This window comes from Candidatus Krumholzibacteriia bacterium (genome assembly GCA_029865265.1).
Classification (GTDB): Bacteria; Krumholzibacteriota; Krumholzibacteriia; order WVZY01; family JAKEHA01; genus JAKEHA01.
In genome coordinates this window covers 1-45,135 of sequence record JAOUHG010000025.1, presented here as the reverse complement: position 1 = coordinate 45,135, position 45,135 = coordinate 1, and the positions used below count along the sequence as shown (strand labels likewise).

34 protein-coding genes and 1 tRNA gene are annotated in these 45,135 nt (G+C 66.4%); 13 read left to right on the top strand and 22 right to left on the bottom strand.

All coding sequences use genetic code 11. The features are described from left to right. Window positions 1-34 precede the first annotated feature (34 nt). The 7 genes from OEX18_11235 to smpB all read right to left on the bottom strand — a co-directional run bounded on the left by OEX18_11235 (window position 35) and on the right by smpB (window position 5,820). Window positions 35-940 carry an ATP-binding cassette domain-containing protein gene (locus tag OEX18_11235; GenBank protein ID MDH4337833.1) on the bottom strand — a complete coding sequence of 302 codons (906 nt, stop codon included), beginning with the start codon at window positions 938-940 and terminating at the stop codon, window positions 35-37. Continuing rightward, window positions 937-1,614, bottom strand: a complete 678-nt coding sequence (locus OEX18_11230; GenBank protein MDH4337832.1) for a non-canonical purine NTP pyrophosphatase — start codon at window positions 1,612-1,614, stop codon at window positions 937-939. The genes OEX18_11235 and OEX18_11230 overlap by 4 nt, the downstream gene beginning before the upstream one ends. A gap of 12 nt (window positions 1,615-1,626) precedes the next feature. Then, complete coding sequence (gene rph, locus OEX18_11225) at window positions 1,627-2,331, bottom strand: ribonuclease PH (protein ID MDH4337831.1); 705 nt, start codon at window positions 2,329-2,331, stop codon at window positions 1,627-1,629. A 17-nt stretch (window positions 2,332-2,348) separates the two neighbouring features. Beyond that, the gene (gene murI, locus OEX18_11220; GenBank protein ID MDH4337830.1) at window positions 2,349-3,143 is read right to left on the bottom strand and encodes a glutamate racemase; all 795 of its coding nucleotides are present in this window, start codon (window positions 3,141-3,143) and stop codon (window positions 2,349-2,351) included. A gap of 14 nt (window positions 3,144-3,157) precedes the next feature. Further along, a complete protein-coding gene (locus OEX18_11215) occupies window positions 3,158-3,772 on the bottom strand; it encodes a GerMN domain-containing protein (GenBank protein MDH4337829.1) in 615 nt (204 codons plus the stop codon). Between the two features lies 1 nt (window position 3,773). Next, a complete protein-coding gene (locus OEX18_11210) occupies window positions 3,774-5,270 on the bottom strand; it encodes an N-acetylmuramoyl-L-alanine amidase (GenBank protein MDH4337828.1) in 1,497 nt (498 codons plus the stop codon). Window positions 5,271-5,364: 94 nt separating this feature from the next. Beyond that, window positions 5,365-5,820, bottom strand: coding sequence for an SsrA-binding protein SmpB (gene smpB / locus OEX18_11205; GenBank protein MDH4337827.1), 456 nt, complete (start codon window positions 5,818-5,820; stop codon window positions 5,365-5,367). Window positions 5,821-6,210: 390 nt separating this feature from the next. Here smpB and OEX18_11200 point away from each other — a divergent pair. The 5 genes from OEX18_11200 to OEX18_11180 all read left to right on the top strand — a co-directional run bounded on the left by OEX18_11200 (window position 6,211) and on the right by OEX18_11180 (window position 10,307). Further along, window positions 6,211-6,297: transfer RNA gene (locus OEX18_11200), tRNA-Leu, on the top strand. Window positions 6,298-6,539: 242 nt separating this feature from the next. Beyond that, window positions 6,540-7,430 (top strand): TRAP transporter TatT component family protein, encoded by an 891-nt coding sequence (locus OEX18_11195; GenBank protein ID MDH4337826.1) that lies wholly within the window; start codon window positions 6,540-6,542, stop codon window positions 7,428-7,430. Further along, entirely contained in the window at window positions 7,417-8,463 is a 1,047-nt protein-coding gene (gene dctP, locus OEX18_11190; protein ID MDH4337825.1) for a TRAP transporter substrate-binding protein DctP, read from the top strand. Before OEX18_11195 ends, dctP begins: the two co-directional genes overlap by 14 nt. A 4-nt stretch (window positions 8,464-8,467) precedes the next feature. Then, a complete protein-coding gene (locus OEX18_11185; GenBank protein MDH4337824.1) occupies window positions 8,468-9,043 on the top strand; it encodes a TRAP transporter small permease subunit in 576 nt (191 codons plus the stop codon). A gap of 1 nt (window position 9,044) precedes the next feature. Then, window positions 9,045-10,307: a TRAP transporter large permease subunit gene (locus OEX18_11180; protein MDH4337823.1), complete on the top strand. Its 1,263-nt coding sequence runs from the start codon at window positions 9,045-9,047 to the stop codon at window positions 10,305-10,307. Here OEX18_11180 and OEX18_11175 read toward each other — a convergent pair. Then, entirely contained in the window at window positions 10,304-11,422 is a 1,119-nt protein-coding gene (locus OEX18_11175; GenBank protein ID MDH4337822.1) for a glycosyltransferase family 4 protein, read from the bottom strand. The two genes, OEX18_11180 and OEX18_11175, sit on opposite strands and share 4 nt — an antisense overlap. 254 nt (window positions 11,423-11,676) lie before the next feature. On the opposite strand from OEX18_11175, the gene OEX18_11170 reads away from it, so the two are divergent. Next, complete coding sequence (locus OEX18_11170) at window positions 11,677-13,293, top strand: hypothetical protein (GenBank protein ID MDH4337821.1); 1,617 nt, start codon at window positions 11,677-11,679, stop codon at window positions 13,291-13,293. Window positions 13,294-13,302: 9 nt separating this feature from the next. Here OEX18_11170 and OEX18_11165 read toward each other — a convergent pair whose 3' ends face one another. Beyond that, window positions 13,303-15,060 carry a SpoIIE family protein phosphatase gene (locus tag OEX18_11165; GenBank protein ID MDH4337820.1) on the bottom strand — a complete coding sequence of 586 codons (1,758 nt, stop codon included), beginning with the start codon at window positions 15,058-15,060 and terminating at the stop codon, window positions 13,303-13,305. A gap of 104 nt (window positions 15,061-15,164) precedes the next feature. Further along, window positions 15,165-16,286 carry an Mrp/NBP35 family ATP-binding protein gene (locus OEX18_11160; protein MDH4337819.1) on the bottom strand — a complete coding sequence of 374 codons (1,122 nt, stop codon included), beginning with the start codon at window positions 16,284-16,286 and terminating at the stop codon, window positions 15,165-15,167. A 136-nt stretch (window positions 16,287-16,422) separates the two neighbouring features. On the opposite strand from OEX18_11160, the gene OEX18_11155 reads away from it, so the two are divergent. From OEX18_11155 to OEX18_11145, 3 genes are all read left to right on the top strand, one after another. After that, on the top strand, window positions 16,423-16,935 hold the full coding sequence (locus OEX18_11155; GenBank protein ID MDH4337818.1) for a hypothetical protein: 513 nt from the start codon (window positions 16,423-16,425) through the stop codon (window positions 16,933-16,935). A gap of 22 nt (window positions 16,936-16,957) precedes the next feature. After that, a complete protein-coding gene (locus OEX18_11150) occupies window positions 16,958-17,908 on the top strand; it encodes an NmrA/HSCARG family protein (GenBank protein ID MDH4337817.1) in 951 nt (316 codons plus the stop codon). 160 nt (window positions 17,909-18,068) lie between these two features. Next, on the top strand, window positions 18,069-18,971 hold the full coding sequence (locus tag OEX18_11145) for a cation diffusion facilitator family transporter (protein ID MDH4337816.1): 903 nt from the start codon (window positions 18,069-18,071) through the stop codon (window positions 18,969-18,971). Between the two features lie 117 nt (window positions 18,972-19,088). On the opposite strand, the gene OEX18_11140 is transcribed toward OEX18_11145, so the two are convergent. The 6 genes from OEX18_11140 to OEX18_11115 form a co-directional block, all read right to left on the bottom strand. Continuing rightward, a complete protein-coding gene (locus OEX18_11140) occupies window positions 19,089-20,276 on the bottom strand; it encodes an FIST C-terminal domain-containing protein (GenBank protein MDH4337815.1) in 1,188 nt (395 codons plus the stop codon). A 7-nt stretch (window positions 20,277-20,283) separates the two neighbouring features. After that, window positions 20,284-22,110 (bottom strand): hypothetical protein, encoded by a 1,827-nt coding sequence (locus tag OEX18_11135; GenBank protein ID MDH4337814.1) that lies wholly within the window; start codon window positions 22,108-22,110, stop codon window positions 20,284-20,286. Between the two features lie 70 nt (window positions 22,111-22,180). After that, the gene (locus OEX18_11130) at window positions 22,181-25,507 is read right to left on the bottom strand and encodes an efflux RND transporter permease subunit (GenBank protein ID MDH4337813.1); all 3,327 of its coding nucleotides are present in this window, start codon (window positions 25,505-25,507) and stop codon (window positions 22,181-22,183) included. Then, entirely contained in the window at window positions 25,504-28,617 is a 3,114-nt protein-coding gene (locus tag OEX18_11125; protein ID MDH4337812.1) for an efflux RND transporter permease subunit, read from the bottom strand. Before OEX18_11125 ends, OEX18_11130 begins: the two co-directional genes overlap by 4 nt. Further along, window positions 28,618-29,967 (bottom strand): efflux RND transporter periplasmic adaptor subunit, encoded by a 1,350-nt coding sequence (locus OEX18_11120; protein ID MDH4337811.1) that lies wholly within the window; start codon window positions 29,965-29,967, stop codon window positions 28,618-28,620. Window positions 29,968-30,059: 92 nt separating this feature from the next. Further along, a complete protein-coding gene (locus OEX18_11115) occupies window positions 30,060-31,343 on the bottom strand; it encodes a 6-bladed beta-propeller (GenBank protein MDH4337810.1) in 1,284 nt (427 codons plus the stop codon). Between the two features lie 252 nt (window positions 31,344-31,595). Between OEX18_11115 and OEX18_11110 the strand changes: the two genes are divergently transcribed. From OEX18_11110 to OEX18_11095, 4 genes are read left to right on the top strand one after another with little or no spacing between them, the layout of a single operon-like run. Then, window positions 31,596-32,225 carry a TetR family transcriptional regulator gene (locus OEX18_11110; protein MDH4337809.1) on the top strand — a complete coding sequence of 210 codons (630 nt, stop codon included), beginning with the start codon at window positions 31,596-31,598 and terminating at the stop codon, window positions 32,223-32,225. Window positions 32,226-32,227: 2 nt separating this feature from the next. After that, window positions 32,228-33,685 (top strand): efflux transporter outer membrane subunit, encoded by a 1,458-nt coding sequence (locus OEX18_11105; GenBank protein MDH4337808.1) that lies wholly within the window; start codon window positions 32,228-32,230, stop codon window positions 33,683-33,685. Continuing rightward, window positions 33,682-34,902: an efflux RND transporter periplasmic adaptor subunit gene (locus tag OEX18_11100; GenBank protein ID MDH4337807.1), complete on the top strand. Its 1,221-nt coding sequence runs from the start codon at window positions 33,682-33,684 to the stop codon at window positions 34,900-34,902. The genes OEX18_11105 and OEX18_11100 overlap by 4 nt, the downstream gene beginning before the upstream one ends. Next, complete coding sequence (locus tag OEX18_11095; GenBank protein MDH4337806.1) at window positions 34,899-38,102, top strand: efflux RND transporter permease subunit; 3,204 nt, start codon at window positions 34,899-34,901, stop codon at window positions 38,100-38,102. The genes OEX18_11100 and OEX18_11095 overlap by 4 nt, the downstream gene beginning before the upstream one ends. A gap of 30 nt (window positions 38,103-38,132) precedes the next feature. Here the strand turns inward: OEX18_11095 and OEX18_11090 are convergent, their stop codons facing one another. The 6 genes from OEX18_11090 to OEX18_11065 all read right to left on the bottom strand — a co-directional run. Further along, entirely contained in the window at window positions 38,133-39,221 is a 1,089-nt protein-coding gene (locus OEX18_11090; GenBank protein ID MDH4337805.1) for a glycosyltransferase, read from the bottom strand. A 6-nt stretch (window positions 39,222-39,227) separates the two neighbouring features. Further along, on the bottom strand, window positions 39,228-40,340 hold the full coding sequence (locus tag OEX18_11085; protein MDH4337804.1) for a glycosyltransferase: 1,113 nt from the start codon (window positions 40,338-40,340) through the stop codon (window positions 39,228-39,230). Further along, on the bottom strand, window positions 40,337-41,485 hold the full coding sequence (locus OEX18_11080; protein ID MDH4337803.1) for a glycosyltransferase: 1,149 nt from the start codon (window positions 41,483-41,485) through the stop codon (window positions 40,337-40,339). The genes OEX18_11085 and OEX18_11080 overlap by 4 nt, the downstream gene beginning before the upstream one ends. Before the next feature lie 146 nt (window positions 41,486-41,631). Further along, window positions 41,632-42,495 carry an SPFH/Band 7/PHB domain protein gene (locus OEX18_11075; GenBank protein ID MDH4337802.1) on the bottom strand — a complete coding sequence of 288 codons (864 nt, stop codon included), beginning with the start codon at window positions 42,493-42,495 and terminating at the stop codon, window positions 41,632-41,634. A 91-nt stretch (window positions 42,496-42,586) separates the two neighbouring features. After that, complete coding sequence (gene lpdA, locus OEX18_11070) at window positions 42,587-44,005, bottom strand: dihydrolipoyl dehydrogenase (protein ID MDH4337801.1); 1,419 nt, start codon at window positions 44,003-44,005, stop codon at window positions 42,587-42,589. A 4-nt stretch (window positions 44,006-44,009) separates the two neighbouring features. Continuing rightward, a partial coding sequence (locus OEX18_11065; protein ID MDH4337800.1) for a 2-oxo acid dehydrogenase subunit E2 occupies window positions 44,010-45,135 on the bottom strand: 1,126 nt, incomplete at its 5' end.

The following is a 45,135-nucleotide window of genomic DNA, read 5'->3' as shown; positions in this document are numbered from 1 at the left end:
TCGGTGTACTCGCGCCGGATGATGTACTTGACCTTCATGACACCTCCGATACGCGTTCGATGAAGATGTCGTGGATGGACGGTTCCGCCAGCTCGTAGCGCGTCACCCGCAGGCGCGCGCGCGCGGCGTCCAGCACGCGGTCCGGGTCGGCACCGTCGCGCAGGCGCAGAAAGAGCTCGTTGCCGTTGTCCTGCAGGCTCGCAACCTCGGGGAGTTCCCGCAGGAAGGAACCGTCTCCCACCACGCGCAGGGCGAGCCCGTTCTTGCCGTACTGCTTCTTGACGGACTGCAGGGTTCCGGACAGCACCGCCCGGCCACGGTGGATGAGACAGATCTGGTCGCAGAGCTTCTCCACCTGCTCCATCATGTGCGTGGAGAAGACGATGGTGTGGCCCTTGCGGTGGTACTCCAGGATGATGTCCTTGATGGCGGTGGCATTGACCGGGTCGAGCCCGGAGAACGGCTCATCCAGAATGAGCAGCTCGGGCTCGTGCAGGATGGTGGAGATGAACTGCACCTTCTGCTGCATGCCCTTGGAGAGGTCCTCCACCGGCTTGAGCGCGCGGTCCGCGAGCCCCATGCGCTCCAGCCATGCGCCGGCGCGGCTCTGCGCATCGTGACGGGAGAGCCCCTTGATCTCGCCGAAGAAGGTGAGCAGGCTGAGAACCTTCATCTTCTTGTAGAGACCGCGCTCCTCGGGCAGGTACCCCACCCGGTCCAGGTCCACCTGGGCCAGGCCGGAACCGAGCACGCTGATGTGCCCCTCGTCGGGGAGCATGATGCGCATCATCATGCGGATGGTGGTGGACTTGCCGGCGCCATTCGGCCCCAGCAGGCCGTAGATGGAACCCGGCGGCACGGAGAAGGTCAGGTCGTCCACGGCGGTGAAGTCGCCGTAGCGCTTGACGATGCCCCGTATGTCGATGATCGGTTCGCTCACGCTTTCTCCCCTTCGTGTGCCATTTCGTACCGCAACAACAACTCGCGCATGCCGATGGCCGCGCGGTAGCGATGGCTGGTGGCGTTCTTTTCTTCCTCGGTCATTTCGGCCAGCGTGCGCCCCGACGCCAGCTCGATGAACACCGGATCATAGCCGAAACCGGATTCGCCCCGCGCCGCGGCCGCGATCTCCCCCGGAAGAACCCCCTCGGACAGGAGACAATCGATGGTCCCCGGCTTGCCGAGGTCCGGGTGGCGGGCGAAGTGGACCAGCAGCCGCGCCGTGTCCGCGGGTGCCAGCGCCAGCGCCATCACGGTGCGAAATCGCGCCTGCCGCTCGCCGGGGGGAACGTCGCGCATCTCGCGCAGCAGCTTCCTGCAGTTGTCCTGGTAGGTGGCTTCCTCGCCCGCATAGCGCGCCGCGAAGATGCCGGGCGCGCCGCCGAGAGATTCCACCTCGAGCCCGGTGTCGTCGGCCAGGGCGGAATGCCCGGTGAGGTCGCGTGCTTCGCTCGCCTTCTTGATGGCGTTCGCCTCCAGCGTCTCTCCGTCCTCCACGGTGGCCGGCGCCTCAGGGAAATCGTCCAGGGTGGACACCTCGATATCGAGGCCGGCAAAGAGCGCCACGATCTCGCGAACCTTGTCCTTGTTGCGCGTGGCGAGGACGATTTCCATGCGTCTCCCTTGTCAGCCGATGCCGAGCACGGCGCGCTGCGCTTCGAACAGAGACTGGCAGCCGCTGCGCGCCAGCGCGAGCATCGCTTCGAACTGCTCGGTGGTGAAGGGCACACGCTCGGCGGTTCCCTGCACCTCGATGAACGCGCCGCTCTCCGCCATTACCACGTTCAAGTCCACCTCGGCGGCGGAGTCTTCATTATACGCGAGATCGAGCATGGGAACGCCGTCCACCATGCCCACGCTCACCGCCGACACCAGGAAGTTCATGGGATGCTCCTTGAGCTCGAGCGTGGAGAGCGCGTCGTACAGCGCCACGCACGCCCCGGTGACGGACGCGGTGCGCGTGCCGCCGTCGGCCTCGATCACGTCGCAGTCCACCAGCACGGTGTTCTCCCCCAGCAGTTTCATCTCCACCGCCGCGCGGCAGCAGCGGCCGATCAGCCGCTGGATCTCATGGGTGCGGCCGGTCCGGCCCCGGTCCGCCTCGCGGTTGATGCGCTGCTTGGAGCTGCGCGGCAGCATGCCGTACTCGGCGGTAACCCAGCCCCGCCCCTTCCCCATCATCCACCGGGGCACGCCCGGGTCCAGCGTGGCGCTGCAGATCACGCGGGTCTCGCCGATCTCGATGAGGGCGGAGCCCTCCGCGTGGCGCAGGTAGCCCCGCTGGATGCTGATGGGCCTCAGGTCCCCCGGGGCACGTTTGTCTTTCCGCATTCTGTTCCTCTCGTTACTCAACCCACCGACACGAGTTCGATGTCCGGAACGGTTCTCCCCAGGCAGCGCGCCGCGAGTCCCGCGAACGCGGGGCTGGTATCGCTCAGGATGATGTGAAAGCTCCCGCCTTGCGCACCCGCGATGCTGTGCTGGCCCAGCATCCGCTCCACCTCGCGTGCGGTCTCCACGGCAGAATCCACCAGCACCACGTCCTTGCCCACCACATCGCCGATGACGCCTTTGAGCAGCGGGTAGTGCGTACAGCCCAGCACCAGCGTGTCGATGCCGGTGCCCGCGTAGACCTTGAGATACTCCTCCGCCACCATGCGCGTGAGCGGACTGTCGATCCAGCCCTCCTCCACCAGCGGAACGAAGAGCGGGCACGCCTGGGAGATGACCACCGCGTCGGGCAGCTCCTGGGCGATGCGGGTCGGGTAGGCGTTGGAGCGCACGGTGGCCGCGGTACCCACCACGCCGATGCGGTGGCTGCGCGTGGCGGCGACCGCGGCGCGCACGCCCGGCTCGATCACCCCGACGATGGGGACGTCGAACTCACCCTCCAGCATGGGAAGCGCGTGCGACGAAGCCGTATTGCAGGCAACGACCACCATCTTCACGCCGCGTTCCAGCAGGAAGTGGACGTTTTCGCGCGAGAACCGCCGCACGGTCTCCGCGCTCTTGGTGCCGTAGGGCACGCGCGCGGTGTCGCCGAAGTAGACGAACGACTCGCCCGGCAGGCGCGCGAGCAGTTCGCGCAGCACGGTGAGTCCGCCGATACCGGAGTCGAAAACGCCGATGGGTTGCTGGGACATGGTTTCTCCGCTCTCTAGCGCCAGTCGCTCACACGGAACGGCTGATCGGCGCGAATGTGTCCCGCGATCGTGTCCACCTGGGAACCATCCACCAGAAACTGGACTGCTTCGATCTCCGGGAAGTTCTCTCCAATGGTCTTGACGACGGCGGCGATGGTGCAGTACTCCGCCGCACTCCCTCCCGGGTGCGCCGCCACCAGTTCGGAACTGAAATCGAGAAACAGCGTGGTGGCGGATTCGTCCAGCAGCACGCCCAGCAATTGCGTGCCGGGCGGGACGGCGCTTACGCCACTCTCGCGCTCGGGCCCCGCGATCAGCGCCCCGATGACCTGGCGGACCTGTTCGTCCAAGCGGCGCCCCACCGCCACTTCGCGCGACTCGCCATAGATGATCGGTTCATCCGTACCCGCGAAGAACAGGGTGACGGTGCGGCTGCCCTCGGGAACGCGCGAGACCTCGCGCGGCGCCGGTTCTCGGGTCGGTTCCGCCGGACGGCGCGTGAGCTTCCACATCACCCCGGCCATTACCACCACGGCCAGGACCGCGATGACGATCAGGTGGCGAACGCCCAGCCCGCCGCGCGACATGGCCGGCTCTGGATCGCCTGGAAAGCGCGGGAGATCGTCCATGTCAGCGGTACCGCTCCTGCAGGCGCCGGATCGCCTGGATCAACCCCTCGGCCACCCGCCCCTGAAAATCGGGGTCGGCCAGCAGCGCCTCCTCCTCCGGGTTGGAGAGGAACGCGGTCTCGATGAGCACCGCGGGCATCTTCACGCCCTGCAACACCAGGAAGTTGGCCTGCTTGACACCGCGGCTCTTGATGCCCAGCCGGTCGGTCATCTCCTTCTGGATGTACTCGGCAAACGCGCTGCTCTCCGCGATGTAGGCGTTCTGCACCAGGTCCCACAGGATGAAGTCCACGTCACCCGCCGACTGAGTCTGCGCGGGTGCCACCCCGCCCGCCTGGTTCTCGTAACGCGCCAGCGTCCGCTCCGACTCGCTCAGCGCCGGCGAGAGAAAGTACGATTCGAAACCGGTCGTCATCTCGTTGAACCATGCGTTGCAGTGGATGCTGATGAACAGGTCGGCGCCCGACGTGTTGGCGATCTCGGAGCGCTCGAGCAGGCCCAGCGTGCGATCGTCGTCGCGCGTCATGACCACTTCCACGCCAAGATCCTGCTGGATGCGGTCGCGAACCGCGAGCGCAATGGCGAGGTTCACGTCTTTCTCGCGCAGTCCGTTGGCGCTCTCCTTGCCAAAGTCGCGTCCGCCGTGGCCGGCGTCGATGCACACCCGGCGCACGTCGAGCGTGCGCCGCTCGCCGGACCCATCCTCCACGATCTCCACGTACCCTGTCCCCCCGTCCGTGGGGGTGTCCCCGGTTTCCAGGATCACCTCCAGCCGCAGCGGCTCCTCCACCCGGTCCACCCGCACCCGCCGCACGCCGCGCGCGAGGTCGATGGTGACGTACGCATCCCGCTCCGTCTGCTCGGCGCGAACACCGGCCACGAAACCCCGCGCCTGGCGAACGCTGAAGGCGCGCAGGTCGATGCGGCCACCGTACAGCTTCAGGCGCACCAGCCCCGGGGAACTCGTGTCCACGTGATAGACGAGCTGCTCGGTGAGATCGATGGCGGCGGTGGTTCGCTGCGACGACGAGGTGAAGGTGATGCGGGTCACGTTGTAGGCGATGCCCTTGACACTGAGGCGGCGCTCCCGCTCGTCCCATTCGAAGCCGCGCGGGGTGTGCTGGGAGGCGATTTCCAGGACGAACTCCAGCGGCACCAGGACGAACCCCTCGTCGTAACGCACCGACGAGCGCATCATGTTGGGCTCCCCGTCCACCACCACGACCCGCGTATCGACGGTCAGCACGAAGCGCGTGCGGCCCACGCCCAGGACGATCTTGCGGCTCGACGCGTTCCAGAACTGGGTGGCCCGAAACAGCCGGGCCACGTCGTTGGCGCGCATGAACCACGTGTCCTCATCGGGCAGGCGCACCAGTGGAATGTTCTCGGGAGCGCGGCCGTCATCATAGACGACCTCGGCGGTGGTATCGGCCACCGTCGGCGTGGGAAGCGCGGCAAGCGCCAGCGCGACGACTATGAAGACAAGCAGGCGCGGCATGGTGATCACGATCGCCTGCTCCCCCGGGGGTCGCGGCGATTCGCGGTCCAACATAGCAAAAAAGGCCGCGCGGCGTCGAAAGCCATTGTTGGTCCTACTCCTGGCGGGCCCGCTTCATCACGCGGTCGAGATCCCTGCGGGCATCCCGCTCCGAGATGGCATCCCGCTTGTCGTGGAGCTTCTTGCCCTTGGCCAGGCCCAACTCCACCTTCACGATGCCTCGCGGGCTGAAGTACAGCTTGAGGGCCACGAGTGTGAGTCCCTTCTCCTTCACCTTGCCGATGAGTTTGCGGATCTCGGCGCGGTTCATGAGCAGCTTGCGGTCCCGCACCGGATCCAGCTGACGCTCCGAGGTGTGCGAATACGGACTGATGTGCAGGCCGTGCAGAATCACCTCGCCCTGTTCGATATTCGCGTAGGCGTCGCGCAGGTTGGCCTTGCCCTCGCGCAGCGACTTGACCTCCGTGCCCTTGAGCGCGATGCCGGCCTCGAACGTCTCGAGGATGGCGAACTCGTGGCGGGCCTTCTTGTTCTGGACGATGATCTTCATGGCCGGGCGCTAGCCTAGGGCGCGGTCGCCGCGATTGCAACCGACAACTTTGTAACGAGTTAGTGTGTACCGCATTTTAACCGGTATAGGGGAAGAGAGATGTCCGCGCTTGTTCGTATCTTATTTAAGAACTTAATCTTATAATGATTGACCCCGCCGGTGGTAGGGATCCGACCAGAGGGGCCATATCTTGTGGGTTTTGACGCACGCCACCATAACTAACGTTTTTGCAAATAGTTACAGAAGCTTATCCACCACCCGATTCCCGTTTCGCGCGTTGACTTTTGTACCCCCTTCCACTATTCTGCGGCCGAGGCATCGATGAAGGTTTTCTTGGCTCTCCTTTGTCGCTGACCTCTTACTGCCAACCTGCTGGGAGTTGTTTCAGCAGCCGAAGTGGTGGAACTGGTAGACGCGCTGCGTTCAGGGCGCAGTGAGGGCAACCTCGTGGGGGTTCGAGTCCCCCCTTCGGCACCATGAAATCTCGATAGTAGGTCATGGACCCTTCGATTCTTTCCAACGTGGAATCGAAGGGTCCTTTTTTTTGCGGGCGCATGTGCGCATCCCGACAACCGGGTTGCCGGACCATCGCGACCCGCTGCAGCGCCGATCCCACCACCTGTCGCCGTGCGTCGCGCACCGCGCGCAGGTCGTTCACCCCGGTTGAGGCGCGCCAATTCGTGGTTGATCGAATGAGCGGGTTTGACGATTATTGCCGCATGTTTACGCGCGCACTCCGCAACCGCTCAGCGATGCTGGTCGCTCCCACCATCGCCGTGGCAGCGTTTTGCGGCTGTTCGACGGCGAAATTCTCCGTGGGCCACGTGATGGTGCCGGTGCTGAACAATGCGCGTGATGCCGCGATGGAGTCGGACGACCTGCGCACCTTCCAGGACGGCGCCGCCGCCAACCTGTTCCTGATGGAAGGGCTGATCCGCACCGACCCGGGCAACGGCGACCTGCGCCTCAACGCGTCCATGCTCTACTTCAGCTACGCGTTCTCGTCGTTCGAAGAAACCGACGCGACGTACGCGTCGCAGCTCTATCTCAAGGGCATCGGCCACGCACGCGCGGTGCTGGCAAGGAACAAGAAACTCGCCGTCGACTGGACGGTTCCCTTCGATCAGTTCGAGGCCACGCTGCCGAACATGAAGAAGAAGGACGTCCCCGCCGCGGTGTGGGCCGCGGCCAACTGGGCCCAGTTCATCGCCCTGCACCTCGATTCCACCGCGGTTCTGCGCGACATCCCCAAGGTGACCGCGCTGCTGGAGCGCTCCGCCGAGCTGGACGGGGCTTACTTCGAGGGGCTGCCGCTGGTGATGATCGGAAGCCTGTACGCCTTCCGGCCGCCCATGTTCGGGGGCGACCCTGAGAAGTCGCTGGCAAACTTCGAGAAGGCCTTTGGCGCCGCGCAGGACTCCTTCCTGCTCCCGCGCTACTTCTTTGCGCGTTACTACCTCTACCGCATCCAGGACGGCGACGCGTTCCGCAGCGTCCTGGACCGGGTGATCGCCTCGCCGCCGGTGACGGATGATCCGTACCGGCTGTTGAATCTGATCGCGCGGCAGCGATCGCAAACCCTGCTGGGAGAAGCCGATGACCTCTTCTAAGACCCTGCTGCTATGCCTCGCGGCCGTGGGAACGCTGTGCACGGGCACGCGGGACGTTGCCGCGCAGAAACAACCCAGGCCGCAGTCCGAAATCAAGGTCGCCACCCTGGCCCCCGACGGGAGCACGTGGATGAAGACCATGCGCAGGATCGACGAGGAGGTGCGCACGAAGACCGCCAACCGCGTGGGTTTCAAGTTCTACCCGGGCGGCGTGCAGGGCGACGAGAAGGATGTCATCCGCAAGATGCGCAACGGCCAGATCCACGGCGCGGCGTTCACCGGCTTCGGACTGGGCGCCATCGTTCCCGAGGTGCGCGTGCTGGAGCTGCCCTTCATGTTCGAGTCGCTCGACGAACTGGACGCCGTGCTGGAACGCACCGACGACTACTATCGCGGCCTGTTCGATGAGAAGGGCTACGCGCTGCTGGGCTGGACCGACGTCGGCTTCGTGTACCTGTTCAGCCAGACGCCGGTGAAAAGCGCCGCCGACATGCCGGGCTGCAGGTGGTGGATCTGGTCCGGCGACCAGCTGGCGGAGATCTTCTTCAAGGCATTCGAGATTACACCCATCCCGCTTTCGGCACCGGACGTGCTCACCTCGCTGCAGACCGGCGTGGTGGATGCCGTGTACTCGTCGCCGCTGGCGTGCGTGGCGCTGCAGTGGTTCACGCGCGTGAAGTACATGGCCGACATGCCCATCACCCACGGCGTGAGCGCTGTCGTCGTCACCCGCAAGTCTCTCGCCGGCGTTTCCGAGGGCGACCTCGCCATCGTCAACCAGGTCATGCGCAGCCACCTGGCCGAGCTGACCGCCAAGACGCGGGCGCAGAACCGGGAGGCCATCGGCGAGATCGAGAAGGAGGGCGTGCAGGTGGTGGCCGTGGACGAGGCGGCCCGCAACGACTTCGTGCAGCGCGGCCGTGCCGCCTGGGGCGAGGGCGTGGGCGTGCTCTACCCCAGGGAGCTCCTCGACCGCGTGAGCGCCATGGTGGCCGAATACCGCCGGACCCGTGCCGCGGGCGCATCCGACTGACCCCGTGAATGGAACCCACCTAGTTGCGCTGGCCGGTTTCCTGTTGTTGCTGGCCCTCGCCGCCGGGCGAGCGGCGCTGGAACGGCGCGGACGCGGCGGCGCGTTATTCGGCGCCGCCGGACGCGCAGAGGTTCTCTTTGTCGCGCTGCTGCTGCTGACACTCGTCGCACTGGGTGCCACCCAGATCTTCCTGCGCAACTTCTTCAACTCGGGCCTGCTGTGGGCGGACCCGTTGATGCGTCACATCGTTCTGTGGCTGGGTGCGTGCGGGGCCGCGCTGGCTTCGGCGCGCGTGCGGCACATATCCGTGGATGCGTTGACGCGCGTGCTGCCGGCCCGTTCCCGGCCCGGGCGCCGCGTGATCGTCTACTCCGCCACGGCCATCGCCGCCTACCTGCTGGCCATCTCCACCGTGCGCCTGGTGATCGACGAACGCGAATTCGGCGAGATCGCGTTCCTCGGCGTGCACACGTGGGTGGCACAGCTGATCCTCCCCGCGGCATTCGTGCTCATTACCTACCGGACCCTGCTGGGCATCTTCCTGGCGCGGGAGCCGGCCGAGACGGCGGAGGAGCTCTGACATGCTGGTCGTGCTCATCATCGCGCTCGTGCTGCTCGCGCTGTTCGGCATGCCGCTGTTCGCCGTGTTCGGCGTGCTGGCGCTGTTTCTCTTCCACGCCGCGGGCATCGACATCTCCTCGGTGGCGGTGTCGATGTACTCCATCGCCGGCTCCCCCCTGCTGGTCGCGATTCCGCTGTTCACGCTGGCCGGCTACCTGTTCGCGCACAGCCACGCCCCGGACCGTCTGGTGCGGCTGTCACGCGCGTTCTTCCCCGGCGGCCTGGCGGTGGTGGCGCTGGTGGCCTGTGCCGTCTTCACCGCCTTCACCGGCGCATCCGGCGTGACCATCGTGGCCATGGGCGGGCTGCTCATGCCCGCACTGCTCGCCGACCGCTACAGCAACCGTTTCAGCCTCGGGTTGATTACCGCATCGGGGAGTATCGGGCTCCTGTTTCCGCCCAGCCTGCCGCTGATCGTGTACGGATACGTGGCCGAGGTGGAGGTGGACAAGCTCTTCCTCGCGGGCATCCTGCCCGGCCTGCTGCTGGTTTCGCTGCTGGTGCTCTACAGCGTCCGCCAGGGACGGCGCGAGGGGGTGCGAACGCAGCGCTTCTCGCTGCATGAAGCAGCGGCGGCGGTGCGCGACGCCGCGTGGGAACTGCCGCTTCCGTTCATCGTGCTGGGAGGCATCTACGGCGGCATCTTCACGGTGATGGAGGCAGCGGCCGTCACCGCGCTTTACGCCCTCATCGTAGAGGTGCTCATATACCGGGACATCTCGTTGCGCAGGCTGCCGGCGATCATCGCCGAGAGTGCCACGCTGGTGGGCGGGATCCTCATCATCATCATGTGCTCGTTCGGGTTCGTGAATTACCTCATCGACGCCGAAGTGCCCATGAACATCCTGTCCTGGATGCAGCAGTACGTGACCAGCAAGTACACGTTCCTGCTGATTCTCAACGTGTTCCTGCTGGTGGTGGGATGCCTGATGGACATCTTCTCCGCCCTGATCGTGGTGGTGCCGCTGGTGGCGCCGGTGGCGGTGGGTTTCGGGGTCGACCCCGTCCACCTCGGCATCATTTTCCTGACCAACCTCGAGATAGGCTATCTGACGCCCCCGGTGGGTTTGAACCTGTTCATCTCGTCGTACCGTTTCCAGCAGCCGGTGGTGAAACTCTACGGCGCCAGCATTCCCTTCCTGCTGCTCATGCTGGTTGCACTCCTGATCATCACCTACGCGCCTGCCCTGAGCCTCGTCCTCGTGAACCTGTTTGCCGGCTAGTCCGTCGGTGGGTCGAACAGGACCGTCTCCACCCGGTCGAGCATGCGCTGCAACGTGAACTTCTCCTCCGCCACGCGTCTCCCGGCTTCGCCCATGGCCCGCGCCCGCGCCGGATCACACAACGCATCGCGCACGGCGCCCACGATGGCCCCGGTGTCTCCCACCGGGTGCAGGATACCGGTCTCGCCTTCCCTGACAATCTCGGGAATGCTGCTCACCCGCGAGGCGATGCAGGGGATGCCCACCGCCATCGCCTCCACCAGCACGTAGCCGAAACCCTCGACGCGCGAGGGCAGCAGGAGGGCGTCGCTGCCGGCAAGTATCTCGGGCACGTCAGAACGGAACCCCATGATTCTCACCGCGTTTTCCAGCCCGCGTTCCGCGATCACAGTTTCGAGCGCTTCGCGGTCCGCACCGTCACCCACGAAGAGCACGCGTGCCTCCGGGAACTCCTCCAGCACCCGCGGCCACGCCTCGATGATCACCCGTTGCTGCTTACGCTCGTGCAGCTCCCCCACCAGCGCAAACACAGGAGCCGTGGCAGGCGCCCCGATGGCACGGCGCAGCTTGTTGCGCATTTCGTCGCGGCGCGCTGCCAGTGCGTTGTAGGGCGCCATGTCGATCCCGTTGTAGATCACCACCGCCTTCTCCTCCCGGAACCAGGGCGCGTCGTGCATCATCTTTCCGCGCGTGGCCTCCGAGTTCACGATGACTCTGTCGATTTCCATGGTGTACACGATGCGGTAGTGGCGCTTGTCCTTGAGCGGAAACTCGCTTCCGCGCCGCGGTATCAGGCGTGGGCGCACGGGGCGCGGCGGCAGTGCGCGCGCCGCGTGGATGGCGGCCACGCACAGGCGGATCTCGCGGTCCAGGTTGGGAACAATGACGTGGGGCCGCGTGCGGCGGATGAGCGAGGTGAGCTGGGTGACGGCGATGGCATCCACGTCGCCGCGCATGGCGACCTCGGTGAGCGGGATACCACGCGCCGGGGCCCGCGCCGCCAGCACGCTCCCGGGCATGGCCACCAGGCGGGCGTCGTGGCCACGCGCACGCAGCCCGGCCGCGGTGTCCAGCATCCACCGTTCGCCGCCGCCGTAGCGGCGCAGCGATGACACGAAAAGAACGCGCCTTGGGTCCAATTGGTTTGATTCGCCACGGGGAGGCCGGACGATTGCAACATCGCGCTCGGCGACGACCCCACCCCGGGAGTGTAGGCACGGGGCGCGGGACACCACCAGCGATTTTGTGGTACAACCGGAAACATCGCCCCCTCACCCGCCCCCCCGCGCGTGTGGCGCGTCCCCGCCCCCGGCGACGGCACGCGCGTTGCACGACAGTCCCCGGGTAACCCGGTCAGCAGAGTATCACCATGCGATTTCCGTTCGGCATCAGGACTCCGGCGGCGCTGTTCGTGGCGCTCGCCGTGGCATGTTCCCAGGCCTCGGAGCCGTCCGATACCGGCACCGTGGCCGGCGGCTGCGTAACCGACTTCTCCTGCCCCTTCGGCGAGGAGTGCGACGGCGCCGGCTGTGCGCCGATTACCTCGTCGCTCTACCCGCACATTCAGACCGCGTCGGCACTGTCACGCGCCGCCATCGACGATGCGGAGCAGGCGTGGCGCGCCGCCCATTATGATCTCTGCATTTCGCGCATCGATCCCGACGCCATGCGCGCCACCAATCCGCGTGTGCGCCTGTTCGAGTACACCATCGCGCGCTACCATCGCTTCGGGAGCGGACCCAACGGTCCCGATGAGTGGGCCACCGATCACGGGTACGACCCCGAAGACTTCTACCTGCACTACCGCGAAGACGTGAATGTTCCCACCTGGGAGGGCATCGTCGTGGTTCCCGGCTATCCTCCCGGCGTGGTCCCGGGATGGAACCCCGGCGGCGGCGGGAACCCGGCATCGGCGACGGAGCGATCGCAATCCCGAGTCATCGCCTACCGCAACGGCGCCACCGAGCCGTTGTACCTCGCAAACCTGACCCATCCGGGCTACCGCCGGTTCCTGGTGGAGCACGCGCGGCAGCTGCTGCAGGGCACGCGCTACGGCGCCGCCCCCAATGCGACGGGACCGGTCGACGGCATCATGGTCGACGTTGGAATCTACCTGGCGCAGTTCGGCGAGGGTCAGTTGGACCGGACCGGTGAGTTCTACGGGATCGCCATCGACGACGACCACCCCTACGCGGTCGCCAACGAGACGCTGTACCCGTTCCTCGCCGGCGAACTGCGGCGCGCGCTGGGGGTCACCGCGGACCTCATGCCCAACTACGGGCACGTGTATTTCCTCAACTACCCCAGCCGCTCCACCGAGAACATCCAGACCACGACACCGTGGATCCTGGGCGAGGTCTGGGTCACCTACACCGGCGCCTGGTCGCCCACCAGCGGCGGCAATCGGTGCATCAGCTACGAAAAGGACTACGAGAACGGGATCGTGGAGATCGCCCGCCAGACGCGGGCGGGAGGCCGCCGCATCATCGGGGCACGCGACGTGGCGTCGGGAACCGCGGGAACCGACCGCGGCAAGCTGTTCAGCCTGGGGCTCTACTACCTGGTGCACAACCGGCACACGTACTACTCGTACGACACCGAATCGGGCCACCTGAACCCCGCCCACCTCTCCACGTGGTCATGGAATCCAGCGGTCGAGTTTGACGTGGGACAGCCGGACGTGATCCCCGCCGGCAAGGTGGACTTCCAGGGACGGGCGAATACGAAGGAGCACTACGAGTTCGCGAGCGGCGCGGATCCCCACAGCCCGTCGCTGACTTACCACGTATTCGCACGCCGCTTCACCAATGCGCTGGTGCTGGTGAAGATGCTGCCCGAGGGATCGGTGACCGACGACCGCAGCATCACCACCCACGCACTCGACGGCACTTACGCTCCTCTGCAGGCGGACGGGACCCTGGGTGCGGCCGTCAACGTGGCCTTGATACGCAACAACGAGGCGTTGATCCTGATCCGGCTGGACTGAGCGCCGCGATCAGGTGCGGCGGATGGCCAGGTAGGTGGTGTCGTCGGACTGCGGTTCGGCACCCACGAAGGCACGCACCCTCCCGTACAGCGCCGTGCACATCCGGTACGGCATCAACTGCAGGTTGGCACGAACCGACTCGATGAAACGCTTCTCGCCAAACTCCTCGTCGGCGGCATTGCGCGCCTCGGTGGCGCCATCGGTGTAGCAGACCAGCACCTCGTCGCGCAGTACGAAACGCCCGTCGGTCCAGTCCGCGTCCCGCATGACACCCAGCACCGGCCCCCCCGATCCCAGCTCCCGGTAGTTCCCGTTGGGCGCCATCAGGATGGGCGGGTTGTGCCCCGCGTTGCAGTAGGTAACCTCGCCCGTGTCCGGGTTGAGCACGCCGATGAACGCGGTGACGAAGTCCTGCGGGCGGACCGTCTCCACCAGGATCTGGTTGGCGCGCACCACGATCTGGCGCGCGGTGGCCGTGTACGGTGCCACCGTGCGCAGAATGGAACGAAAGCTTGCCATGATGAGCGACGCCGGCACGCCCTTGCCGGCCACGTCGGCGATGGCAAAGGCGATGAGACGATTCATGCCCGGGAAGAAGTCGTAGTAGTCGCCGCTCACTTCAAGCGACGGATAGTTGGCGCCGGCGATGCGGAACGCGCCCGAGGTCATGGTCTTCCGGGGGCTGAAGAACTCCTGCACCGTGCGTGCGATGCGCAACTCCTTCTCGATCTCCAGCTTCACCTGGCGCTCCTGGAACAGGTGGGCGCGATCGATGGCCACCGCGGCCTCGGCCGAGAAGGCCTCCAGCAGGCGCAGGTCGTTTTCGCTGTAGGCGTCCAGGCGGTCGCTCTCCAGGTTGAACAGTCCCAGCACCTGGCCGCGCAGCACCAGGGGCGCCACCATCTCGGAGCGCGTGCGGTGCCTTACGTTCACGTAGCGGGGGTGCTTGCGCACGTCGGGGACGATGACACCCACGCGGGTCCGCCCCACCTCGCCCACGATGCCCTCGTCCGACTTGATGTTGATCTTCTCGTGGGCGCCACGCGTGTAGCCGGTGTGCAGCACGCTGGACATGGTGTCGGTTTCGTTATCCACCAGGAAGATGGCCGCGGCGTCGTAGGGAACCAGCCGGGCCAGGTTCTTGAGGATCCGGTCCAGGGCTTCGTCGCGTGTGAGCGACTTGCCCACGTCCGCACTGACTTCGGCGAGCAGCGAATACTCCAGCCGGCGCCGCTCCGCGCGGGCGCGCAGGCGCGCGTTGGCCACCGCCACCGCCACGTGCTCCACCAGCGGCACCAGCAGTTGCAGGTCGTCCTCGCGGAAGGGTGTGTTGTCGCGCCGGCGGTTGACCACTTCCACCGCGCCACGCACCAGGCCACGCCGCAGCAACGGCACCGCGACCACCGTGTGCGTCTTGAGCCCCGCCTTCCTCTCCAGGGTTAGCGACAGCTTTCCGCGCTTGACGCTCTCGACGATGAGGGGCTCCCGCGTCTGCCACACCGTGCCCATGGCTCCGGTGCCGCGCGTGATGGGCACGCCGTCGAGCCCGGCATCGTCCGCGCCCAGCGCACGGTCGAAGACCATCTGGTCCTGCTCATCCATCACCGCCAGCAGCACGGCCTCCGCGTTCATGGCGGTGCGGATTATCTTCAGCAGCCCCTTGACGATCTCGCCGTAGTCCAGCGACGCGTTGAGCGTGTGGCTGGCCTGCGCAAGGTAGTCAAAATCGCTGGTTCCGTGTGCGGGAACTCTTCTATCGGCGGTCACGAACGGCTCCGGTAGGTAAAGTAAGCTCTCCATGCTTCTATGAGTACGCCGCCCTTGTCAAGGCGAGACTAAGAAGCTGGAAATGTTCGAAGAAGCGGGCGCGCCTAGGCAACCGGGCACGCGGCCCGTATTCGCCGGGCAATTTCCACGAAAGCGCGCGACACCGGCGACCCGGGATCGCTGGAAACAATGGGGCGGCCCTCGTCTCCCACCTTGCGCAGATGGGGATCCAGTGGGAGTTCGCCGAGGAACTCAACCTTCAAGCGATCGCTGATTTCGCGGCCGCCGCCGTGGCTGAATATCTCGGTGCGTTCGTCGCAGTGCGGACACACGAAGTAACTCATGTTCTCCACGATACCGAGCACCGGGGCGCCCACCGAACGGTACATCTCGAGTCCCTTCTCGGCATCCACCAGCGCCAGCTCGGATGGCGTGGTGACGATGACCGCGCCGGTCAGCGGCACCGTCTGCACCAGCGTAAGCTGGGCATCACCGGTTCCGGGCGGCATGTCGATCATGAGGTAGTCCAGTTCTCCCCATTCCACGTCCTGGAGGAACTTCTTCACCACACCCATGACGATGGGGCCACGCCAGATGACCGGCTGGCCCTTCTCGGTCAGGAAGCCCAGCGACATCAGCTTGATGCCGTCCTTGACCACCGGCGCGATTTCCTTGACGCGGCCCTGGGTGGGCCGGTCGCTCGTCCCCATGAGCACGTGAATGCTGGGACCGTACACATCGGCGTCCATGAGACCGACCCGCGCACCGCCCTGCGCCAGCGCCAGCGCGAGATTTACGCACACGGTGGACTTGCCCACACCGCCCTTGGCCGATGAAACCGCCACGATGTTGCGCACGCCCTCCAGCGGGGCCTGACCGTCGAACGGATTCGCGCCCGGTACCGGGCCCGGTCCGCCCGCGGGACGCGCGGGGCCGGCCGCCGCCCCCAGGCGGGGCCTGGCGCCCTTGGTCATGATGATGACTTCGCGCACGCCGCCCAGTTTCTTGACCTCCAGGCGGCAGTCCGCCTCCACCCGCTGTTTCACCTGCGCGTCGTCCACCGGGAGATTGAGCGAGAGCACCACGGTGTCGCCGCGTACGTCGATGCGTTCCACCCGCTTCTGGGACACGATGCTGCCGACGCCGTACACATCGGTTACGGCTTCGAGCGCGGATTGTATGGTGGTGTGATCGAGCATGTGGGTGGTGCAGCGAAGCCGCCTCAATATACGCGTTCCGGCGCCGCGGCGCAACCGGCCGGATGAATGCACTTGGCGGGCCGCCCGCAAAACGCGATAATTCCCGGGCAGGCCAGCACCCCAGCGCACAGACCCCCGTTTCTTCACCCGGAAAGGACCCTCCATGGACATCCTGCGTGCCCTCATGCTGGTGCTTGCGGTCGCCGCCACGCTCAATGCCGGCAACAGTTCATCCGCCTCGGCCGAAACACCGTCGCCCGCCACCCGGTTTGACTTCTGGATCGGAAATTGGGAACTTAGCTCGGCCGGAAAGGCGGCCGGAACCAACACCATCACCCGGGAGTACGACGGAGCAGTCATCATGGAGCGCTTCGTCGGAACCGGCGACTCCCAGCTCAAGGGGATGAGCGTGTCCGTGTTCAACAAGAACACCGGTAAGTGGCATCAGACCTGGGTGGACAACCAGGGCAGCTACCTGGACTTCACCGGAGGCTTCGCCGACGGCAAGATGATCCTGTCGCGCAAAGCCACCATCCAGGGCAAGGAAGCCCTGCAGCGCATGGTGTGGTTCAACATCACGCCCGACTCCTTCGACTGGAGCTGGGAGCGGTCCGATGACGACGGCGCCACATGGACCGTGTTGTGGCCGCTGCACTACGAACGAAAGAAGCAATAAGCAGAAAGGAACAATGATCGACATGGCTGCAAGAAAACTCATTGCCGTGGTGGGAGCGACCGGTGCGCAGGGCGGCGCCCTGGCGCGCGCCATCCTGGGCGACCCGCAGGGCGGCTTTTCGGTACGCGCCCTCACCCGCAAGCCGGATTCTGAACCCGCCCAAGCGCTGCGCAAGCTCGGCGCCGAGGTGGTGGCCGCCGATCTCGACGACACGAAGTCCATCGAGAAGGCCTTCGCGGGCTGCTACGGAGCGTTCTGCGTCACCAACTTCTGGGAGCATTTCTCACCCGAGAAGGAGCTGGCGCAAGCAAAGAACATGGCCGACGCGGCGCGCGCGGCGGGCCTGAAGCACGTGGTGTGGTCGACGCTGGAGGACACCCGCAAGTGGGTGAAGCTCGAGGACGACCGCATGCCCACGCTCATGGGCAAGTACAAGGTGCCGCACCTCGACGCCAAGGGCGAGGCGGACCGCTTCTTCCTGGAGAGCGGCGTGCCGGCGACCTGCCTGCAGACGTCTTTCTACTGGGACAACCTGATCGCCTTCGGGATGGCGCCGCAGAAGGGGCCCGATGGGCGCTACGCCATCACGCTGCCCATGGACGACAAGAAGCTCCCGGGCATTGCCGCGGAGGACATTGGCAAGTGCGCCTACGGGATCTTCAAGAAGGGCTCGGCGCTGGCGGGCAAGACGGTCGGTATCGCCGGCGAGCACCTCACCGGAACGCAGATGGCGCAGGCGCTCTCGAAGGCGCTGGGCAAGGACGTCTTCTACAACATGGTGACACCGGAGGCGTACCGCGGGCTCGGTTTCCCGGGCGCCGACGACCTGGGCAACATGTTCCAGTTCAAGCGCGACTTCGAGGCGGACTTCTGCGGCGCGCGCGACCTGGGTTTCTCCCGTTCGCTCAACCCGGAGCTGCAGACGTTCGAGGCATGGCTCGCGCGCAACAAGGAGCGCATCCCCATCGAGTAGGGGGAACAGCGCGGTTGATACCGCTCCGACGCGATTTCCGCAGCGCGATTTCAAATGTTTCGCGCGAGGACCATGAGCGGAGGAGCGGTATCGGCCGCGCGTGACGCCCCCACCGCACCGGGTTGACGGCCGTTGCGGAATGGCGGATAGTCATGTCCCCATGAAGAGCCATTCGCTGACCCGGTTTGCGTGGGTTTCCATCGGTGCGGCCATCGCCACGATGGCACTCAAGGCGTTCTCCTACATCATCACCGGGTCGGTGGGCTTTCTGTCCGACGCCGCCGAGTCGCTGGTCAACCTGGCGGGCGGGGTGATGGCACTGGCCATGCTGTCCATTGCGGCGCGCCCCGCCGACGACCACCACGCGTACGGCCATTCCAAGGCCGAGTATTTTGCGAGCACTGTCGAAGGCCTTTTGATTCTGGTGGCCGCCGCCGGCATCGGTTCCGCCGCGGTGCACCGGTTGCTCTCCCCGCAACCCCTGGAACAGGTGCGCATGGGCATCGCGGTGTCGGCCGTGGCCGCCATCGTGAATCTCGGCGCGGGATGGTTGCTGCTGCGCGCCGGACGGCGCCACGGCTCCGTCACCCTGGAGGCGAACGCGCGTCACCTGTTTACCGACGTGTGGACTTCCGCGGGGGTAATTGTGGGTGTGGCCGCGGTCACCCTGACCGGCTGGCAGCGGCTGGACCCGGTCATCGCGCTGGCGGTGGCGGTCAACATCGTATGGACGGGCGCGCGGATCCTGCAGGGCTCGGTGCTCGGCTTCATGGACACGGCGCTGCCGGAGGAAGAGCAGGCGGCCATTCGGGGCGTCCTCGATAGCTACGCGGGCCAGGGCATCCACTACCACGCGCTGCGCACGCGCCGCGCCGGGCAGCGCCGCTTCGTATCGGTGCACGTGCTGGTTCCGGGCGAGTGGACGGTGCAGCGCGGGCACCAACTCACCGAACAGATCGAGAATGACCTCCGCGCCGCGCTGCCCAACGTGGCCCCACTCACCCACCTCGAATCGCTCAACGACCCCGCCTCGTGGCGCGACATCAGCATCGATCGTTCGTAAAGACACGCCTGCGGTGCGCACGATACCGATCCGACGCGATTTCCGCAGCGCGATTTCAAATTTTTCGCGCGAGGACCATGAGCGGAGGAGCGGTATCGCGCGCGCCGCGCGAGCAAGTCAGCGTGGACGCGGGTCGGGGGCGGCGGGGCGGATGAGGGCGAGGCTGGCGGTGTGGCCGTGCAGGAAGTTCTTGCCGCCGATGGGGCCAATCTCGCCCGCGCAGAAGAACCCCGCCAGGTCGAGACCCGAGAAGAAGCCGCGTATGGCGTTGATGTCGCCATCCGGCTCCTCGTAGAGGCGCGTACCGCGGCCGTTGCAGGAGAAGAGAAAGGCACCGCTTGGCTCGCCGAAGAGCGCGTGCGGTGAGAGCATCATTTCCAGATCTTCGCGCGCCGTGTCCGCGTCGCGCAGGTGGAACTGCACGCGCTCGCCCGCGTCGATCACGTCGCTGACCGCAATGGCGCCGGTGCGGCTGTCGACACCCAGCACACCGCGGATCAGGAAGTCGCCCCGCCCCAGCGATTCCTTGCCGGAGTCGATGGCGCGCCCGATGAAGAGGCCGTTGCGCAGCAGGTCGCGGTCTTCGTCATCCATCTCGTCCAGCATGGACTGGATGCGTAACAGCGGCGACTCGCCACCCAGCGAGTCGATGACGTTGTTCTTGGATTCGGTCACCTCGAACACCGGCCCCACCGGCCGGCAACCCTGCGACACGATGATATCCGCCTGAATCGGCCCCACGAACGACACCCCCACCAGTCCCTCGCGGATGACGCGGTCGTTGACCATGAGCACGGTTTCGCCCGGCTGGCGCGCGCCACTCGCCATGCCACCGATGATGGGGACATTCTCGTATTCCTGGTTGAACGCGTTGAGCACCCCATCCATGGGCGCGCTGAACGGATCCGCCAGCATCACCAGAAAGCGCGTGTCCACCGGTGGCGCGTAGTGCTTGCGCAGCAGCGGCGGATTGAGCGCGACGTTGATCAGCGCGGCCTTGGGGATGTCGAAGGGCATCACGTCGACTCCGGGCAGCAGTGCAGCCACCACCGCCACCGCGGGCTGGTCCTCGATTTCGTGCGCGGGCCCGATGACCCCCTCACCCGTGCATCCCAGCATGACACGCGCGCCGATGGCGCTCTTGAGGTTCGACACCAGGTCCTCGGCACGGGAGGCGAAGTGCGACGACGGAAACACCAGGGCGAAATCGGCGTGCTCGCCCAGGCGATCCAGCACGGCTTTCGAGATATCGCGCAGGATCTCGTCGATATCTTCGCCGGTCACCGAAAGGGAGACGAATTTCATCTGCATGTCACCGACTATAGCTGGCGATGGTGCCGTTGTCACCGGCCACGAACACGTTGCTGGCGCCGCTCCCGTAGACGGCGCGAACGTAGGTGGGCAGATTCTGGAGGTCCCACACCCGCGTCCACTCCCCATTGCTGCCCGTGAGCAGCGATGCGGCGTCACCGCACGCGAACCCGCTGGTGGCGTTGGCCCGCCACACCGACAGGACGTCGTGGATCGGCTCTTCGAAGGTCGGTGTCCACGCGGTCCCGTCCCAGTGGAAGATGTAACCGCCCGCGTGCAGGCCGTCCGGACCGGCACCGGCGATGCCGAGGTACTCGGTGGCGATATCGATGTCATCGGGCCCGGTGCCGTGGATGTCGTGGAAGATGTGGGTCTGCCCCGGCGACACCGGCACCAGCTTCCATTGCAGGCCCGTCCAGTGGAGTGCGAGCGACGCGCCCCCGACCACGTAGAAGTCGTCCTCGCCCAGACCCCACGCACCCAGCAGCAATTCGCTGCGGCCGGTGGGAATCTCCGCCCAGGCCGCACCGTCGAAGCGGATAACGTGACCGAGCACCCCCACCGCAATCGCGAAGTCCGTCCCGTTGGCCCACACCCCGTAGAGGTCCAGGCCGTAGGGCGAGGGAACCGGCACCCAGGCGGTGCCGTCGAAACGCAGCGCCGCTCCTCCGTCACCCACCGCGAACACATTACTCGCCGACGTGCCGCATACCGCGCGCAGATTCTGGGACGTGCCCGAATCCATCACCGTCAACCTGCCGTTCTTGAAATGCAGGATATTGCCGAGATCACCGGCGGCAAATGCCTCACCATTGGGCGCCACCCACACGCCGTGAAAGTCGACCGAGAGCCCCCCCGCGTATGCCTCCCACTCCCCGCCCACCACGCGGTGCAGGGTTCCGGCCTCTCCCACAGCGGCTACCTCGCCGCCCACGGCAATCACCCCCGTATACGCCTGCAGACTGTTGGTCACCATGGGCGTCCAGGCGACCCCGTCCCAATGACTCGCGACACCGTTGAGACCCACCGCGTAGGCATCTCCCGCACCGGCGCCGGTAATCGCGTTGAAGTGCCGGCCGGCGGCGTCATTGATGGCCGTCCACGCCGTACCGTCGAAACGCACCGCGGCACCGTTGCCACCCACGGCAATGACATCGTTCGGACCGCTGCCCCACAGCGCGTGCAGCGCGAAGGTGGCGGTGGTGGTGATCTCCTCCCAGGTGGCGCCGTCGTAGTGGAGCAGCTTGGTCCCGATCCCGGTGGCGTACACGTCGTTCGGACCGCTGCCCCACACCGCGTCCAAATTCTGGTCACCCAGGGGAACGGTCATCGGCGTCCAGCCGGAACCATCGTAGTGCAGAATGGTGCGCCGCTGTCCGACCACGAAGACGTTGCTGGCGGAACTTCCCCACACCGCGGTGAGGAAGTTGCTCGTGCCGCTGTTCTCCCCGGTCCACGCGGTTCCGTCGTAGCGCAGGATGGTCCCGTCGAAACCAACCGCGATCACGTCGCCGGCCGAACTTCCCCACACCCCGTTGAGCACGTTGTCGGTGGGCGTGGTGGTCCGGGTCCAGCGGGCTCCATCGTAGCGCAGCACCACACCCCCCGTCCCCACCGCGAACAGGTTGTCCGAGGAGGGTCCCCACACCCCGCGCAGCGAGGCGCCCTCCGCCACCGGATTGACCCAGCGCCAGCTTGCGGGCTGGACGGGCGGATCCACGGGCGTCGCGCCATCGTCTCCGCCCGAACACGCGGCGAGCAGGCACACCGCCGCGAGCGCCAGGGCGGCACGCATCGCCGCCGGAATATTCGCAAATTGGATCAGCACGGGAATTACCGCGTGGGGGCGGCGTCCTTAAAGGTACAACGGGAGCCGGGTGGTGCGCAACGCGCGCGTGTCAGGCCGATTCCGGCGAGGGCGCCGGCGCCGTGGGGCGCCGCCGCACGCGCGCCGTGAGCCAGAGGAAGAAGCGGCGCACCGTCCACCGCAGCCGGATGCTGGTCGTGTACACCACCGGCCCCATGAACAGCAGCAGCAGCGTGCTCGACGCAAGCCCGCCAATGGTGGCGAGTGCCAGGTTCTCCCAGATATCCTTGTCCGGCGTGTCATTCATGTGTACCAGCAGCGGCGCGAGTCCCACGATGGTGGTTCCGCTGGTGAGCAGGATGGAGCGCATGCGCACGCGCGTGCCACGCGCCACCGCGCGCTTGAGCAGCGAGACCCGCTCCTCCTTCGGAAGAACCCACAGGTCGCTCCCGCCCAGGGCCTTGCGCAACGGTGGAAACAGCGATGCACGCGTCTCCGGGTCGCCGCCCAGCTTCGACTTGAGCACCAGCGTGGCCTCGGTGCGGTAGCGCGACACCAACAGGATGGCGTTGTTCACAGCGACACCGAAGAGCAGCACCAGCCCGATGCGCGCGGAGGAATCGAACACCGAGTGCGTCAGCCAGAAGATCACGAACACACCCACCAGCGACATGGGGATGGAGAGCAGAATGAGAAGGGGCAGGGCGAGACTCTCGGTGAGTGCGGCCAGCACGATGAAGATGAACGCGATCGACATCCACACCGCGAGCCCGATCTCCTCCTCCTCTTCCTGGGTGAGGAACTCCTGGCGCGCCTCCTCGGCCTTGTACCCGTAGGGGAGCTCGATGCCGGCCAGCACGTCCTTGATGTAGTTCTGGCGCATCTGGTCGGTGCCCAGGTACTCCCAGTTCACATGCGTGGTGTACTTCTGATTCTCACGGGATATCGAGCGCGACACCTCCCGCCGCTCAATCTCGATGAGGTCTCCCAGACGCACCTGCTCACCCGCCTGGTTGCGCACCACCAGATCCGCGATGTTCGTGTAGGAAATGTCCTCGGCGTCGGCGAAGGACAGCTGGACGCGCTCCTGCTCCTGCTCGATCAGCATCGTCCAGGGAATATCCACACCCAGCATACGGCGGATCTGCGCCGCCAGCTCGACCACGGTGAGATTGTGCGCGGCGAGCGCCTCGCGCCTGATCTTGATGACCATCTCCTCCTGGCGGATGCGCTCGAACTGCGCCCCGGTGGTCACACGTGCGTTGCGCACGCGCCGGTTGCGCTCGATCCGCGCCAGGGTGCCCTCCGCGATCTCGCTCAGCCGCTTGGAGTTGTAGCCGGTGATCTTTACCAGAGAGTTGAGCGCCGACCCGCCGAAGGCACCCTTGAAATACGGGCGGTCCGAGAAACCGCGGATGAAGACGCTGGACCCGCCGGTGGCGTCGGCCCTGGCGATGAGCAGTTCGCGCCAGTAGAACGGCAACGGCGTCTCGCGCTGGTCGTCGTCGAACTCGATCCGGATGATGGCCTGGTTGCCGAAGGCGCGCGAACTCATGCGCACACCCTCCGGCACCGGGGTCAGTTCATTCTCGAACGCACGCAGTGTTTCCGAGGTAAGTTCGAGGTCGGTGCCCGATGGCATCTCCAGGTAGAGAAACAGCTCTTCCTGCTCCGGGAAACGCCAGAAGCCGCCCTTGTTCACCTTGTTGTCGTACACCCACCACGCGCCCGCAAAGATGGCCAGCGACAGGGGCACCACCAGCCACCACGCCCGCTGCAGAAACGCATAGCCGCGGTCGATGCGCCGCACGCGATCCTCGTGGGCGGGCGCCTCGGCCACCAACACATCCAGTTCTCCCGCGTCCACCACGTCGCGGGGCCCGTCGGAGAGCTTCGCCACCATCGGCTTCGCCCAGATGTGGTGCAGGATCATCGGCACCCACCCGAAGGCGACGAACAGCGAGGCAATCAGCGCGGTGGTCACCGAGATGGCGAGCGGGACGTAGTAGAGCGCGAGGCGTCCGGAGAGAAACACGAACGACGCAAACACCACCACCGTGGTGGCGGTGGTGGCCAGCGCGGGCTGCATGATATCGCGCGCACCGTCCAGGATGGCGTGGTAGGCCACCTCCAGCTTGGCGCGCCGCGAAAGCCCCAGCTCCTCGGCCCGGTCCAGCGCCTCCAGCCGGCGGTGGATTGCGTCGAGCACCAGGATGCTGTTGTCCACGATCATGCCGAAGCACACGGCGAGGCCGCTGATGGTGATGAAGTTCACCGAGATGCGCAGGAAGTAGAACATCGACAGCGAAATCAGCGTGGCAAAGACGATGGAAGCGGTGACGATGGCGGTCAGCTGCAGGCGCCGCACCGAGATGATGAGCATGATGAAGAGAATGCCCAGGATGGCGAAGGAGCGGTAGATGAGGTCGCGCAGCTTGTCCTCGAGGTCCTTGCCCTGGTCCTCGTCGATGTGGAAGGCGAGCTGGGCGGGGACGTTGGCCTCGATGCCGGGCAGGGCCTTGCGCAGGTCGCGGCTCACCCCCACCGTGTTGGCCCCGCTGCGCTTGTCCACCGACACCTGCACCACGTTCTGACCGTTGGCGCGCACGTAGTACACCGGGTCCTCGAAGTCGGCGCGCACCTCGCCCACCATGGTGAGGGTGAACGTCTGTCCCCCGCGCCGCGCCACCACCGCGTCGCGCATGCTCGCGATACTCACCGGCCGCCGCAGCGCGACCAGGCGTTCCAGTCCGCGTTCCAGCACCACCCCCGCCCCCTCGAACTCATCCAGCCGGTTGAGTGCGGCGAACACCTCGTCGGCGCGGATGCCGTAGAGATCGAGCAGCCGGCGGTCGAGCACGATCTTGACCAGCGGTCGCGCACCGCCCAGCACCTCGGCGTCGGCCACGCCGGGAACCCCCAGCACCTGCGGGATCACCCACGTCTCCGCCAGCTCGCGCAGCTCGTTGGGTGACAGCGGGCTTTCCAGCGAGAAGGTAAAAAAATCCTCGGTGCGGAACTCCTCGGGCACGAAGGGGATGATCTGCGGCTGCAGTGCACCCAGCGGCAGGTTGCGGCGCACGTCGCCCAGTTGTTCGTTCAGATCGAGGCGCGCGAAATCGATGTTGGTGCTGCGGCGGAACGAAATGGTAACGGTGGAGTTTCCCGCGCGGCTCTGCGACTCGATCTTCTCCACGCCGTGCACGTCCTGCACCGCCTCCTCCACGGGAATGGTGATGGCGCGCTGCACCGCCTGCGGGGACGCGCCGTTCCACGACGTGGATACGGTGAGGGTGGGAAGATTGACATCGGGGACGGCCTCGATCTTCAGGCGCGGAATCGAGTATGCACCCAGCACCACGAAGGAGACGAAGATCATCCACGTGGTGACGGGGAAGCGCACGCAGAAACGGGTCATGCGTCCGGCCTCCGCACTCGGTGCGCCAGCATGTAGAGCACCGGGGTGTAGAACAGCGTAAGCGAGGTGGTGAGCGCGAGGCCGCCGATGATGGTGACCGCCAGCGGCCGCTGCAACTGCTCGCCGCCGCCGAGCCCGATGGCCATGGGCAGCATGGCCAGCATGGTGGTGAGGCTGGTCATGAGGATGGGCCGGAAGCGCAGGCGGCTGGCCTCCACGATGGCCTGGAACGCCTCCACGCCGTCGGCGCGCAGGCGCCGGATGGTGTCGGTCTTGACGATGGCGTCGTTCACGGCGATGCCCAGCAGCGCGATCATGCCGATGAGCGAGAGGATGTTGATGGTGTTGCCGGTAATGGCGATCGCAACCATCGCCCCCGCGATGCCAATGGGCAGGGTGATCGCGATGAGCAGCGGGTCCACGAACGATTCGAACTGCGCCGCGAGAATCATGTACACCAGCGCCACCGACAACAGCATCGCCCACATGAGGTCGCGGAAGCTGCTCTGGATCTCGGCGCGCTCGCCGCCCTCCACGATGCGGACACTGGGCGGCAGATCCAGGGTTGCGATGGCCGCTGACGCCTCTTCCCATGCCGCGGTGACGTCGCCGCCGCGCGCCTCGCCGGCAATGGTGACCATGCGGCGCTGGTTGCGGCGCGTCAGTTCGCGTACCGGACGCTCCTCGCTCAGTGATACGAAACGACGCAGCGGAACCGAACTCTGTTCCGAAACCGCGACCGGCGAGGCCAGCACCCCGGAGAGATCCTCGCGCTCACCGCGCGGAAACCGCACCGCGATGTCGATGCGCTTCTCCACCTCGTTGAACGTGGTCGCCTCCACGCCCGCAATCCGGTTGCGTACGTCGCGGGCGATGGCGTCGGGGTCCAGGCCGGCGCGCAGGATTTCCTCGGTGTCCAGGCGAACCACCACGTTGGGCGTGCCCAGTACGCGATCGGTCTGCAAACCCGCCAGCCGGTGCGCGTCGGCCAGCGCCACCACGATCTCCCCCGCCACCGCCACCGCCTCCTCCGGCTCATCCGCGACCACGCCGAGGCTGAACTGGGACTCCTCGCTGGACAATATTTCGGCCAGGCCGACGCCTTCGGGGCGGAAGGAATAGCGAACCCCCTCGAGCGAATCGAGCCGCGCTTCGGCGGCGGCCTGCAACAGTTCGGACGCGTGGTGCGAACCACGCCCCGGTTGCATGATCACGCGCAGGCGGGCGGTGTTGGGCGCGGTGTAGTCCTTCATCGCCGCCAGCGTGCGCTCCGTGGTTCCGGCCTGGGTGAACACCTGCGCCACGCCGGGCTGGTCCGCCACCCACCCGGCCAGGCGTCCCGCGGCGGCCACGGTTTCTTCCAGTGGCGTTCCGGTGGGAAGTTCCACATCGATGCGCAGGTCCCCGGACGCGCGCTCGGGCATCAGGGTGCGCCGCAGTTGCGACCCCGCCACACCCGCGATCGCGAGACCCACCACCAGCAGCAGCACCATCAACCGCGGACGGCGCAACGCGGCTTCGAGGCGTGCGTGATAGACGCCATACATGGACTGGAACATGCGGTCGAAGAGCCGGAAGGGCCCGCGCGGGCCACTGAGGTTGAGTTTCAACACGCGCGCCGACAGCATCGGCTGCAACAGCAGCGCGGTCGCAATGGAGATGATGAGCGCGAAGGTGACGGTGAGCGCCTGGTCGCGAAAGAACGCCCCCGCGATTCCCGGCACGTACACCACCGGAAAGAACACTGCAATGGTGGTCAGGGTGGAGGCGACGATGGCGTTGGCCATTTCGCGCGCGCCGGTGCTCGCGCAGTCGGCCACCGCGCGCCGGGTTTCGATGGAGGCGGGATCCGGCGGCCGGGCCTTGAAACGGGTCTCGAGGTGGCGGTTGATGTTCTCCATCACCACGATGGCGTTGTCCACCAGCATGCCGGCCGCCAGCGACAGACCGCCCAGGCTCATGAGGTTCAGCTTCACCTTGCCGAAGTACAGCAGCGCGAAGGTCACCGTGAGCGCCACCGGAATGGACAGCCCCACCACGATGGGGGCGCGAATATTGTTCAGAAAGAAGAACAACACGCCGAAGGCGAGCACCGCTCCCAGCAGCAGCGACTGCACCAGGCCGGTGAACGACGAACGCACGTAGTCCGCGTCCCGGTAAACGAACGTATACGCGAAGTCCTCATAGTCGTCGTCCAGCACGCCCAGCGCGCGGTCCACCTCGGACGTGACGCGGATGGTATTGGCCTCGGGCTCCTTGTAGATGAGCAACGACACCACCGGTTCATCGCCGAGCAGCGTGGCGCCTTCGGGTTGCTTGGTTGTGTCGATGACGCGCGCCACGTCCGCCACCCGCAACGGCGACTGGCCGGAACGCACGATGTCGGTGGCGGCGATCTCGTCGATGGTGCCGTATTCCCCGTCGATACGCAGGCTCATCTGCAGCGGCCCCTGCTTGATGCGCCCGCCCGGAAACGACACGTTGCTGCGCACCAGCGCCGACTGGATCTGCTCCACGCTGATGCCGTAGATGGCCATCTTGTGCGCATCGGGCTCCACCAGCACTTCGCGCTCCAGTCCGCCCACCACCTCCGCCTTGCTGATCCCTTCCACCTGCTGCAACGCGGGCTTCACCACCTCCTCGGCGAACTCGGTGAGTTCGGCCATGGGCGCGTTGCCGCGCAGCGCCAGAATGCTGATGGGGCGCGAAGTGGGATCCCAGCGCAGGATGACGGGGCGCTCCGCGGCCTCCGGAAAGTCCTCGCGAAACGCCACCCGGTCCACCGCCTCGCGCAGGTGCAGGTTGGCGAAATCCATCTGCGTCCCCCACTCGTACTCGATGGTGATCATGGAGACGCCCTCGCGCGTGCGCGACACCACGCGGCGCACACCGGTGAGCGCGGTGACGACCTCTTCCAGCGGCTGCGTGACCAGCCGTTCCAGGTCCTCGGCGGGCAGGTCCTCGTAGGTGGTGACGACGGTGAGACGCGGGTAGGTGATGGACGGGAGCAGGTCGACCGGTATCTTGCGGAAGCTGACCACGCCGACCAGCATCAGCGCGAGGAACAGCATGCTGGTCGCGACCGGCCGGTGGATGGCAAAACGGATCATCTATTCACCCTGGCCGGACTGGAGCCATGGATCGGTAAGCGGCAGCGTCCGTCGCACTTTGATCTTCGCGTCATGCGCAAGGGTGAGATGGTCGGACACCACCACGCGGTCCCCGGGGTCCAGCGTGCCGCCCTGCAACACGCTCCTGATCTCGATCAGGTGATCGTTGTTCTCGCCCACGTCCACGTACAGCCACTTGGCGCGGTCACCCTCCACCTTGAACAGAAGCGGCCGGTCGTCGCGGAAGAGGATTGCCTCGCGCGGCACCAGCAGCCGGTCGTCGAAGCGCTCGCCCGCGATGAGCGAGCGCGCAAACATGCCGGGGCGCAGGCGACCGTCCTCGTTCTTGACGCGCAACAGAACCTGGCAGGTGCGCGTGGCGCGGTCGAACTGCGGGCTCACCACGTCCACGGTGACCTTGAAGGTGTCGCCCAGCGCGGGCACGGCCAGCAGCGCAAACCCGCCGGGCGCGATCTTGCCCACATCCGCCTCCAGCACGCCCACCTCAGCCTCGATGTTCACGTTGTCCACCAGCGTGCAGATGGTCTGGTTGAGCATGATCTGCTCGCCGGCGGTCAGGGTGAGTCCGGATACGATGCCGTCGAACGGTGCCCGGATCTCCGTGCGCTCGAGATTGAGCCGGGCGCGCTCCAGGTCCGCACGCGCCACCGATACGCCACTGCGCGCGGCCGCAATCTCGCCACGGAACTTCCCGTCCTTGAGCGCACGAATGTCCATGGCGATCTCGCGCGCCAGCCGCTCGTCGCGGGTGATCTTGCCCGTGCGTTCCAGGCGTTCGAGATCGGCGAACTCATCGCGGGTGGCCTGGGCGCTCTCCACCAGGGCGGAATCGATTTCGCTGTCCTCGATGGTCAGAAGACTGAGTGCCTGCAGGTAACGCGCACGCGACTCCTCCGCCGCCATCTCGTACTCGCGATCGTCCAGCTTGACGATCAGCTGGCCGCGCCGCACCGCCTGCCCCTCCTCGACCAGCACGCGAATCAGCTTGCCGGCCACTTCTGCATGGATCTCCGCGGAGTGCCGGGCGCGAATGTACCCCTCGGCCACCACCGGGCGGACGAGGTCGCCTCGCACAGCGCCGGAGGCGTTGACATTCACGGCGCGCTCGCGTTTGGGTTTGGCCGTGGAATCGGCTTCCGCCGTGCCGCCATTGCGCTGGCCGAAATTCTCCGCGTCTCCCTCCATGGAACCCTCCACCGCGGCCAGAGAGGTGGAATCGGTGCCGGTGGAATCGGTGTTTCCCGACGCGGCGTCCTTCTTGCCGCAACCGAAACCAAGCAGAACGGAGATGAAGAGCGGGATGAGCGCGCGGATAATCGCAGAATTCACGGGGCGTCTCCTGGATGGGTGACCAAGCGGCCGGCGCCGGCGACGGGAGTCGATGGGCCCGTCACCGGCGCGCATGAAACTCGGGGCGACGATCAGCGGGCCGCGATCGCGTCGCCTTCAAGCTTGTAACAGATTACCGCCATGGGCTCGGGCTCTTCCTCGGTCTCGAGACCGGTTACGCCCTGCGCCGACATGGCCGCGGTAACAAAACTCGTCACCACGTACAGGCGATCCTTCTCGAACACGTACAGGTCTTTGATGGGATCGCCGCGGCCCTGCAACGTGACCGTCTTGACAAACTGCCCCTCGGGGTTGAACACGTCGAAGACGCCCAGGGTTCCCTTGGGCAGGTTGCGCGCGCCGGTGCCGCTGAGCACCCAGATGGAACCGTCATCGCGCACGTAGATGGTATCGATGTCCTTGTTCATGTCCGCGATGGTGACCTTGCAGTTGGGAATGCGCTGCGCCCAGTAGCCCATCACCGTTTCCATGAACTTCTTCTCGTTGTCAGGCCGTGCGGTGTGTTTGTACTCGCGCTTGATGACCTTGTCGATACCTCCGGCCTTGTTGTAAACGGTGATTTCGTAGTTCTCGTACGAGTTGCAGGCGTAGACCTTGCCGTCCTGGCCCACTTCCCAGCGGCGCTCGAACGTGTCCCACGCAACGTCGCTCATCTCGGCGGCAGACATGTTGATGGTGTTGTCCTTGGAGGCGTACTCGCACAGCTGCTTGCCGCTGGCGTCGACACTGGCCAGGAAGCCGTTGCGCGACCACTTGTTGGCTTCCTGGTCGAACTTGGTGCGGGCCATGAACAGCACGGTGTTTCCGCCGCGCGCCTCGCCGCCCTGCAGCAGCTGGAAGCCGCCGTCGTCCGTCTTGGGGATGACGCCGTCACCGGCGGGCTGGCCATCGAGCGTCAGCAGAACGATCTTCCCCGGCACCGCCTGCAGCACAGCGACCTTGTCGTCCCCGGTGAAGTACATGGCCACCGGACCGCGGAACTCACCGGGGCCTTCACCCTCACGCCCCATGGCGCGGAGGAATTCCCCGTCCTTGGAGTAGACCTTCACTTCGTTGAGCTGGCTGTCCAGCAGGTAGACGTCACCGTTGGCGTAGATATCGATATCACTGATGACGCCGAAGAACTCGTCCTCGTCGTCGGTGTCCCCGCCGAGGCGCCACAACTCGGGCAGCTTGATGGTGGCGGGCGGGGCGAAACCCGTTGCGGGGCTGGTGACGGTCTTGACACCGTTGACCGTTTCCACCTTGCCCTTCCAGTCGCCCGCGCCAGCCACGCCGGCCACGAGCAGGAATACCAGTGAGAGGGCCGCGCCGGCCGCGGCACGGGCCCAGGGGGTCAGATTGATACGGGTCATGGGGATCCTTGCTCCTTGGGAAAGATTGCACATCCGGAAGTATCCGTAAGTACGTGCGGAATTCGTATTGGGTTCCGCGGGAATCAACCGCTTGGAACCGTCCAGGTACACGCCCGGGGCCCCGGCATTCGGCGGGTTTCCACGCCGAGTCTAAGGGTTTGCGGGGACCCCGGCAACGGGCGGGGCAGAAAATGCCCATTGACTGGAATAAATCAATCGATTAATCTAATCACCCGATTGAGGTGATTGCCGGTGAATGATCCCACCAAAGAGAGAATCCTGGACGCGGCGGAGCGCATGTTCGCGGAGAACGGAGTGGCCGCGACCTCGCTGCGCGCCATCATGAAGGAGGCCGGCGCCAACATGGCCGCCGTGCACTACCACTTCGGCTCGCGCGAAGGGCTTCTGGAGGCACTGATGGCGCGGCGGGCGGAACCGGTCAACCGGCGGCGGCTGGAACTGCTCGACGCCATCGAGCAACGCCACCTCCGCGGTGTGATTCCGGCGGAGGACATCGTGCGGGCCTTCTGCGCACCGGCCCTGGAGATGCTCGGGGATCCCCAACGCCGCCACGTGTCCCGGCTGATCGGGCGCATCGTCATGGAGGCTCCGGACTCCGCCGCCATGACGCGCATCTTCGGCACGACGGCGCGACGCTTCGTGTCCGCCATCCAGCGCGCGGCCCCCCACATCACCGAGGACGAGGCGTGGGTACGCCTCCATTTCATGGTCGGCACCATGGTGTTCACGCTCACCGCACCGCGCTCGCCGGTGTGCGACCCGTCCATGTCGGTCGACACCCAGACGGTACTGGAACAACTCATCGCCTTCGCCTCGGCCGGGCTGGCGGCTCCGTGCGCGGCGGAATCCGGGAAGGAATGATCGTGAGACGCTCCCTCGTCACGCTGGCATTGCTGCTCACCGGTTGTGCATCGGCTCCCGACCGGCGCCCCCCCACCATCGAGGTCGCCACGCCCGGCACCTACGCGAGCACCGCCGTTCCGGGATGGTCCGCGGCCACCAATCCGGCGGACTGGTGGTCCGGGTTCGACGACACCGTGCTGGATTCGCTGGTCAGCGAGGCGCTCGGGAACAACATGGACATCCGCGCGGCCGCCGCCCGCGTCGATGCAGCCGCGGCGGCGGCGCGCATCACGCGCGCCGACCAGTGGCCGCAGCTCAGCGCGGGAGGGCGCGCGCAGAAGTCGGAGAGCAAGATCATCGGGTTCCCCATTCCGGGTGGTGGCGACGTCCTCACCGTGCGCAGCGAGCAATTCGGCGTCTCGCTGGACATGAGCTGGGAGATCGATCTGTGGGGCCGCATTCGCAAGGGAGAGGAAGCCGCACTCGCCGAGCTGGGCGCAAGCTGGGCGGACTTGGCCGCGGCGCGCATGTCCATCGCCGCGCAGACCGCCAAGGCGTACTTCGCGCTGATCGAGGCGGAACGCCAGGTTGCGTTCGCGGACACGTCCGTTGCGAGCGTGGCGCGGACGGTCGATCAGGTGCGCCACCGCTACGAGCAGGGTGTGCGCAGCTCTCTCGATCTGCGCATCGCGCTGACCATACTGGCCAACGTGGAGGCACTGCGGGTGCGCCGCCTGCAGCAGCGGGCCACCGCGGCACGGCAACTCGAAATCCTGATGGGGCGCTACCCGGCCGCCGAGGTCGCCACCCGCGGCACCATGCCGGACATGACCGGCCCGGTGCCCGGCGGACTCCCCAGCGAGCTGTTGATCCGGCGTCCCGACCTGGTGGCGGCGGAACGGCGCTACGCGGCGTCCGAGTCCCGGGTGTCGCAGGCGCGGCGCGCGTTCTTTCCCCGCATCACGCTCACCGGGAGCGCCGGCACCACCAGCAACGACCTCAACGACCTCGTCGACCTGGACTTCGGCGTGTGGAACATCGCTGCGGGGCTGGTGCAGCCCATCTTCCAGGGGGGACGACTGCGCGCCAACCTCAGCCAGTCCCACGCGCGCGCCGATCTGTCGCTCGCAGCCTACGTGCAGGCGCTGCTGGTCGCCTTCAACGAGGTGGAACAGGCCCTGACCGCGGAGGCCCTGCTGGCCGAGCGCGAGCGCCACGTGGCCGAAGCCACGCGCCAGTCGCGCGCCGCCTACCGGCTGGCACAACGCGAGTACGAGGCGGGCCTCACCGACTACATCGCGGTCCTGGAGACACAGCGATCCGCGATCGCCGCCAGCAGCGAACTGATCACCGTGCAACGCGAGCGCCTCGACGCCCGCATCAACCTTCACCTCGCTCTGGGCGGGGGCTTCGACATCGAATCCCAGTGGAACGACTTCCTTCTCGAAATGACGTCCGCGGACGGAGGGGCGAAATGAGCGAACGCCGCAAGCAGATACTGGTGCCCATCATCATCCTCGTTGCCGGCCTGCTGATCAGCGTGGTCATGGTCAAGTCGCGCAAGCCGGCGCCGCAGCGCGCGCCGGAGGACTTCGCGCCGCTGGTGCGCGTGATCACCACCGAACCGCGCGACACGCGCCTGTCCGTCACCACCCACGGCACCGTGCAGCCGCGCACGGAAACCGCGGTGGTGGCCGAGGTGGCCGGGCGCATCATGTCCATCGCCCCCACCTTCGCCTCCGGCGGCTTCTTCGCAAAGGGCGACGTACTGTTGCGCATCGACCCGGTCGACTACGAGCTGGCGGTGGTGGCGTCGCGCAGCGCGGTGGCACAGGCGAAGGTGCGGCTGGAACAGGAGCAGGCGCAGGCGGACCTGGCGCGCGAGGAATGGAAGCAACTCGGCAGCGGCGAGGCCAACTCGCTGGCCACGCGTGAGCTGCAACTCGAGGAAGCGCGATCGGCGCTGGAGGCGGCCGAAGCCCGCCTGCGCCAGGCACAGCGCAATCTCGACCGTGCCACCGTGCGCGCGCCCTTCGACTGCCGCGTGCGCGAAAAGACCGCCGACGTCGGCCAATACCTCAACCCCGGTTCACCGCTGGCGCAGATCTACGCCACCGACGCCGCCGAGGTCCGCCTTCCCATCCCGGACGGCGAGCTCGCCCACCTCGACCTGCCCATCGACTTCCACGGCGGCGGCAAGGTGGAAGGACCGCGCGTGACGCTGCGCGCCAACCTGGCCGGCCGTGAACGCAGCTGGACCGGACGCATCGTTCGCGTGGAGGGCGAGATCGACCCGCGCACGCGCATGGTGTTCGTGGTGGCGCGCGTGGACGATCCCTACGGCAAGGCGGCGAAACAGACCGGCGCGCCGCTGGCGGTGGGACTGTTCGTGGAGGCGGAGATCGAGGGCCGCGCGGTGCAGCAGGCGGTGGTACTCCCCCGCAGCGCGGTGCGGCGCGGCGACGTGGTGCTGGTGGTGGACGACGAGAATCGCATCCGCTTCCAGCCGGTGGAGGTGTTGCGCGCGGGTCGCGAGGACGTGGTCATCGGCAATGGCCTCAGCGGCGGCGAGCGCGTGTGCATCTCGACCATCGAAACCGTCACGGAAGGAATGAGTGTTCGTACCGGGGATGCCCGGCCGGACGAACCGGCGGACACGACGGCTTCGGTGTCCGCCACGGAGGCGGCGCGATGAATCCGCTGCTGCGCTGGTTCGCCGCCAACTCCGTGGTGGCCAACCTGATGATGATCGTGATCCTGGCTGCGGGACTGATTACCGTCAACACCATCACCAAGGAAGTCTTTCCCGAGTTCTCGCTCGACATGGTCACCGTGTCGGTGATCTACCGGGGCGCTGCGCCCGAAGAAGTCGAGGAGGGCGTGTGCGTCAAGATCGAGGAGGCCATCCAGGACCTGGAAGGCATCAAGCGCATCACCTCGAGCTCATCGGAGGGGATGGGATCCGTGCTGGTGGAACTGGAGCCGGGCACGGACGTGCGTGAGATGCTCAACGACGTCAAGACGCGCGTCGACGCCATCTCCACCTTCCCGGACGAAACCGAGAAGCCGGTGATCGCGGAGGTGACCAATCGCCGCCAGGTCATCGATATCGCCGTTTCGGGGGCGGTTTCGGAGACGGTGCTCAAGGAGGTGGCCGACCGCGTGCGCGACGAGTTGCAGGGCGCGGGCGACATCACCCAGGTGGAAGTGGTTGCGGCGCGGCCCTACGAGATCTCCATCGAGGTCTCAGAAGAGGCGTTGCGGCGCTACGACATCACCTTCGACTTCGTGGCCGCGGCCATTCGCCGCTCGTCGCTGGACCTTCCCGGTGGCTCCATTCGAACCGCGGGCGGCGAGATCCTGCTGCGCACCAAGGGACAGGCGTATCGCGGCGCGGACTTCGACAACATCGTCCTGATGACACGGCCGGATGGAACGCGGCTGCTGCTGGGCGACGTGGCCCGGGTGGTGGACGGGTTCGCCGAGACCGACCAGTCTGCGCGATTCTCGGGCGAGCCCGCGGTGCTCGTCCGCGTCTATCGCGTCGGCGACCAGAATGCGCTGGATATCGCGCGCGACGTCAAGGCCTACGTGTCGGAGGCGCAGGCGCGCATGCCGGCCGGCGTCGCCCTGACGGCATGGAACGACTACTCGCGCATCCTGCGCGGCCGCCTGAATCTGCTCATTACCAATGCCATCCAGGGCTTCATCCTGGTGTTCATCATTCTGGCCTTGTTCCTGCGGCTGCGGCTCGCGTTCTGGGTGAGCCTCGGCATTCCCATCTCGTTTCTCGGCGCCCTGTGGTTGATGCCATCGCTGGGTCTCACCATCAACATGCTCTCGCTCTTTGCCTTCGTGGTGGTGCTGGGGATGGTGGTCGACGACGCCATCGTGGTGGGCGAGAACATCTATGACCGCATGGAACAGGGCGAGCACGGCGTGGATGCCGCCGCCCGCGGCGCCACCGAGGTGGCGGTGCCGGTGACCTTCGCCATTCTCACCACGGTATGCTCCTTCATGCCGCTGATGATGGTGCAGGGCACCACCGGCAAGTTCATGCGCGTGATTCCCATCATCGTCATCGCCACGCTGGTGTTCTCCTGGATCGAATCCCTGTTCATCCTGCCCGCGCATATCGCACACTCCCGGCCCGATACCGGGGAGGCACGCAATCCGGTGAACCGCGCCTGGAAGCGTTTCCAGAAGCGCTGCGCGGACGGACTCGACACGGTGGCGCGAAAGTTCTACGCGCCCGGGCTGCGCATCGCGTTGAAGTTCCGCTACGGCACGGTGGCCCTCGCCCTGGCCGTCATGCTCATCACCATCGGCATCGTGGGCGCGGGCTGGATCAAGTTCCGCTTCTTTCCCGACGTGGAATCCGATTTCGTCGCCGCATCGGTCACCATGCCCCCCGGCGTGTCGGTGGAAAGCACCGCCGACGCAGTCGCGCGGCTGGAGGAGAACGCGCTCGCGCTGCGCGACCAGCTGGAGGCCGGCCTCAGACCGGGGGCACCCTCCCCCATCCAGCACATCTTCACCGCCGTGGGCGACCAGCCCTACCGCGCGCGCCAGAGCGGGCCCGGTGGCGGCGGCAGTCTGGCCGCCAGCAACGTGGGCGAGGTGCTGCTGGAACTCGCACCCGCGGAGAAGCGCCGCGTCACCAGTTCCGAGGTTGCGCGCCGCTGGCGCGAATCCACCGGACAGATTCCGGACGCCATTGAGCTCTCGTTCAGCGCCACCATCTTCTCCGCGGGCGATCCCATCAACGTGCAACTGGCGGGCCTGGATCTGGACCGGCTGGAGGCGGCGGCGGGCAGCATCAAGGAGGCGTTGACCCACTACGAAGGCGTGTTCGACATCTCGGATTCGTTCCGCGGCGGGAAACAGGAGATCAAACTCACCGTCAAGCCGGCCGCGGAAGCCTACGGCATCACGCTGTCCGATCTGGGCCGCCAGGTGCGCCAGGCGTTCTACGGTGAGGAAGCGCAGCGCATCCAGCGTGGACGCGACGACGTGCGCATCATGGTGCGCTTTCCCGAGGCGGAGCGACGTTCGATTGCCGATCTCGAACGTATGCGCATTCGCACACCCGACGGGGGCGAGGTGCCATTCACAGAGGTGGCCAAGGCCGACCTTGGCGCCGGCTTCTCCACCATCCAGCGCGTGGATCGCAAGCGCACTATCAACGTAACCGCCGACGTCGATCCAACGCGCGCCAACGCCAGCGAAATCAACCGCGACCTGAAGGAACGTGTGTTGCCAGGCATACTGAAGAACTATCCGTCGGTGAGCTACTCGTTCGAGGGCGAGCAACGCGAGCAGGCCGATACCATGGGCGATCTGGGTCGCGCCTTCCTGCTTGCCCAGCTGCTCATTTTTGCGCAGCTCGCCATCGTGTTTCGTTCCTACATCCAGCCACTGATCGTCATGTCGGTGATTCCGTTCGGGCTGGTGGGCGCGGTGTGGGGCCACATCGTGATGGGGATCGACCTCTCCATCATGTCGGTGTTCGGCCTGGTGGCGGTGACGGGTGTGGTGGTGAACGACAGTATCGTTCTGGTCGACTACATCAATCGCAAGCGCCGCGAGGGGCTGCCCATGGAGCAGGCACTGCGCGAAGCGGGCATTCGGCGCTTCCGTCCCATCTGGCTCACGTCGCTGACCACCTTCGCCGGGCTGACCCCGCTGCTCCTCGCGCGCAGCGTGCAGGCCAAGTTCATGGTACCGATGGCGGTGTCACTGGCCTTCGGCGTGGTGGGCGCAACCTTCATCACGCTGGGCCTCGTTCCCGCGGGCTACCTGATCCTCGAGGACGTGAAACGGGGGGTATTGCGGCTCTCCGGCAAGGCTCCGGTCGCGACCACGGCCGGCGCCGTCCGCACCGACGAAGCCTGACGCGGGCGCGCGCCTCACGGGAGTACGGCGTCAGCGCCCGGCGCCACGGCACAGCTGTTCGAAGAACTCGATGCGCTCGCGCTCTTTTTGATCGCTGCCCACGTGACGTATCGCCTCCCTGGGGACGCGCCGGCCGGAACTCGCCGCCACGAACCGGCGGATGTCATCCACATGGTTCGTAACGTTGTCCTCGCTGCATGGAAGCTCCAGGATGAAGTCAACCTTCTCCATGAAGTTCGTGTCCTTGTACCCGGCAATCACCGGAATTCCCCACGCCAGGTACTCGGACATCTTGAGCGGGGAGTTCTCATGAATCTGCACGCGGTGCAGCGCCAGAGAGGCGATTGCGACGTCCGCCGAGGCCATGATGGAGGCGTAGTCGCGCTGGAGCATGGGACCGTGGGCAATGACGTTATCGGGAAGCGGCGCGTCCATTTCGTCGGGGCCGGGCCCGACCAGGTCGAAGCGCCAGCCGGGAAAGGCACGCGCCAGTTGCAGGATCTTGTCGGTACCGTGAAACGGCTTGCCGGCCGAGCCAACGAAGACCAGACGCGGGGAGTCGTTTTGCGGCGCGGGCAGGGGGCGAATGGTATCCAGATCGACGCCGTTGGCAATGACGCGCCGCTGTCCCCTGAAACCGGCGAAGTGCGCCTTGCGCGATACCTCGTGGCTGACGAACACGATGCCCGCCGCCCGCTTCAACAGCAGCCCGCGGGTCGCGCACTTGTACCAGTAGCGGTGGCGCGCATGCAGCCTCGCTTCGGCCAGGTCATCGGTATTGACCTCGAGCACCAGCCGCGACTTCCGTGACACCGTGTCGAACGCGGGATACCAGGGACCGTAGCGGCGGTAGACCAGGTCCGGGCTCCAGTCGAGCATGCGGTCGACCAGCCGGGGCATGCGCAGCAGGCGCTCCACGCGCGAATGCCATACCACCTGTTCCACACGCACGGCCGCCCCGCAGGCGCGGCGCCACTCGTCGGCGGTATCACGCGCGGAGAGATTGAAGACGGCAACGTCCAGTCCGGACTCCACCCAACGGCGCACCTGCGCGGCGATCTTCTTGAAGACCCCGCTGCGCGGTCCATCACTCCACTCGTGATAGTACGCAACCCGCACGACGGCTCACCCCTTCCCCGGAGCCGCGCACAACGCCAGATACGCATCCACCGACTTCTCCAGCGAGAAGTCCCCCGCGCGGCGCCGCAGCATGTCGCGGTCGGGGGGCGATTCCATTGTCTCTACGATGGCGTCCGCGAGCGCAGCGGCGTCGCCCACCGGTACCAGCCGGCCATGGCGCCCGCCCTCCAGAATCTCCTCGGGGCCACTGGGACAATTCGTGCTCACCACCGGACACCCGCACGCCATGGCTTCGATCAATGCCGTGGGCAGGCCCTCCGAACGCGACGACAACACGAACACGTCTGCACCCAGGAGCGTGGTGTAGGGATCGTCGACGAACCCTGCAAAGGTCACATCGTCCGCAACGCCCGTTTGGTTGGCGAGCGCCTGCAGCCGCGGGCGTCCCGGTCCGTCACCGAGTATCAGCAACCGGGCGGGACGTCGCGCGCGCACCGCGACGAATGCCCGGATCAGCGTTTCGAAGTCCTTGGGCGCGTCGAGCCTCCCCATCCCAACCACCAGCCCGCCGCCGCGGGCACCCGGCGCGGCGGTCCGCAGCCGCGCCTCCAGCCCGGGCGTTACGATCGGGTTGTAGATGGTGTGGATATCTTCCAGCGGCATTCCACTCTCGCGTGCGAGACTCTCGGCAACACCGTGCGAAACGGCGACGACGGCATCCAGTCGTGGATATGCGCGCCAGGCCATTCTCGTCACTGCGCGCACCTTGACACCCCGGAATTGCTCGCGCTGCACGGTCTTGTTGTGATGGACGGTTCCGATCACCCGGGTGGGTGCACCGCTCAACCATCGTGCGGCCAGTGCCACGAGGTTGGCGTGGTCCATGAAGCAAACCATGGCGTCGGGGCGTTGGCTGCGAAGATAACGCGACAATCGCGGCAGGGAGTACACCACACGCGGTGCGCCGAGATCCACGACCCGGACATCGGGGTGGAGGTTCTGCAGGTACGGCCCCGCGGCACGAGCCAGCACCATGTCGACCACGACGCCGCGCGCCGCGAAACCCGCCGCAAGGTTGACGGCGGAGCGCTCTGCGCCGCCACCGCGCAACGACGGCAGGAAGAAAGCAACCCGGCCGATGTTCGTCGGTGGCGTCATGCCGTTGAACGGGTGTTCGCGCCGAGCACGTCGAGATAGAGATCCTGGTAGCGCCCGGCGACCGCCGGCAGCCCGAACCGATCCTCGATGCTCCGCCGCGCCCTCAGACCGAGCTCGCGGCGCTCCGGCGCGGGCAACTGCAGGCAGGCAAACCAGGCCGCCGCGAGCGCGTCCGCGTCACCCGGAGCAACGACCCAGCCACAATCCCCCACCAACACCCTCGCGTCGCCCACGTCGGTCACCACGCACGGAACACCGCAGGCCATCGCCTCCCCGACTGCCGTCGGGAACGATTCGCTTCGCGACGACGAAGTGGCAACGTCCAGCGCCGCATTGATGCGACCGACGTCGGCGCGCGGCCCCAGAAGATGAACGCACCCGTTCAGCTTCTCTTCTTCGATCCACCGCAGCAGTTCGGGGTTGCTTCGTTCCATGCCCGCCCCGCACAACACGAACTCCACCTGCGGCATTCGCGCGCGAAGCCTCGATGCCGCCCGCAGGAAACCCCGGTGGTCCTTGTGGGGACTGAAACGGGCGACGAGACCAACCAGCGGGGTGTCGGCCCCGGCACCGAGCTCCCGCCTCACGTCATGCCGGCTCACGGCGTCGGGCTTGAGCGCGGTGGTGTCGAACCCGTTGGAAATGACGGTGATCTTTTCGGCCGCGTACCCCCGGGCGACGTGCGCGTCCTTCGCCGCCGACGAGTTGGTGATGATTTCAACCGGCATGGTCCGGGAGAGATACGCGAGCAGCGCCGCGATTCGAATGGTGCGCTTTCGATCCATGGCCGGGTCGAGGTTGGAATGCCGGATGTTCCATACCACCGGAACCCCCACCATGCGCGCCGCCAATCCCCCGACCAGATCGGCATGGTACATCCACGTCTGCACGATGTCGGCGCTCTCGCCGCGCAACAACCTCGCCAGTCTCCCCACCGCCATCGGGTTGGGCCACCCGCGCGCCATGCGCAACGAATGCACCGGCACACCCAGCGCCTCGATTCGCCCGGCGACGGCGCCCGGCGGCGTCAACGACACCACCTGCGGCGCGAACCGGGTGCGATCGGTGACGGACAGCAATCCGCCGAGCATCATTTCCGCGCCACCCACGTCGGTCGACGTAATGATGTGAAAAACGTTTATCACGACTGGCCAGCTTACCATGCGCCCGCCGGACGAACAACGGCTTCGGACGGAAGCGGCGCTCCAACCGGCTGCATGAACGCATCCAATCGAAAACGGCCGCGGGGTGAGTTCAACCCGCGGCCGTCATTCGACTCTTTCGGCGTCCGTCAGCGGCGACGATCCAGCGGCAGCACCCCGGCGAGGTCACCCACCACGTTCACGACCTCGGAACCGGCGGGGACGATGACCTTGGCGTTGTCCTTGAGGGAGGCTTCCGTGACCTCGAGACGCTTCAGGAGCTGCGCGTTCCCCACGAAGTACTTCTCCGCCGCTTCGTTGACCAGGCGGATGGCCTCGGCCTCGCCGCCGGCGGAGAGGATTCTGGCCTGGCGCACACCCTCCGCCTTCTTGATGGCGGCACGCTTCTCGCCGTCGGCTGCGGTCTCAGCGGCGGTGGCGTAGTCGACGGCCGCGATCTTCTCGTTCTCCGCTTTGACAATCTTGTTCATCGTCTCCTGCACGTCCTTGGGCGGATCGATCTGCTTGAGCTCCGCGCGCACGATGTCGATACCCCAACTGTGCGTTTCCTTCACCAGCACCTTGAGCAGGTCCTCGTTGATGCGCCCGCGCTCGCTGTTGGCGGACTTGAGCGTCAACGTTCCGATGATGTTACGCAATGTGGTTCGCGCCAGGCTCACAATCTGAGACGACACGTCGTTGACGTTGTACTGCGAGTTCTTCACGCTTTCCTCGTCCTGCTTGATCCGGAAGTAGATCTGCGCGTCGACGAGGGCGTTCAGGTTGTCGTTGGTGATGATTTCCTGGGGGTCGGCGTCCACCATCTGCTCGGTGACGTTGACGGTGTAGAGCCGCTCGATCACCGGGAATACCCACTGGAAACCCGGGTTGGCGAAACGCTGGTAGCGCCCCAGCCGCTCGACCAGACCGCGGCGTGTGGGCCGGACAATCCGAATCCCCATGAAGAAGACGATAAGAACAACGACACCGGCATACATGAGGAGCGCAGACATGTTTTCCTCCTGGTTGGGCCCGGGGGCCGCTTGATGCACCGGATACACCCCCGGCGCCGTTCCTATTCGGTCGAAAACGGCGGCGGGAAGGCTATCGCTTCCGCTTCGGGCGGTACACGTGGGTGCTCTGGCCGAAGAAGACTTCGGCGGCCTCCATGACGGTCTCGGACAGGGTGGGGTGCGGGTGGATGGTGAGCTTGACGTCCGATACCAGGGCGCCCATCTCGATTGCGAGCGCGCCTTCCGCGATGAGGTCGCCGGCTCCCGCGCCGGCAATTCCGACACCGAGCAGGCGCCCGGTCTTCGGGTCCACGATGAGCTTGGTGAGGCCGTCGGTGCGCTCCAGCGTCATGGCGCGGCCGGAAGCCGCCCACGGAAACTTGGCCACCTCGACCTCGACACCCTTCTCCTTCGCCTGGGCCTCGGTGAGGCCGCACCAGGCAATCTCGGGATCGGTGAACATGACGGCGGGAATCGCGTTGGGCTCGAACGCCACCTTGTGTCCCGCAATGACCTCTGCCGCCACACGCCCCTCGTGCGACGCCTTGTGCGCCAGCATGGGTTCGCCCACCACGTCGCCGATGGCGAAGATCGACGGTTCCGCGCTGCGCCGTTGCACGTCGACTTCGACGAAGCCGCGTTCGCTGACTCCGACGCGGGTATTCTCCAGCCCGATGTCGCGCGCGTTGGGCCTGCGTCCCACCGCCACCAGCACACTGTCGTAGCGGGCGGTCTCCGACGTCCTGCCTTCGAAGGTGACGTGCACACCTTCGCCGTCTTCCCGGGCGGCGGTCACCTTCGTCTCCAGCATGATACGCTTGAAGTTCTTGCCGGCGCTCTTCTCGAGCACGTTCACCAGGTCGCGGTCGGCGCCGGGCACAAGACCGGACAACATCTCGACGACGGAGACCTTCGTGCCCAGTGCCGCGTACACGCTGCCCAGCTCGAGGCCGATGTAGCCGCCACCCACCACCAGCATCGACGCGGGCACGCGCTCCAGCGCGAGCGCACTCGTTGAGTCCAGCACGCGCGGAGATGCCGCGTCGAACATGGGCAGCGTAACCGGCAGCGAACCGGTCGCCACGATGGCGTGCTCGAAAGACAGCGTGCGTGCGCCACCGGTGGCGAGCTCCACCGACATCGTGTGCGCGTTCTCAAATCGTCCCCGCCCCTGGACGAACTCCACCTTGCGCGACTTCGCCAGCGTTCCCACGCCGCCGGTAAGTTTGCGCACCACGCCGTCCTTCCAGCTGCGCAGCGCATCCAGGTCGACCTTCGGTTCGCCGAAGTCGACACCCATGGCCTTCGCCGCGGACGCCTCGTGCAGGAGTTTCGCCACGTGCAGCAGAGCCTTGGAGGGGATGCAACCCCGGTACAGGCACACGCCGCCCGGGTTCTCGTCCAGGTCGACGAGCGCGGTCTTCAGGCCGAGGTCGGCGCCGAGAAACGCGGCGGCGTAACCACCGGGTCCGCCGCCGAGCACGACCAGCTGGAAAGAGTCCGCCGCCATGCAATCAGCCTTCGAGGGAGAGCAGGATGGGGTTTTCGATGGCCTCGCACACCCAGCGCAGGAAACGCGCCGCGGCCGCGCCGTCGATCAGGCGGTGATCGTAGGAGAGCGAGAGTGGCAGGATGAGCCGCGGCTCGAAGTCCGCGCCATCGTACACCGGCTTCATGGATGCACGCGACACCCCCAGGATCGCCACTTCCGGCCAGTAGACGATGGGCGTGAAGCCCACACCGCCGATTCCGCCCAGGTTGGAGATGGTGAAGCACCCGCCTTCCAGCTGGTCCGGCATGATGTGCTTGTTGCGCGCCTTCTCCGCAAGCTCGTTCACTTCCACCGACAGTAGTGTCATGTTCTTGCGGTCCGCGTCGCGAATGACCGGCACCAGCAGACCACGGTCGGTATCCACGGCGATGCCGATATTGACGTACTGCTTGTGAATGATCTCGCTCTTTGCCACATCCACGCTGGCATTGAAGTCGGGGAAGCGCCGCAGCGCCGACGCGCACACCTTTACCAGGATCGAGGTCATGGTGAGCTTGCCACCCTCCGCTTCGACACGAGGCGCATACCGCTTGCGCGCTGCCTCGAGCGCGGTGATATCGGCCTCATCGTGCTGGGTAACGTGCGGGACGGCGTGCCAGGCCGCGGCCATGCTCTGCGCCGTGATCTGCCGCACCTTCGACATGGGCGTGCGTTCGAACGCACCGAAGCGGGAAAAATCCGGCAGTGCACGTGTCCCTGACACGGGCGCACCGGCGGGTGCGGCACCGCTGCGCGCGCCGGCGATGATCGACTTGGCGAATGCGTGCACGTCGTCGGAGGTGATGCGCCCGCCCGCACCGCTACCCCGCACGCGGTGGATCTCGATGCCGAGCTCGCGCGCAAGACGGCGCACGGTGGGAGACGCGGGGACCGCTGCACCCTGCTCCTGGGCCACGGCCACCACGGCTTCGCGCAGCGACTCCGCGTTGTCCTCGTTCTCGCCCTCGCCGGACGCCGCCGGCTGCGGGGGTCCGGGCGCGCGCTCCTGCGCCGCCTTCTTCTCCGGCGCGGTCACAGGCTTCTTCTCGGCGGATGGCGCGGCCTTTGTCACCCCCCGGGCCGCCTCGGTGTCGATACGCGCGATCACA

Bases quoted from the DNA above. Each gene is read 5' to 3' on its own strand.
- OEX18_11075 (MDH4337802.1), bottom strand. From the start codon at position 42,495: ATGTCTGCGCTCCTCATGTATGCCGGTGTCGTTGTTCTTATCGTCTTC.
- OEX18_11125 (MDH4337812.1), bottom strand. From the start codon at position 28,617: ATGATCCGTTTTGCCATCCACCGGCCGGTCGCGACCAGCATGCTGTTC.
- OEX18_11230 (MDH4337832.1), bottom strand. From the start codon at position 1,614: ATGGAAATCGTCCTCGCCACGCGCAACAAGGACAAGGTTCGCGAGATC.
- OEX18_11215 (MDH4337829.1), bottom strand. From the start codon at position 3,772: ATGGACGATCTCCCGCGCTTTCCAGGCGATCCAGAGCCGGCCATGTCG.
- OEX18_11130 (MDH4337813.1), bottom strand. From the start codon at position 25,507: ATGACCCGTTTCTGCGTGCGCTTCCCCGTCACCACGTGGATGATCTTC.
- OEX18_11170 (MDH4337821.1), top strand. From the start codon at position 11,677: ATGCGATTTCCGTTCGGCATCAGGACTCCGGCGGCGCTGTTCGTGGCG.
- murI (MDH4337830.1), bottom strand. From the start codon at position 3,143: ATGTCCCAGCAACCCATCGGCGTTTTCGACTCCGGTATCGGCGGACTC.
- rph (MDH4337831.1), bottom strand. From the start codon at position 2,331: ATGCGGAAAGACAAACGTGCCCCGGGGGACCTGAGGCCCATCAGCATC.
- OEX18_11095 (MDH4337806.1), top strand. From the start codon at position 34,899: ATGAATCCGCTGCTGCGCTGGTTCGCCGCCAACTCCGTGGTGGCCAAC.
- dctP (MDH4337825.1), top strand. From the start codon at position 7,417: ATGACCTCTTCTAAGACCCTGCTGCTATGCCTCGCGGCCGTGGGAACG.
- OEX18_11180 (MDH4337823.1), top strand. From the start codon at position 9,045: ATGCTGGTCGTGCTCATCATCGCGCTCGTGCTGCTCGCGCTGTTCGGC.
- OEX18_11210 (MDH4337828.1), bottom strand. From the start codon at position 5,270: ATGCCGCGCCTGCTTGTCTTCATAGTCGTCGCGCTGGCGCTTGCCGCG.
- OEX18_11140 (MDH4337815.1), bottom strand. From the start codon at position 20,276: ATGAAATTCGTCTCCCTTTCGGTGACCGGCGAAGATATCGACGAGATC.
- OEX18_11145 (MDH4337816.1), top strand. From the start codon at position 18,069: ATGAAGAGCCATTCGCTGACCCGGTTTGCGTGGGTTTCCATCGGTGCG.
- OEX18_11115 (MDH4337810.1), bottom strand. From the start codon at position 31,343: ATGACCCGTATCAATCTGACCCCCTGGGCCCGTGCCGCGGCCGGCGCG.
- smpB (MDH4337827.1), bottom strand. From the start codon at position 5,820: ATGAAGATCATCGTCCAGAACAAGAAGGCCCGCCACGAGTTCGCCATC.
- lpdA (MDH4337801.1), bottom strand. From the start codon at position 44,005: ATGGCGGCGGACTCTTTCCAGCTGGTCGTGCTCGGCGGCGGACCCGGT.
- OEX18_11100 (MDH4337807.1), top strand. From the start codon at position 33,682: ATGAGCGAACGCCGCAAGCAGATACTGGTGCCCATCATCATCCTCGTT.
- OEX18_11150 (MDH4337817.1), top strand. From the start codon at position 16,958: ATGGCTGCAAGAAAACTCATTGCCGTGGTGGGAGCGACCGGTGCGCAG.
- OEX18_11085 (MDH4337804.1), bottom strand. From the start codon at position 40,340: ATGACGCCACCGACGAACATCGGCCGGGTTGCTTTCTTCCTGCCGTCG.
- OEX18_11195 (MDH4337826.1), top strand. From the start codon at position 6,540: ATGTTTACGCGCGCACTCCGCAACCGCTCAGCGATGCTGGTCGCTCCC.
- OEX18_11155 (MDH4337818.1), top strand. From the start codon at position 16,423: ATGGACATCCTGCGTGCCCTCATGCTGGTGCTTGCGGTCGCCGCCACG.